The organism is Oceanobacillus sp. CF4.6, assembly GCF_051262635.1.
Lineage (GTDB): Bacteria > Bacillota > Bacilli > Bacillales > Amphibacillaceae > Oceanobacillus.
In genome coordinates, this window is sequence record NZ_JBIMEX010000006.1 from 57,672 (window position 1) to 115,342 (window position 57,671).

The 57,671-nt window shown below is 37.1% G+C and carries 61 protein-coding genes (2 of these 61 cut by a window edge); all 61 read left to right on the forward strand.

Going from position 1 to position 57,671, the window contains the following annotated elements:
• Positions 1-1,182 carry the 3' portion of a flagellar basal-body MS-ring/collar protein FliF gene (fliF, locus tag ACHABU_RS10935; RefSeq protein WP_435764882.1) on the forward strand. Its footprint begins 405 nt before the window's first position, so only the last 1,182 of its 1,587 coding nucleotides appear in the window; its start codon lies beyond the left edge, outside the window; the stop codon is at positions 1,180-1,182.
• A gap of 12 nt (positions 1,183-1,194) precedes the next feature.
• Positions 1,195-2,208: a flagellar motor switch protein FliG gene (gene fliG / locus ACHABU_RS10940; protein ID WP_435764883.1), complete on the forward strand. Its 1,014-nt coding sequence runs from the start codon at positions 1,195-1,197 to the stop codon at positions 2,206-2,208.
• Positions 2,201-2,959 (forward strand): flagellar assembly protein FliH, encoded by a 759-nt coding sequence (gene fliH, locus ACHABU_RS10945; protein ID WP_435764884.1) that lies wholly within the window; start codon positions 2,201-2,203, stop codon positions 2,957-2,959. The genes fliG and fliH overlap by 8 nt, the downstream gene beginning before the upstream one ends.
• Entirely contained in the window at positions 2,956-4,278 is a 1,323-nt protein-coding gene (gene fliI, locus ACHABU_RS10950; RefSeq protein WP_435764885.1) for a flagellar protein export ATPase FliI, read from the forward strand. The genes fliH and fliI overlap by 4 nt, the downstream gene beginning before the upstream one ends.
• On the forward strand, positions 4,278-4,724 hold the full coding sequence (gene fliJ / locus ACHABU_RS10955; protein WP_435764887.1) for a flagellar export protein FliJ: 447 nt from the start codon (positions 4,278-4,280) through the stop codon (positions 4,722-4,724). Before fliI ends, fliJ begins: the two co-directional genes overlap by 1 nt.
• Before the next feature lie 5 nt (positions 4,725-4,729).
• Complete coding sequence (locus ACHABU_RS10960; RefSeq protein ID WP_435764888.1) at positions 4,730-5,332, forward strand: MotE family protein; 603 nt, start codon at positions 4,730-4,732, stop codon at positions 5,330-5,332.
• A 27-nt stretch (positions 5,333-5,359) separates the two neighbouring features.
• The gene (locus ACHABU_RS10965) at positions 5,360-6,715 is read left to right on the forward strand and encodes a flagellar hook-length control protein FliK (RefSeq protein ID WP_435764889.1); all 1,356 of its coding nucleotides are present in this window, start codon (positions 5,360-5,362) and stop codon (positions 6,713-6,715) included.
• A gap of 9 nt (positions 6,716-6,724) precedes the next feature.
• Positions 6,725-7,195, forward strand: a complete 471-nt coding sequence (flgD, locus tag ACHABU_RS10970; protein WP_435764890.1) for a flagellar hook assembly protein FlgD — start codon at positions 6,725-6,727, stop codon at positions 7,193-7,195.
• A 15-nt stretch (positions 7,196-7,210) separates the two neighbouring features.
• Positions 7,211-7,585 (forward strand): TIGR02530 family flagellar biosynthesis protein, encoded by a 375-nt coding sequence (locus ACHABU_RS10975; RefSeq protein WP_435764892.1) that lies wholly within the window; start codon positions 7,211-7,213, stop codon positions 7,583-7,585.
• 80 nt (positions 7,586-7,665) lie between these two features.
• Positions 7,666-8,457 carry a flagellar basal body rod protein FlgG gene (gene flgG, locus ACHABU_RS10980; RefSeq protein WP_435764893.1) on the forward strand — a complete coding sequence of 264 codons (792 nt, stop codon included), beginning with the start codon at positions 7,666-7,668 and terminating at the stop codon, positions 8,455-8,457.
• A gap of 23 nt (positions 8,458-8,480) precedes the next feature.
• Entirely contained in the window at positions 8,481-8,729 is a 249-nt protein-coding gene (locus ACHABU_RS10985; RefSeq protein WP_435764894.1) for a flagellar FlbD family protein, read from the forward strand.
• A complete protein-coding gene (gene fliL, locus ACHABU_RS10990; RefSeq protein WP_435764895.1) occupies positions 8,722-9,141 on the forward strand; it encodes a flagellar basal body-associated protein FliL in 420 nt (139 codons plus the stop codon). The genes ACHABU_RS10985 and fliL overlap by 8 nt, the downstream gene beginning before the upstream one ends.
• 34 nt (positions 9,142-9,175) lie before the next feature.
• Positions 9,176-10,171: a flagellar motor switch protein FliM gene (fliM, locus tag ACHABU_RS10995; RefSeq protein WP_435764896.1), complete on the forward strand. Its 996-nt coding sequence runs from the start codon at positions 9,176-9,178 to the stop codon at positions 10,169-10,171.
• On the forward strand, positions 10,161-11,315 hold the full coding sequence (gene fliY / locus ACHABU_RS11000) for a flagellar motor switch phosphatase FliY (protein ID WP_435764898.1): 1,155 nt from the start codon (positions 10,161-10,163) through the stop codon (positions 11,313-11,315). Before fliM ends, fliY begins: the two co-directional genes overlap by 11 nt.
• A 21-nt stretch (positions 11,316-11,336) precedes the next feature.
• On the forward strand, positions 11,337-11,699 hold the full coding sequence (locus ACHABU_RS11005) for a response regulator (protein ID WP_379495618.1): 363 nt from the start codon (positions 11,337-11,339) through the stop codon (positions 11,697-11,699).
• A 16-nt stretch (positions 11,700-11,715) separates the two neighbouring features.
• On the forward strand, positions 11,716-12,357 hold the full coding sequence (locus ACHABU_RS11010; protein WP_435764900.1) for a flagellar biosynthetic protein FliO: 642 nt from the start codon (positions 11,716-11,718) through the stop codon (positions 12,355-12,357).
• Complete coding sequence (gene fliP / locus ACHABU_RS11015) at positions 12,350-13,015, forward strand: flagellar type III secretion system pore protein FliP (protein ID WP_435764901.1); 666 nt, start codon at positions 12,350-12,352, stop codon at positions 13,013-13,015. Before ACHABU_RS11010 ends, fliP begins: the two co-directional genes overlap by 8 nt.
• A gap of 40 nt (positions 13,016-13,055) precedes the next feature.
• Entirely contained in the window at positions 13,056-13,325 is a 270-nt protein-coding gene (gene fliQ / locus ACHABU_RS11020) for a flagellar biosynthesis protein FliQ (protein ID WP_435764902.1), read from the forward strand.
• A gap of 3 nt (positions 13,326-13,328) precedes the next feature.
• Positions 13,329-14,108 (forward strand): flagellar biosynthetic protein FliR, encoded by a 780-nt coding sequence (gene fliR / locus ACHABU_RS11025; protein ID WP_435764903.1) that lies wholly within the window; start codon positions 13,329-13,331, stop codon positions 14,106-14,108.
• A 1-nt stretch (position 14,109) separates the two neighbouring features.
• A complete protein-coding gene (flhB, locus tag ACHABU_RS11030) occupies positions 14,110-15,189 on the forward strand; it encodes a flagellar biosynthesis protein FlhB (RefSeq protein ID WP_435764904.1) in 1,080 nt (359 codons plus the stop codon).
• Between the two features lie 19 nt (positions 15,190-15,208).
• Positions 15,209-17,242 carry a flagellar biosynthesis protein FlhA gene (gene flhA, locus ACHABU_RS11035; RefSeq protein WP_435764906.1) on the forward strand — a complete coding sequence of 678 codons (2,034 nt, stop codon included), beginning with the start codon at positions 15,209-15,211 and terminating at the stop codon, positions 17,240-17,242.
• Complete coding sequence (gene flhF / locus ACHABU_RS11040; protein WP_435764907.1) at positions 17,239-18,351, forward strand: flagellar biosynthesis protein FlhF; 1,113 nt, start codon at positions 17,239-17,241, stop codon at positions 18,349-18,351. Before flhA ends, flhF begins: the two co-directional genes overlap by 4 nt.
• Positions 18,341-19,207 (forward strand): MinD/ParA family protein, encoded by an 867-nt coding sequence (locus tag ACHABU_RS11045; RefSeq protein ID WP_435764908.1) that lies wholly within the window; start codon positions 18,341-18,343, stop codon positions 19,205-19,207. Before flhF ends, ACHABU_RS11045 begins: the two co-directional genes overlap by 11 nt.
• Positions 19,208-19,212: 5 nt before the next feature.
• Positions 19,213-20,259, forward strand: a complete 1,047-nt coding sequence (locus ACHABU_RS11050) for a protein-glutamate methylesterase/protein-glutamine glutaminase (RefSeq protein WP_435764909.1) — start codon at positions 19,213-19,215, stop codon at positions 20,257-20,259.
• A 49-nt stretch (positions 20,260-20,308) separates the two neighbouring features.
• Positions 20,309-20,779, forward strand: a complete 471-nt coding sequence (locus ACHABU_RS11055) for a chemotaxis protein CheW (RefSeq protein ID WP_435764911.1) — start codon at positions 20,309-20,311, stop codon at positions 20,777-20,779.
• 3 nt (positions 20,780-20,782) lie between these two features.
• On the forward strand, positions 20,783-21,421 hold the full coding sequence (locus tag ACHABU_RS11060) for a chemotaxis protein CheC (RefSeq protein ID WP_435764913.1): 639 nt from the start codon (positions 20,783-20,785) through the stop codon (positions 21,419-21,421).
• Positions 21,414-21,911 (forward strand): chemotaxis protein CheD, encoded by a 498-nt coding sequence (locus tag ACHABU_RS11065; protein ID WP_435764914.1) that lies wholly within the window; start codon positions 21,414-21,416, stop codon positions 21,909-21,911. Before ACHABU_RS11060 ends, ACHABU_RS11065 begins: the two co-directional genes overlap by 8 nt.
• A 38-nt stretch (positions 21,912-21,949) precedes the next feature.
• Positions 21,950-22,729: a FliA/WhiG family RNA polymerase sigma factor gene (locus ACHABU_RS11070; protein WP_435764915.1), complete on the forward strand. Its 780-nt coding sequence runs from the start codon at positions 21,950-21,952 to the stop codon at positions 22,727-22,729.
• A gap of 42 nt (positions 22,730-22,771) precedes the next feature.
• Positions 22,772-24,142 carry a DUF342 domain-containing protein gene (locus ACHABU_RS11075; protein WP_435764917.1) on the forward strand — a complete coding sequence of 457 codons (1,371 nt, stop codon included), beginning with the start codon at positions 22,772-22,774 and terminating at the stop codon, positions 24,140-24,142.
• Between the two features lie 65 nt (positions 24,143-24,207).
• Positions 24,208-24,651: a DUF6115 domain-containing protein gene (locus tag ACHABU_RS11080; protein WP_435764918.1), complete on the forward strand. Its 444-nt coding sequence runs from the start codon at positions 24,208-24,210 to the stop codon at positions 24,649-24,651.
• A gap of 192 nt (positions 24,652-24,843) precedes the next feature.
• Entirely contained in the window at positions 24,844-25,611 is a 768-nt protein-coding gene (rpsB, locus tag ACHABU_RS11085; RefSeq protein WP_435764919.1) for a 30S ribosomal protein S2, read from the forward strand.
• A gap of 95 nt (positions 25,612-25,706) precedes the next feature.
• Positions 25,707-26,591, forward strand: a complete 885-nt coding sequence (gene tsf, locus ACHABU_RS11090) for a translation elongation factor Ts (protein ID WP_435764920.1) — start codon at positions 25,707-25,709, stop codon at positions 26,589-26,591.
• A 119-nt stretch (positions 26,592-26,710) separates the two neighbouring features.
• Entirely contained in the window at positions 26,711-27,433 is a 723-nt protein-coding gene (pyrH, locus tag ACHABU_RS11095) for a UMP kinase (protein WP_435764921.1), read from the forward strand.
• Between the two features lie 2 nt (positions 27,434-27,435).
• Entirely contained in the window at positions 27,436-27,993 is a 558-nt protein-coding gene (gene frr / locus ACHABU_RS11100; RefSeq protein WP_435764923.1) for a ribosome recycling factor, read from the forward strand.
• 247 nt (positions 27,994-28,240) lie between these two features.
• The gene (locus ACHABU_RS11105; RefSeq protein WP_435764925.1) at positions 28,241-29,002 is read left to right on the forward strand and encodes an isoprenyl transferase; all 762 of its coding nucleotides are present in this window, start codon (positions 28,241-28,243) and stop codon (positions 29,000-29,002) included.
• Between the two features lie 15 nt (positions 29,003-29,017).
• Entirely contained in the window at positions 29,018-29,809 is a 792-nt protein-coding gene (locus ACHABU_RS11110) for a phosphatidate cytidylyltransferase (RefSeq protein WP_435764926.1), read from the forward strand.
• Positions 29,810-29,967: 158 nt separating this feature from the next.
• Positions 29,968-31,242 (forward strand): RIP metalloprotease RseP, encoded by a 1,275-nt coding sequence (rseP, locus tag ACHABU_RS11115; RefSeq protein WP_435764927.1) that lies wholly within the window; start codon positions 29,968-29,970, stop codon positions 31,240-31,242.
• Positions 31,243-31,338: 96 nt separating this feature from the next.
• Positions 31,339-35,628 (forward strand): PolC-type DNA polymerase III, encoded by a 4,290-nt coding sequence (locus ACHABU_RS11120; protein ID WP_435764928.1) that lies wholly within the window; start codon positions 31,339-31,341, stop codon positions 35,626-35,628.
• 155 nt (positions 35,629-35,783) lie between these two features.
• On the forward strand, positions 35,784-36,614 hold the full coding sequence (locus ACHABU_RS11125) for an STAS domain-containing protein (protein WP_435764929.1): 831 nt from the start codon (positions 35,784-35,786) through the stop codon (positions 36,612-36,614).
• A 251-nt stretch (positions 36,615-36,865) separates the two neighbouring features.
• A complete protein-coding gene (rimP, locus tag ACHABU_RS11130; protein ID WP_435764930.1) occupies positions 36,866-37,336 on the forward strand; it encodes a ribosome maturation factor RimP in 471 nt (156 codons plus the stop codon).
• Between the two features lie 19 nt (positions 37,337-37,355).
• Positions 37,356-38,459 carry a transcription termination factor NusA gene (nusA, locus tag ACHABU_RS11135; protein ID WP_435764931.1) on the forward strand — a complete coding sequence of 368 codons (1,104 nt, stop codon included), beginning with the start codon at positions 37,356-37,358 and terminating at the stop codon, positions 38,457-38,459.
• Positions 38,460-38,473: 14 nt separating this feature from the next.
• Positions 38,474-38,755 carry an RNase P modulator RnpM gene (gene rnpM, locus ACHABU_RS11140; RefSeq protein WP_435764932.1) on the forward strand — a complete coding sequence of 94 codons (282 nt, stop codon included), beginning with the start codon at positions 38,474-38,476 and terminating at the stop codon, positions 38,753-38,755.
• Positions 38,745-39,044 (forward strand): L7Ae/L30e/S12e/Gadd45 family ribosomal protein, encoded by a 300-nt coding sequence (locus ACHABU_RS11145; protein ID WP_435764933.1) that lies wholly within the window; start codon positions 38,745-38,747, stop codon positions 39,042-39,044. The genes rnpM and ACHABU_RS11145 overlap by 11 nt, the downstream gene beginning before the upstream one ends.
• Positions 39,045-39,064: 20 nt before the next feature.
• Positions 39,065-41,212: a translation initiation factor IF-2 gene (infB, locus tag ACHABU_RS11150; RefSeq protein WP_435764934.1), complete on the forward strand. Its 2,148-nt coding sequence runs from the start codon at positions 39,065-39,067 to the stop codon at positions 41,210-41,212.
• Positions 41,209-41,487, forward strand: a complete 279-nt coding sequence (locus tag ACHABU_RS11155) for a DUF503 domain-containing protein (protein WP_435764935.1) — start codon at positions 41,209-41,211, stop codon at positions 41,485-41,487. Before infB ends, ACHABU_RS11155 begins: the two co-directional genes overlap by 4 nt.
• Before the next feature lie 29 nt (positions 41,488-41,516).
• Positions 41,517-41,858, forward strand: coding sequence for a 30S ribosome-binding factor RbfA (gene rbfA / locus ACHABU_RS11160; RefSeq protein ID WP_435764937.1), 342 nt, complete (start codon positions 41,517-41,519; stop codon positions 41,856-41,858).
• Between the two features lie 94 nt (positions 41,859-41,952).
• The gene (truB, locus tag ACHABU_RS11165; protein ID WP_435764938.1) at positions 41,953-42,846 is read left to right on the forward strand and encodes a tRNA pseudouridine(55) synthase TruB; all 894 of its coding nucleotides are present in this window, start codon (positions 41,953-41,955) and stop codon (positions 42,844-42,846) included.
• A 23-nt stretch (positions 42,847-42,869) separates the two neighbouring features.
• The gene (locus ACHABU_RS11170; RefSeq protein WP_435764939.1) at positions 42,870-43,817 is read left to right on the forward strand and encodes a bifunctional riboflavin kinase/FAD synthetase; all 948 of its coding nucleotides are present in this window, start codon (positions 42,870-42,872) and stop codon (positions 43,815-43,817) included.
• A 136-nt stretch (positions 43,818-43,953) separates the two neighbouring features.
• A complete protein-coding gene (rpsO, locus tag ACHABU_RS11175) occupies positions 43,954-44,223 on the forward strand; it encodes a 30S ribosomal protein S15 (protein WP_435764940.1) in 270 nt (89 codons plus the stop codon).
• Positions 44,224-44,573: 350 nt separating this feature from the next.
• The gene (locus ACHABU_RS11180; RefSeq protein WP_435764941.1) at positions 44,574-46,691 is read left to right on the forward strand and encodes a polyribonucleotide nucleotidyltransferase; all 2,118 of its coding nucleotides are present in this window, start codon (positions 44,574-44,576) and stop codon (positions 46,689-46,691) included.
• A gap of 128 nt (positions 46,692-46,819) precedes the next feature.
• On the forward strand, positions 46,820-47,764 hold the full coding sequence (locus tag ACHABU_RS11185) for a polysaccharide deacetylase family protein (protein WP_435764942.1): 945 nt from the start codon (positions 46,820-46,822) through the stop codon (positions 47,762-47,764).
• A gap of 42 nt (positions 47,765-47,806) precedes the next feature.
• Positions 47,807-49,030: a M16 family metallopeptidase gene (locus ACHABU_RS11190; RefSeq protein WP_435764943.1), complete on the forward strand. Its 1,224-nt coding sequence runs from the start codon at positions 47,807-47,809 to the stop codon at positions 49,028-49,030.
• Positions 49,031-49,176: 146 nt separating this feature from the next.
• Complete coding sequence (locus tag ACHABU_RS11195) at positions 49,177-49,422, forward strand: YlmC/YmxH family sporulation protein (protein ID WP_435764945.1); 246 nt, start codon at positions 49,177-49,179, stop codon at positions 49,420-49,422.
• 300 nt (positions 49,423-49,722) lie between these two features.
• On the forward strand, positions 49,723-50,607 hold the full coding sequence (gene dpaA, locus ACHABU_RS11200) for a dipicolinic acid synthetase subunit A (RefSeq protein ID WP_435764946.1): 885 nt from the start codon (positions 49,723-49,725) through the stop codon (positions 50,605-50,607).
• Entirely contained in the window at positions 50,604-51,209 is a 606-nt protein-coding gene (gene dpaB, locus ACHABU_RS11205) for a dipicolinate synthase subunit B (RefSeq protein ID WP_435764947.1), read from the forward strand. Before dpaA ends, dpaB begins: the two co-directional genes overlap by 4 nt.
• Before the next feature lie 46 nt (positions 51,210-51,255).
• On the forward strand, positions 51,256-52,302 hold the full coding sequence (gene asd, locus ACHABU_RS11210) for an aspartate-semialdehyde dehydrogenase (protein ID WP_435764948.1): 1,047 nt from the start codon (positions 51,256-51,258) through the stop codon (positions 52,300-52,302).
• A 73-nt stretch (positions 52,303-52,375) separates the two neighbouring features.
• A complete protein-coding gene (dapG, locus tag ACHABU_RS11215) occupies positions 52,376-53,605 on the forward strand; it encodes an aspartate kinase (protein ID WP_379495577.1) in 1,230 nt (409 codons plus the stop codon).
• Between the two features lie 73 nt (positions 53,606-53,678).
• Positions 53,679-54,545, forward strand: coding sequence for a 4-hydroxy-tetrahydrodipicolinate synthase (gene dapA / locus ACHABU_RS11220; RefSeq protein WP_435764949.1), 867 nt, complete (start codon positions 53,679-53,681; stop codon positions 54,543-54,545).
• 85 nt (positions 54,546-54,630) lie between these two features.
• Positions 54,631-55,365 carry a ClpP family protease gene (locus ACHABU_RS11225; RefSeq protein WP_435764950.1) on the forward strand — a complete coding sequence of 245 codons (735 nt, stop codon included), beginning with the start codon at positions 54,631-54,633 and terminating at the stop codon, positions 55,363-55,365.
• Positions 55,362-55,568 carry a YlzJ-like family protein gene (locus ACHABU_RS11230; protein WP_435764951.1) on the forward strand — a complete coding sequence of 69 codons (207 nt, stop codon included), beginning with the start codon at positions 55,362-55,364 and terminating at the stop codon, positions 55,566-55,568. The genes ACHABU_RS11225 and ACHABU_RS11230 overlap by 4 nt, the downstream gene beginning before the upstream one ends.
• 109 nt (positions 55,569-55,677) lie before the next feature.
• Positions 55,678-57,671, forward strand: partial view of a DNA translocase FtsK gene (locus ACHABU_RS11235; protein WP_435764952.1) — the 5' portion only. 283 nt of this gene lie beyond the right edge of the window; the window shows 1,994 of its 2,277 coding nt (coding positions 1-1,994); the start codon lies at positions 55,678-55,680; the stop codon falls past the right edge of the window.

Below are 57,671 nucleotides of genomic sequence, written 5' to 3' on the forward strand. Positions count from 1 at the left end.
ATGCAGTCCGAACTTGCTAATTTGATACAAAGCATAGATGGAATTGAAGATGCACAGGTCATGATTAATATGCCTGAGGATCCTGTCTTTGTCAGCGAAGCGGTTGGTGAAGCAAGTGCTTCCATCGTATTGAACACACAACCAGGTTATCAATTTCAAGGTAATCAAGTAGAATCACTCTATCATTTAGTTTCAAAAGCAGTACCTAATCTATCAGCAGATAATATTGTGATTATGAATCAATATTTTGAGTACTTTGACCGGAATAATCAAACAGCCTCAGGTTCTCAGGATACTTATACATACCAGCAAACAGTAAAAAAGGATATTGAACGTGACATTCAAAGAAGACTCCAGCAAATGCTGGGTACAATGGTCGGTGCGGAGAATGTACTCGTTTCCGTTACTGCGGACATTGATTTCACACAAGAAAACCGAACAGAAGAACTTGTGGAGCCAGTTGATATAGAAAATGTGGAAGGTTTACCAGTGAGTTTGGAAACAATCCAGGAATCTTATAGTGGTAATGCGGCTGGTGGCGTAGTAGGTACCGGGGAAGAAGATGTTACCAACTATCCAGCAGGTGAAAACGGCGATGGAGACTATGAACTGGATAAAGAGACAATCAATTATGAATTTAACCGTATACGGAAAGACATTGTTGAAAGTCCCTATAAAGTCAGAGATCTTGGAATCCAGGTTGCTGTTGATAATGTAACGGATGCTAACGGAAATAATATTGAATATTTATCCCAACCAGAGCAAGCAGCGGTTGAGGAAGGTTTCTATTCTATCCTTGATTCCATAGTGGGGACAACGATAGATGCAGATTATGGAGAAGTAGTTCCAGAAGAAAAAATCTCAATTGTATTTCAGGAATTCTCGGAAAATCCAACTGTTATGGAAACAGCACCTGCTGTGATTCCAGTATGGATGTACATTGTTGGTGCGGTTTTACTGATGGTTATCATACTACTTATTGTTCTATTAATGCGAAACAGAAACAAAGAAGAGGAAATAATAGAAGAGACAGTAACAGAGCCGGTGATGATGGAAGTTCCTGATATGCCACAGGAGGAAGAATCAGAATCAGTAGTAAGAAGAAAACAATTGGAAAAGATCGCGAAAGATAATCCGGAAGACTTTGCGAAATTATTGAGAAGCTGGATCGGAGAAGAGTAGGGGGAATACTTGATGGCAAGACAAAAAGCTACATTAACCGGAAAGCAAAAGGCAGCAATTCTTTTAATCTCCTTAGGTCCAGACGTTTCAGCACAAGTTTATAAGTATTTGTCAGAAGAAGAAATTGAAAAGTTAAGTTTGGAAATATCTTCTGTAAAGAAAGTGGATTCCGGATTAAAAGAAGATGTAATTGAACAATTTCATCAAATTGCTTTAGCACAGGATTATATAACCCAGGGCGGGATTGGTTATGCCAAGAATGTATTGGAAAAAGCTTTCGGAAAACAGGAAGCATCCAACATCATTAACAGGCTGACTTCTTCATTACAAGTTAGGCCGTTTGACTTTGCCAGAAAAGCCGATCCTCAACAAGTTCTAAATTTTATACAGGGTGAGCATCCACAAACAATCGCATTGGTGCTATCCTATTTGGATCCCGAGCAAGGGGGGCAAATCTTGTCTTCCTTACCGCAGGAAATGCAGGCGGATGTGGCCAAGAGAATTGCTACAATGGATTCGACATCACCTGAAATTATTAGTCAGGTGGAACAGGTTTTAGAAAGAAATATTTCTGCATCCGCAACAGCAGATTATACACAAACAGGCGGAATTCAGGCAGTAGTTGAGGTATTGAATGGTGTTGACCGAAGTACGGAACGAACGATACTAGATGCGTTGGAAATTCAGGATCCAGAATTGGCAGATGAAATTAAAAAACGCATGTTTGTATTTGAAGATATTGTGATTCTTGATAATCGGGCAATTCAGCGTGTTATCCGAGAAGTTGAAAATGAGGATCTTAGATTATCACTTAAGGTTGCAAGCGATGAGGTTAAAGGTGTCGTATTCCAAAATATGTCTCAACGTATGGCTGAAACATTTAAAGAAGAAATGGAGTATATGGGCCCCGTAAGACTGAGGGATGTGGAAGAAGCTCAAATGAGAATCGTAGCTGCCATTCGTAGCCTGGAAGATATCGGGGAAATAGTCATCGCCAGAGGCGGGGGAGACGATATCATTGTCTGAATCAAGAAACAACAAGTATTCGAATCAGAAGTTAATAAAGATTAAACCAGTAGAACTGCGAAGAAATGTTCCGGAGCATGAACCAATCGAGTTGGAAAAGAATAGGGAAGTTATTCAGCAAAGAATCGAATCGCTGAAACAGGAACTCCTTGAATTGGCACAAAAGAAACAACAATTAATTGACCAAACGAATCAAATGATATTGCAAGAGAAAGAGAATTGGCAGGAAGAGAAACAACAACTAATTCAAGATGCAAAGCAGGAAGGTTACGCTGCAGGCTTTGACCAGGGAAAAGTAGATGGGCATTCAGAATACCGAGACAAGCTGCAACAAGCAAATCTCATTATTGATGCTACAACAAATGATTACCACGCTACCATTGAAAAAAGTGATGAAGCCATCTTACAACTTGCTGTTAGTGTAGCCGCTAAAATTTTGAATCATCAAATTTCCGCGACGAGTTCTTCCTTTATGGAGATTGTTAAAGGAGCAATTAAGGAAATTAAAGATCAATCCGTTGTAACCATTAATTTGCATCCAACAAATTTTGACTTTGTTATGCAGCATAAAGAAGAGCTACGGCGAAGCCTTGAAAAAGATACGAAACTTTCTATATATATCGATGAGAGTCTTGCGGAAAACGCTTGTTTAATTGAACATCCATTTGGACAAATTGATGCAAGTGTTGATACACAATTAATAAAAATTCAGGAAGCATTGCAGGATTACTTAATGGAGAAAAAATCATGAATCGTACTGAATATTTATCAGTAATTGAAAAAGTTGATACCTATAAACGGTATGGTAAAGTACTCCGCGTAGTTGGTCTAATGATTGAATCGGAGGGGCCAGCAGCAAATATTGGTGAAGTTTGTTATATTCATGCATCTTCAAGTGAAGATTATCTAATCGTAGCAGAAGTAGTCGGCTTCAATAATGAGAAAATTATTCTCATGCCATACTCAGAGGTTACCGAAATAGGGCCTGGTTGTTTGGTTGAATCGACAGGTAAGCCGTTATCTGTAAAAGTAGGAAGATCACTTTTAGGCACGGTCGTAAACTCATTGGGCAAACCGCTCGATAACGAATCATCTTTACCAAAAGGATTAAGCAATTATTTAACAAATCAGTCACCGCCAAATCCGATGACCCGACCACCAATTAGAAAACCAATCCAAGTTGGTGTCAAAGCAATCGATTCTTTATTAACAATGGGTGAAGGACAGAGGGTCGGGATATTTGCTGGAAGTGGCGTAGGGAAAAGCACTTTACTTGGAATGATTGCGAGAAATAGTAGTGCTGATATCAATGTTATTGCACTAATTGGTGAACGTGGTCGTGAAGTGAGGGAATTTATCGAACAAGATTTAGGTGAAGATGGATTGAAGAAGTCTATTGTAGTTGTAGCAACGTCGGATCAGCCAGCTTTAATGCGTATTAAAGGGGCATATACAGCAACAGCGATTAGTGAGTATTTTCGGGATCTTGGCTATAAGGTAAACCTTATGATGGATTCTGTAACACGGGTAGCAATGGCACAAAGGGAAATTGGATTGGCAATTGGTGAACCTCCTACAACAAAAGGATATACACCATCCGTTTTTTCCATCCTGCCCAAACTGCTGGAAAGAACCGGGACAAATACGTTCGGGACCATTACTGCTTTTTATACAGTACTTGTCGATGGCGACGATATGAATGAGCCTATCGCAGATGCAGTTCGTGGTATCTTAGACGGTCATTTTATCATGGATCGGAAGCTTGCGGAAATAGGGCAGTTTCCTGCAATTAATGTTCAACGATCGATTAGTCGTGTGATGAATATGGTTGCAGATCAGGAACATAAGGAAACAGCTCAACAGATTCGTAGTTTGATAGCTATTTATGAAGAGAATAGTGAATTAATTAACATTGGTGCATATAAGCGAGGTACGAATCAGGAAATTGATCGAGCAATTTCCTATTATCCTAAAATACAAGATTTTTTAAAGCAAGACGTTTTTGATCGGAATTCCTTGCAAGAAACTGTTCAATTGATGAAAAACCTGCTTAACGGAGGAATGAGTTAATGGCAGAAACGCTAGCATTTACCAAGATATTGAATTTATGTGAAAATGAAAAAAGCATAGCCCAGAAAGCATACTATCATTCGATGGATTCCTTTGAAAAAATAGCATCAGAACTTTATACCTTATTAAAGAAAAAAGAAAATGCGGAAGAATCTTATGGCATTTATATTCAATCACCGACCCCGATTGAACAAATAAAAGAACAGGCATTATATATAGAGAAATTGAACAGGCAGATTAATGAATTGCAACAGCTTGTTCAGAGAGCAAGAAATGATATGGAATCCAAACAAGTATCACTAACAGATGCACATGTAGAAGTGAAAAAATTTGAAAAGATTATTGAGATTCGAAATGACGCGGATGAGAAATTAAAAAAACGAGTGGAAAGTAATTTTATGGATGAAATATCCATTACACAATATTTAAACCACAAAAATAGGTGAAGCAAATGGTTGGTAAAACAGCAGATAAAAAGAAAAAGATGAATCCCTTTCTATGGTTTATATTTGCAATCGTGTTTCCTCTTATAATTACCATTACACTCGTAATCGTAGTGATGGGAGTAGCCGGTATAAATGTCATTGATTGGGCAAAAGAAAAAGGGAATACGATTCCGGTCATTTCAGATGTGGTGACGACAGAAGAAGAAAAGGTAATACAACTTCAGGAAAAAGAAGCACAAGCTGTCAACGACGATAAAGACAATGAAATACTAGAATTAAATCAGAATATCACTGACCTTGAAGCTACAATCAATCTACTGGAACAGGAGATTCTAAAACTGGAAAATAACCAGTCAGTAGCTGTGGTTGAAGAAGAAGAAGAGTCAATTGAGGAAGGTACAGGGGAACAGGGAGTTGATACGGTTATAAGTTCCTATGAAGAAATGAAAAGTAAACAAGCAGCATCCATTCTTCAAAATATGGAAACGGAACCGGCATTACTGATTTTACAGGAAGTTTCAGATGAAGCACGTGGCGATATTCTTGAAACGATGGACCCAGAAACCGCTGCTGAATTTACGCAGCTTCTTATCTCAAATGAAAACTAAAGATATCATCTGAAAGGAGGTGAAAATTTGAAAAGCGTCGGAATGATTATTCATCAAGTACAGTCTGGACAGGCTTTGAATGGTAAACCAAAAACAGCTATGGGAGAACAAACAGAGCATTTTCAAAAGCAACTTCATCAAAGCTCCAATAGCTACATGACAGAAACCGAAAATACAGATTCTGTAAACAAAATGATTGAAATTCCATTATTATTTGATATGGAGGAGTTACCTAAAGAATTGCAGGATTTGCAAATGGGTCATGAATTAACAGGAAGCATGCATCTGGAATTGATCGATCAGGTTATTTCTAGTGAGGATTTAATCGCATCATTTGATTCTGCTCCAACAGAAGAAGTTCTTGAATACATGAGTCAAATCATAGTATCTCAAGGAGATATGAAGGTAGAAAATTCGATGGAAGCAACCATTAATGAGAAACCTATATTTAATAGTTTGATTGAAAATAACCCTTTCCTTTCAGAATTAAATCAAGTTACTAATAAAATGAGTACAGATAATCCTAATTTAGAGAAACAGTTTGTATCATTAATTTCTCAAGCATTGGAATTGATTTCGAAACTAAACACCAAAGAAGATATCATGAAAGCATCTCCAAAAATTTTGGAATTGCTGCAACAATGGCATAATTTGAGCAAAAGTACAGGTAATAAGGACATGATCCATCAACCATTACTTACCAATAATGATGAATCGAGTAGTCTTGGTGTATTGAAAAATGTACTAGAAACTTTTCAAAAAAGAGAGCACTTTGCGGGTAAACACCTATACAATACAGATTCGAAAGTAACTGTTGCTGATATATCCAAATGGATCAGTAAAGCATTGGAAACCGATAAAATAAGCACCCAACAAGTTTCAGGGAATGTTTCGATGCCGATTTCTAAATTGGAACAATATGCGATCTATATTAATCAGTCGCAAACCACAAAATCTGCAGATGACCAATTGATGGAACAGTTTACTAAAATTATAAATTCAAGTAAGTTGCCTTCCGCGCCGAATGGAATGAATCAATTATCGATCACATTGCGACCTGATAATTTAGGAGAGATGATGGTTCGTTTTACTCAAATTAACGGAGAAATGACAGTGAAAATACTTGTTACTTCAGCAGCTGCCAAAGAAATGCTCGAATCCAATATTCATCAGCTCAAAAGTATGTTCTCTCCACATCAGGTGGTGGTTGAGAAGCAGGAGTTAAACGCTCAATCAGCCAATACCCAAAAGGAACAGGAAGATGAACAGTTGAAAGATCAGGGAGAGCAATCGTCTGGCCAATCAGATCAAAAGGATAATCAGAGCGGAGATACAAGTTTTGAACTTCAATTTGAAGAACTGCTAATGAATGAGAAAGTGTAGGTGGAGGTAATGACAACAATTGACACTTCGTTATACCTAAGCAATCAGCCAAAGACAAGAACACCCAGTGCTGACCTTGGAAAAGATGAATTTTTAAAAATATTGATGACGCAATTGCAAAATCAAGATCCTACGAGTCCAATGGATGACACACAGTTTATCTCACAAATGGCCCAATTTTCTTCACTGGAGCAGACGATGAACATGACGAAATCAATGGATACATTGGTACAAAGTCAGCTCATTTCACCCGTGATCAAATATAGCCATATGATTGGGAAAGAAGTAACCTACCAGGCAATCGATCATGATACAGGTAAAGAATCAGGAAGCACTTCCAGTAAAGTAGTGGCTGTTAGTCAATCTGAAGGATGGGCTGTACTTGAACTGGAAAACGGCGAAAAAATCTATGCAGATGCAGTTACACAGGTCAGTGAACCGGACTTGAAAGATAAACCCGAACAAGATGTAGATGCGTAAAGGGAGGGAATGGAAATGGATCATCGGATTCATCAAGTCCCACAAAATGCATTACAATATCCAGCTGTCACCAAGACAAAGCAATCTGATGCAACAAGCAGTTTTCAAGAAATTTTAACACAACAGCAGCAACCATTAAAAATCAGTAAACATGCTTCACAGCGTTTAACAGAACGAAATATTCATATTGATGATAAACAGTGGCAGATGATAGGAGAAAAAGTGCAGGAAGCAAAGGAAAAAGGTATTACCGATTCACTGATTGTGACGAACAAAGCAGCATTGCTCGTAAACGCTAAAAATCATACAGTAGTAACTGCAATGGACCGTGAGGAAGCAACAAGTAGAATTTTTACAAATATTAATGGTACGATTTTAATCAATGATTAGGCTGGACCCTTATGGGAAGCCACTATCGGCTGTTGACTGACAGATACAGCTGTTACTAAAAAATAAAGGGGATAACAAACATGTTACGCTCAATGTATGCAGGAATTTCAGGAATGAAGAACTTTCAAACAAAATTAGATGTTATCGGGAACAATATTGCAAATGTAAATACGTCAGGTTATAAAAAGGCTACTGTATCTTTTCAGGATTTAATGAGTCAAACAACAACTGGAGCCCAAGGAGCAACAGATGCACGTGGCGGGATTAACGCCTCTCAAGTAGGTTTAGGTTCAAAGCTAGGAACAATCAGCAATATTCATACACAGGGGTTTCAGCAAACCACAAATAACCCTCTTGACCTTGCTATAGAAGGAGACGGAATGTTTGTAGTAGAGGCAGATGGAGCCACTTACTATACTAGATCAGGAAATTTCTATCTGGATGATGAAGGTTCTGTTGTAAATGCAAATGGACTATATTTACAAGGTTTACAAGGGAATATTACTATTCCTGCAAATGCTCAAAGCTTCAGTATTCAAACAGACGGGATAGTAAACTATATTAATCCAGACGGTACAACAGAAGAAGCCGGACAAATTGGTCTTGCCAGTTTTTCGAATCCAGCCGGTTTACAAAAAGATGGAAGCAATTTATATTTAGACTCACCTAATGCTGGATTAGTTCCCGGACTCGTCACCCCTGAAGCAGACGGTGCTGCGTCTATTGTTAGTGGCTCATTGGAAATGTCCAATGTCGACCTAGCTGAAGAATTCACGGAGATGATTACTGCACAGCGTGCATTCCAGGCTAATACAAGAATCATCACAACATCCGATGAGATTCTTCAAGAGCTAGTTAACTTAAAACGATAATAGGGAGGTAGGGAGTATGGTATATGAACACAGCATACTCCCGCCAAATATATATGATTAATTTAAAAAGGCTGAATGGTGACTCTTTTACGCTTAATGCAGTTTTAATTGAACAGGTGCAGTCCTTACCGGATACGACGATTTCCTTAATCAACGGTAAAAAGATAGTAGTGAAGAACGAGGCACCCGAGGTTACCGGAATGATAGCGGAATATTATCAGCTGATAGGGTTGCAGCGAGTACTAAAAGAGGCGGGTGAAGAGAATGAGTAGGTTAGTAAAAACAATGATTACATCTTTAGTGATATTATTAATAGGTGCTATTGCAGCTTTGGTAGTTGTTCTCAACGTAACCGGCCAAAGTGAAGAAGGCGACACACAAACCATTGATGACATTGTGGAATATTCCTATGAATCACCTGAAATAACTACCGACTTGGAAGATGGAACCTTTGTTAGAATACAGTTTCAAATTGTCACAGATGGGAAAAAGGCAAAAGAGGAAATTGCTAAGCGTGACTTCCAACTGAAAAATATTCTGATCAAAGAACTGGCGACAAAAACAGAAGAAGACTTCAAATCAGGACTAGCTGAATTGGAGCAAGTAGTTTTGACAAAGCTTAATGAATTAATGACTGAAGGACAAATTACTGAAGTATATACAATAAATAAGATACTTCAATAGGATTTAGACTCCTACCGGGAGGTGAGTATGGTTAATGGATGAAGTTCTTTCACAAAATGAAATAGATGCCTTGTTATCTGCAATTACTTCAGGAGAAATGAATGCTGAGCAGTTAAAGAAAGAAGAGCAGGAGAAAAAAGTACGCGTCTACGATTTTAAACGTGCTTTACGTTTTTCCAAAGATCAAATTAGAAGTATATCGCGGATTCATGAGAATTATGCCAGAATGCTGACAACCTTTTTCTCATCACAGCTAAGAAGTTTTGTAAATATTACAGTGACATCGGTTGACCAAGTACCATATGAGGAATTCATTCGTTCTATTCCAAAGATGACGGTTTTAAACGTTTATAGTGTTGCACCATTGGATGGAAATCTGATTATGGAGGTTAATCCGAACATTGCATATGCGTTACTCGATCGAATTTTGGGTGGTAAGGGTAATACGATTAACAAGAGTAATAGTTTAACGGAAATAGAAAAGTTGCTTTTAAGTCAGATCTTTGAAAAAGCCGTTGGGACTTTACAGGAAGCATGGAGCTCTATTATCGAAATAGATCCAGTTTTGGAAGAGTTTGAAGAGAACCCGCAATTTCTGCGAATGGTTGCCCCCAATGAAACAGTTGTTGTTGTATCGCTTACGACAGCTATAGGTGAGACAACTGGTATGATTAATATTTGCATACCGCATATCCTTTTGGAACCTATTATTCCAAAGCTATCTGCACATTATTGGATGCAAACAACAAAGACTACTAGAGATAATAAAGCATATACGAAAATGTCAAAAAATCTCATCCAAGCAGAAGTGGAATTGAAAACGATACTCGGCGAAACGACCATTTCAATCAATGATTTTTTGAGGTTTAATACAGATAATGTCATCGCTTTGGATCAGAAGATTGATTTGCCGCTTAAATTGGCAGTTAATAACGAACCGAAATTTTATGTTCAGCCAGGCAAGTTCAAAAACAGAATGTCGGTACAAATTTTAGAAGAAATAAATGGGGTGAACGAAGATGATGAATGATGGTATGCTTTCACAGGATGAAATAGATGCTCTACTTAATCTATCGGATGACAATGAAATGTCAAAACCGGCAGAGCAGAATTATCTCTCCGATATAGAAATAGATACTTTAGGTGAGATAGGAAACATTTCCTTCGGCAGTTCAGCAACAACTTTGTCGACACTTTTAAATCAGAAAGTGGAGATTACCACTCCAGTAGTAGATATAATTGAAAAAGATATGCTGAATAAAGAATTTACATTCGAACCGGTAAGTGTCCAGGTGAATTACATAGAAGGATTTATTGGGAAAAATGTATTTGTAATTAAAGCGACCGATGCAGCGATTATTGCCGATATCATGCTTGGTGGTGATGGGAAAAATCCAGATAATGAATTGAACGACATTCATATAAGTGCTGTACAGGAATCAATGAACCAAATGATGGGAGCGGCTGCGACAAGTATGTCTACTGTTTTCAATAAGCGCGTGGATATTTCCCCGCCTTCTATATTGGACAGTGATGGTAGTAATGGTACTGCAGCTATTTTTGATGAAGATGTATATGTGAAAGTATTCTTTAAATTGACAGTGGGAGATTTAATAGATTCCAATATGATGCAACTGATTCCTTTACAATTCGCAAAACAATTAGTAGATCAATTACTGAATACTGATGATAAAGAGGCAGCTGCAGCAATAGAATTAGAGGATCCTGTTGTAAGTCAGAAACAGTCCAATAAGATGCAGGAACCCATTTCACATCGTGAACCGTCATACACAGAAGCAAACAAGGAAATACCAAAGCAACAACATATTGGAAATGAGAACATCACTAAGTCGGCACCGGTTCAACAGGCGACTTTCTCCCAATTTGAAAAAGTAGAGTTGAATAGAAATGAACATCGAAATCTGGATATGCTTCTTGATATTCCTTTAAAAGTAACCGTTGAACTTGGCCGCACGAAGAAATCGATCAAAGATATATTGGATTTGTCATCTGGTTCCATTATAGAGTTGGACAAGCTTGCAGGAGAACCGGTTGATATACTAGTAAACGAAAAATTGGTTGCTGAAGGTGAAGTAGTTGTAATCGAAGAAAACTTCGGTGTGCGTGTTACAGATATTATTAGCTTATCAGACCGTATTATGAAACTAAAATAGTAGATTGTAGGGGGATTAACAATGGCACATAGAATTTTAATTGTAGATGATGCAGCATTTATGCGAATGATGATTAAGGATATTCTGACTAAAAATGGGTTTGAGGTTGTAGGAGAAGCACAGGACGGGGCACAGGCAATTGAAAAATACAATGAATTGACACCTGATTTGGTAACGATGGATATTACAATGCCTGAAATGGATGGAATTACTTCTTTGAAAGAAATCAAGAAAATTAATCCAGAAGCTAAAATCATTATGTGTTCTGCAATGGGACAACAAGCAATGGTTATTGATGCAATTCAAGCGGGAGCTAAAGACTTCATCGTTAAACCATTCCAGGGAGACAGAGTAATTGAGGCAATCCAAAAAGCTTTAAGTTAAGAAACGAGTGAGTAGTTTGAGAAAAATACGTTACAGTTTTTGTATAAGCCTCTTTTCGCTTGTAGTTTGTTTCACGGTCCCAACAGAAGCAGCACCAAATGTTACTGACTGTTTGGATGGAGAAGTTGACTGCGGAGAATCGGCTGACATTTCTAATGAGGAAAATAATAATGATTTACTTACGGATACGGAAAGTATCGGTTCCTTGGCTTTTGAATTAGTTAAAATGTTCTTTGCTTTAGTGCTCGTACTTGCCCTAATATATATTTTGATCAAGTTTTTAAATAAGAGAAATAAACTTTTTAATCAGGTAAAAGCCTTGGATAATCTAGGCGGTATTTCAGTAGGACAACACAAGTCGATTCAAATTATCCGAATCGGCAACCAACTTTACCTGGTTGGTGTTGGAGATAATGTTGAATTGTTGCAAGAGATAACGAATGAAGAGGTCAAAAAGGATATCATGCAAAGCAGTGAACGTAAAAATGCTGAATTTCCCGGTGGAGCATTATTAACGTCCTTGATGCCAAATAAGAAAGATGCGAGTAATGATTCATCTGAAAGTAATTTTAAAATGTTGTTTTCAAAAGAGCTGGAGAATCTGAAACAAAATAGAACTAAAATGATTAACAAACATAAGGAAGATACCCATGAATGAGTTTATAGATATATTTTCCGGTTCAGATCCAGCGAGTGTATCAACCTCTGTTAAATTAATTTTACTGCTGACCATTTTATCACTGGCTCCAGGAATATTGATTCTAATGACAAGTTTTGCCAGGATTATTATTGTACTTTCATTTGTCAGAAGTGCATTGGCTACCCAGCAAATGCCACCAAACCAGGTATTGATTGGTTTGGCGTTGTTCTTAACCTTTTTTATCATGGCTCCTACATTCAGTGAGGTTTATGAACAAGGTTTACAACCGCTTTTTGATGAAGAAATCACGTTGGAAGAAGCTTATGAAAGCGCCAGTGCACCTATGAAGGATTTTATGGCGCAGCATACAAGACAAAAAGATCTGGCTCTGTTCTTGAATTATACGCAGGCCGAAACACCGGAAACGGTTCAGGATATCCCGCTAACAACATTAGTGCCGGCATTTGCTATCAGTGAGCTGAAAACAGCATTTCAAATGGGTTTCATGATATTTATACCATTTTTAATTATAGATATGGCTGTTGCAAGTGTACTTATGTCAATGGGTATGATGATGCTGCCGCCTGTGATGATTTCATTGCCATTTAAAATACTACTATTTGTTTTAGTAGATGGATGGTATTTAATTACACAATCATTACTAAGTGGTTTTTAGAGGAAGTACACGGATCATGTAGTGAAAGGGGCTTGTTCAATTGAGCAGTGAATTCGTATTAACATTGGCTGAGCAGGGTATTTATACTATTTTACTTGTTACTGGCCCATTACTGCTACTTGCTCTTTCAGTTGGTTTGCTGGTGAGTATATTTCAGGCAACAACTCAAATTCAGGAGCAGACCTTAGCATTTATACCGAAAATAGTAGCAGTCTTGGTTGGGCTTATTTTCTTCGGACCGTGGATGCTTACGACGATGGTAGAGTTCACAGAAAATATATTACAAAATATAAATCAGTTTGTAGGGTAAAACATGCTTGAATTAGTTAATATAAACAGTCTTCCAGTGTTTTTGCTCATTATGGTTCGCGTACTGGCGTTTTTTGTTACCATGCCATTATTTTCTTATCGTACAGTTCCGCTTCAGTTTAAAATAGGTTTCAGTTTCTTTTTGGCAATGATTATGTTTTATACAGTCGATTCTTCTGGAATAATTATTGATGAGATGTTTATATTCTTAATTGTAAAAGAAGCTCTCGTTGGGATGTTGATTGGCCTTATTGCATTTATTATTGTTTCTGCACTTCAGATTGCTGGTGGTTTTATAGATTTCCAAATGGGTTTTGCCATAGCAAACGTAATGGATCCTCAAACAGGCGCACAAAGTCCGTTAACAGGACAATATTTTAATATTATTGCCTTACTATTTCTATTAGCTGTGGATGGGCACCATTTAATCATCGATGGGATTTTCAATAGTTACCATTTTATTCCACTCGACTCCTTTATTCCGTTTGGGAATACTTCTATTGCTGATTTTGTTATAACAACATTTAATAATATGTTTTTAATAGCTTTTCAGATTTCTATTCCGATTGTTGGTTGTTTGTTTCTCGTGGATGTAGCGTTGGGAATTATTGCTAGAACAGTACCGCAAATGAATGTTTTTGTTGTGGGTTTGCCTTTGAAAATATTAGTCAGCTTTGTTGCAATTTTGGTATTTTTGCCATTATACATAACCCTGGTGCAAAGTCTTTTCAGTTCGATGTTTGAAGCTATGCGTGGTCTCATGCAGCTGTTTGGAGGTGCTTAACTTGCAATTGAAACTGGACTTACAATTCTTTGCAGGCGAGAAAACGGAAAAAGCCACTCCAAAGAAGCGATTGGATGAACGTAAAAAAGGAAAAGTTGCTAAAAGTCAGGATATTAATACTGCTATTCTATTATTGTTTTGTTTTATCGGGTTATTTGTTTTCGGAGGATACATGCTGGAACATATGACTGGATTCTACCAAAAGTCTTTCACTGAGTTTATTCATTGGAACGTAACTGAAGTATCTGTTCAACAGGTCTTTACAAGTGCAACAATTGAAGCAATAAAAATGCTCGCTCCAATTATGTTAATAGCAGTCGTAGCAGGAGTTGCTTCTAATTTAATGCAAATCGGATTTCTATTTACAACCGAACCTTTAAAGTTCGACTTGAAGAAAATTGATCCGATACAAGGAGCAAAAAGAATATTCTCTATACGTGCACTTGTAGAGCTTTTGAAATCATTGTTTAAAATAGTGTTTATTGGAGCAATAACTTTTACAGTAATATGGATATTCAAAGACGACATGTTGATGACAGCTTTTACCAATGCAGAAAATGCGTTAGGTTTTTTCGGTAGGGTTACCGGTATCATGGGAATCTCAGCAATCATTGCCCTGTTGTTTCTTTCTGTTTTTGATTATTCATATCAACGGTACGATTTTGAGAAAAACATGAAAATGTCAAAGCAGGATATAAAAGATGAATATAAAAATGTTGAAGGTGATCCTTTAATAAAATCCAAAATTAAAGAAAAGCAGAGACAAATGGCAACGAGAAGAATGATGAGTGAAGTCCCAAATGCTGATGTTGTAATAACAAACCCTACACATTATGCTGTCGCTATTAAATATGATGAAGCAAAAGCAAGCGCACCATACATTTTAGCAAAAGGAACAGATAAGACAGCATTGAAGATTAAAGAGATAGCAAAAGCAAATAATGTGATAACGATGGAAAACAGACCACTAGCTAGAGGGCTACATAGCGCCGCCGAAATCGGTGATGTGATTCCAGAGGAGTTCTTTAAAGCTGTTGCCGAGGTGCTTGCATATGTGTACCGATTAGAGAAAAAAGTTTGAGCAATAAGGAGAGACATTAATGAAAGCGCGGGATCTATCAGTTCTTTTAGCAGTAATTCTAGTAATCATCATGTTGGTCATTCCACTGCCCGGATGGCTATTAAGTTTTTTGATTTTAATTAATATTATTTTAGGGTTGATTGTTATATTGGTTTCTATGAACACGACAGAACCATTACAATTTTCAGTTTTTCCAACATTAATATTACTATTAACTTTATTTCGACTCGCGCTGAATGTTTCGACTACAAGATCCATCTTATCGGAAGCGGATGCAGGTGGCGTTGTAGATACGTTTGGAACTTTTGTAATAGGCGGAAACCCGCTTGTCGGATTTGTAGTATTTATTATTCTGGTTATTATTAACTTTCTAGTTATTACAAAGGGCTCCGAACGTGTATCCGAGGTTGCTGCACGCTTTTCTCTTGATGCAATGCCAGGGAAACAAATGAGTGTGGATGCAGATTTAAATGCAGGGCTGATTTCTGAAAAGCAAGCAAAAGAGAGAAGAGAAAAAGTCGAAAGAGAAGCTGATTTTCATGGTTCTATGGATGGTGCAAGTAAGTTTGTAAAAGGAGATGCAATTGCTGGCATTATTATTGTACTGATAAATATTATTTTTGGACTTATTATTGGTATGGTACAAATGGGCTTGTCATTTGAAGAAGCAATCAATACGTTTATGCGACTTACTGTGGGTGATGGACTTGTAAGTCAGATTCCGGCACTCCTGATTTCAACAGCTACAGGAATTGTAGTCACAAGGTCAGCTGGTTCAGGCAATTTAAGTTCAGAAGTGACAGATCAACTTTTGCAGTTTCCAAAACTTCTGTATATAGCTGCTGGGACAATATTTTTACTTGGATTTACACCAATTAATTTCTTTTTAACGACATTACTTGCGTCCATATTGGGTTTTAGTGCATATTTTATACAGAGAAAATCTAAAGAACCGGAAATTCCGGATATAGAGGAAGAAGATCAAACGGAAAGTTCAGCAATGAAATCGTCAGAAAATGTTGTCGGTTTATTAAATATGGACCCTATTGAATTTGAATTCGGATATGCACTTATTCCGTTAGCAGACACAAGTCAGGGCGGGGATTTATTGGATAGAATTATTATGATTCGGAGACAGCTGGCTATTGAATTAGGTATTGTCATTCCAGTTGTCCGAATAAGAGATAATATCCAACTTAACCCAAATGCATACCGTTTGAAAATTAAAGGGAATGAAGTCGCATCAGGAGAGCTAATGCTGGATCATTATTTAGCAATGGCACCTGATTTCAGTGACGATGAGATTGAAGGCATCGATACAAAGGAGCCTGCTTTCGGATTACCAGCAAAATGGATCAATGAGGAAAATAAAGACGAGGCTGAACTATCCGGATATACAGTAGTAGACCCACCTTCAGTTGTTTCCACGCATATTACGGAGATAATTAAGAAGAGTGCACATATATTGTTGGGCAGACAGGAAACAAAACAACTGATTGACCATGTGAAGGAAAGTTATCCTATTTTGATAGAAGAAGTAACACCGGAACCGTTGGCAATAGGAGATATTCAGAAAGTACTAGCAAAGCTATTAAGAGAGAGTATATCAATTAGAAATCTTCCTGTTATTTTTGAAACATTAGCAGACTTTTCAAAAATGACGAATGATACAGAGCTACTTGGGGAATACGTGAGACAAGCCCTGTCATCTCAAATAACCAAACAGTATGCTAATGAAGATATGTCACTTAAAGTAATCACAGTTTCAGGAAAAGTGGAGAAATTAATTGCTGAAAATATTCAGCAAACAGAACATGGGAATTATCTTTCTCTTGACCCTGAATCACAGCAGGAAATTATTAAAACGATTCATACAGAAGCTGAAAAACTTGCACTTCAAGAGGAATCTACGGTTTTACTTTGCTCGCCGGCTGTTAGAATGTATTTGAAACAATTGCTGGATCGTTTTCTACCACAAGTAATTGTTTTATCCTATAATGAGCTTGAGCCAAATGTACAAGTACAAAGTGTTGGGGTGGTGAATGTAGCGTGAAAATTAAAAAATATATTGCTCCATCAATGCCGGAAGCTATGAATCAGATTCGTAAAGAGCTTGGCTCAGATGCGGTTATTCTTAATTCGAAGGAAATTTTGCAAGGTGGCTTTCTTGGTTTTTTTAAGAAAAAAAACATAGAAGTTGTAGCTGCACTTGACCCACAGCCATTGGAAACAAAAATGAGCCCAAAACCTCCAGTAGGTTCAAAGATTAGTCGGCAAATGCAACCAAGTGGGAATCGGGAAGTACTTGAGGAAATTAAAAATTTAAAGAAATTAATGGCAGTTCAAACGAAACAGAGAGATCAAAAGTTTCTGCCAGAATTTCAGGTAGCGTATGAGCATCTACTCGATCAAGAAGTAGAAGTTGAGCTTGCCGAGGATATTATCCAATCCGTTATTAATCAGTTTGAGAATTCAAAGGAAGAACAAGACATGGGTCGTATCATGAACGGTATGACGACAATTATAGAAAATAAATTAAATGCGATTGGATTTCATGGTCTAGAATATGACAAGAAAGTAATCCAATTCGTAGGGCCAACAGGTGTTGGTAAAACAACTACGATTGCTAAAATAGCAGCAAAAATGATGCTTGAAGATCAAAAAAGGATTGCTTTTATTACTGCGGATACATACCGGATTGGTGCGGTAGAACAATTAAAAACCTATGCCCGTATACTAGATGTTCCATTGGAAGTAGCTTATACAATCGAAGACTACTATAGTGCAATTGAGAAATTCGCTTCTTTTGATTTCATTCTGGTTGATACTGCGGGCAGGAATTATCGGGATCAGAAGTATATAAATGAACTAAAAACGACAATTGATACGGAAATGATGAATACGTATCTTGTATTGTCTTTGACGACGAAGCAAAAAGATATCACGGAAATCTTTAATCAGTTTCAGCATCTTTCCATTCAAAATGTAATCTTAACAAAGTTGGATGAAACCACGCAATATGGGAGTATCCTAAATATTTCTTTAGGAAACCAAATTGGAATTGCTTGTATGACAAATGGTCAAGATGTACCGGAAGATTTGATGGAAGCTAAACCTGAAAAGATTAGTAGACTTGTAGTGGGTGAACAAAGTGAAATTTGATCAGGCAGAGGGTCTCAGACAGAAGCTAGACTATAAAAAGACACCAAAGCAGGCGAAAACGATATCCGTTATAAGCGGAAAAGGCGGTGTCGGTAAATCCAATTTCGCTTTAAATTTTTCCCTTCAATTGATAAGTAACGAGAAGAAGGTATTGCTTTTTGATCTAGATGTAGGCATGGGCAATATTGATATACTCATGGGAGTACGACCCCAAAAAACGATTATTGATTTGTTTGAAAGCCAATTGCAGGTTCATGATATTATTGAGACAGGGCCAAATGGTTTGTCCTATATCGCAGCTGGTTCCGGTTTAAGCCATTTTTTTAAGATGGAAGAAGCAGATAAATCTTATTTTTATGAACAATATAAGGAATTAGTTCAGAAATATGATTATATTCTTTTTGATATGGGTGCAGGGGTAACGAAAGAGGCTTTGTTTTTTATTTTAGCTTCGGATGAATGTATCGTTATAACGACACCTGAACCAACTTCAATTACCGATGCCTATGGAATGATAAAACATGTTATTAACAATCAGAGCAGCATGCCAATTTATATCGTAATGAATCGTTCACTCGGTCATCAGGAGGGTCTCCGTGCACTCCATCACTTTAAAGAGGTAGTCGCAAAGTTTCTACATGTTCAAATCAGTTCAATGGGAATCATACCAGATGATAAAACAGTGACACAGGCCGTAATCAAACAAGTGCCATATACGCTATTCAATAATAAATCAAAAGCAGCACAGGCAATCCAGGAAATCACATCCAATTACCTGAAGAATTCAAATGAAATTAACAGACCATCATCCTCTTCTACATTTATAGAGAAATTAAAACGATTGATCGAGAGGTGAATGAAATGCAACCGGTTCGGGCTATAGTTATCGATGATTCAGCTTTTATGAGAAAGATGATTACCGACATCCTGAATAGTGATCCAAGGATTCAAGTAATATCCACCGCTCGAAATGGAGAAGAAGGAATCAAGCAGATAAAGCAACTGTGCCCGGACGTAGTAACGTTAGATGTTCATATGCCGGTAATGGATGGTATGAACGCTCTGCAGGAAATTATGAAAAGTCATCCTGTACCAGTTGTGCTGCTTTCAAGTGTCACGAAAGATGGAACAATCAAAACAATGGAGGCAATATCGAATGGTGCGGTTGACTTTATTCCGAAACCCTCGGGGGCAATTTCATTAGATATTCGAACGATTGAGGAAGAAATTCGCTCAAAGGTGTTTGCGGCTTCTCATGTAAATTTAGATAGGAATACACGAAGCAACAAGTCATCTCAAAAGCGAGTGTCACTAGATAGAAAATGTTTTGATAAAACGGTCATAACGATTGGAACGTCTACCGGAGGCCCAAGAGCGCTTCAACAGGTTCTGAAAAATTTACCGGAAATTTTTACCGCACCGATTTTAATTGTCCAGCATATGCCAGCCGGTTTTACAAAATCATTGGCGGAACGATTGAACAGACTAAGTCCCATCTATGTTAAAGAAGCTGTTCATGGTGAAATAATCGAAAATGGAACTGCATATATAGCACCTGGTGATCATCATATGACAGTTAGGAAGATAGGAACAACGATTGCAATCTATTTAACGAAAGATGCGCCGGTTAAGGGACATCGACCTGCTGTTAATGTCTTGTTTCATTCCATTGCACAACTAAAGCAAATTAATAAAATTGCTGTTGTTCTTACAGGTATGGGAAATGACGGCACGGAAGGAATTGTAGAATTAAAAGGGTTAAATTCTAAAACCATCACTATTGCTGAGAATGAAGCAACTTCTATCGTATACGGGATGCCAAAATCGGCAGTTCAGACAGGATTTGTGGATTATCATCTGCCCCTAAATGAAATTCCAAATTTACTTATTACGTTGACAAAAAAATGAAACGTACTTTAAGGATACATAAGCAACGAAGAATAAGGAGGAGATTAACATGGAAAACGGAACATCAGTGACTAGAAAAATGATTATATTTCAACTCGAAGACGAGGAATATGCAATACCGGTAAATCATATTGGATCCATTGAAAGACTACTGCCAATTACCCGGGTTCCTCAGACTGCCCCATTTGTAAAGGGAGTTATTAATCTGCGTGGTGTCGTCATTCCTGTTATTGACCTTCGATTAAGATTTCAGATGAAAGAGGCTGTACTTAATGACAATAAACGAATCATTATTGCATTGATAAACGAAATGGAAGTAGGATTAATTGTGGATTCGGCAAATGATGTGATCGATATTCGAGAAGACCAGATTGAATCTCCACCAGCGGTTATTGGCACTATTGATGCAGACTATATAGATGGTATCGCTAAAATAGACAACCGTTTGTTCATACTTCTCAATCTACTTACCGTTCTCTCTTTCGAAGAGCTGGATAAAATAAAGTTATTGGAAGTTTAATAGATGGAATTTATTAATTTAAGCAGTGCGCAAAAGGATGTACTCAGGGAGATTGGCAATATAGGGGCAGGGAATGCAGCAACCTCTCTTTCAATGTTACTTAATAAAAAAATTGAAATGAAAGTCCCTTCTGTAAGTATCGTGAGTTATGATGAATTAATGGAGTTAATCGGAGGACCTGAGGAAACAATTGTCGGATTAATGTTCCGAATTAAGGGGGAAGCACCAGGAACCGTTTATTTATTATTAAAAGTGGAAGAAGCAGAATACCTGGTAAGAGAACTTACCAGAGATCCGGAGTTTTCATTGTTAAATAATGAACAGAATAATGAAATGGCTATCTCTGCTTTGCATGAGATAGGTAATATTGTAACCGGATCCTATTTAACTGCTTTATCTGACTTCACTAATATAAATATGCAACCGTCTATTCCGTATTTGGGTATAGATATGGTTGGTGCTATTCTAACTGTTGGACTATTGGAATTATCACAAGTAACCGATTATGCAATTATTATTGACACAGAAATCAATCCAAATAATGAATCAAACGAAGGCATTAAAGGGAATTTCTTTTTATTACCAGACCCGGATTCAGTAACTAAAATTTTTACAGCGCTAGGAATCAATTACGATGAATGAGACGAGTATGGTTGTTAAAGTAGGTATTGCAGATTTAAATATAGTCAAAGCTCCAGATACCATTCGAACCTCTGGCCTTGGTTCATGTGTAGGTGTTGTCATCTATGATTCTTCAAAAAAAATTGCAGGATTATCACATGTATTACTACCTGATTCAAAAGCTGCCAAGCAGGTAAAGATAAACGAGCATAAATATGCAGACACTGCAATCCCTTGTCTCATAAGATTACTACTTGAGAATGGTGCGAGGAAATATACATTAAAAGCCAAAATTGCTGGGGGTGCCCAGATGTTCCAATTCACCTCTGCTTCTGATATTATGCGAATTGGTCAAAGAAATGCAGAAGCAGTTAAACAAAAATTGCATGAACTTCAAGTGCCTATAATTGCAACGGATATAGGTGGGAATGTTGGAAGGACGATTGAATTTGATCCAGTTACGTGTAAGTTAAGTATACGGAAAATAAATAAAGAAACGTTTTTAATCTAATCTACTATATTATTAAAATGGAGGGGGAGTACAACTAAATGAATTCAAAGAATTCTCCTCTTGAACAAGAGTTATGGAATGATTGGATAACAAACAAAAGTGGAGAAGCTGCAAATGAACTAATCTCAAATTATATGTATCTTGTCAATTTTCATACCGAGCGGATTTCAAGTCATCTTCCAAGTAATGTCAGTAGGGATGATATTAAAAGTTTCGGCCTTTTAGGACTTTATGATGCTTTAAAGAAATTTGATCCTAGCCGCGATCTGAAATTTGATACGTATGCATCCTTTCGAATAAAAGGATCCATCATTGATGGACTTCGTAAAGAAGATTGGCTTCCTAGATCAATCAGAGAAAAGACGAAGAAAGTAGAACAGGCAGCAGAAAGCTTTGAACAAATGAATCAAAGGGCAGCAACTGCTGGTGACATTGCTGCAATAACAGGCATGACAGCAGAGGAAGTGGAAACAACCATTAAGGATTCCCTTTTTGGAAATATTCTCTCCATCGAGGAAAAACCCAATGGGAGTAGGAATGAACTGAAAGAAGGAATTGGTTATTCCATTCCAGATGATTCAGCTGTCATGCCGGACAGGAATATCTTGCAGAATGAAATAAAAGGAGAGCTTATGGAGGGAATAAAGTCATTAAACGAAAAAGAGCAGCTCGTAATCAGTCTTTTCTATAATGAAGAGTTAACATTTACAGAAATTGGACAAATTATTGGTTTAACCACTTCAAGAATTTCTCAAATACACAAGAGATCGCTTTTTAAATTAAGAAAATCATTAAGTAAAATGCAGGTTTTATACTAAATATTGGGGATAGAAATAGATTAATCCCAAAGGGGAAATAGTATGATTCAGCTAGCGGATTATTTTCATATTCAAGTATCATCCGATAAAATGTCTGCTCAACTACTTTGTAACGATAACTATATAAATCAAGAACTGGAAATAGACGAATCATCAATCCGTCGTTTTTTGGATGCCAATCATATTTTGTATGGTATTGACCAGGCGTCTGTTAATCAAATTATTTCCGGTGTCTCTGAGGCAAGCTTTCCAATACAAATTGCGAAAGGTCTGCCTGTAATAAACGGAGAAGATGGTCAAATTAAGTATGAGCTAAATTTGGATACGAAATACGAGAGAACTGAGGATTGGGATTTTCGGGATGTAATGCGAATACCAAATGTAATCAAAGGAGAGAAACTGGCTACATTGTACAATCCAACTATTGGCGTAGAAGGAATCAATGTAAGCGGTGCCGTCGTATTGCCAAAACCTGGGAATCCAATTAGCGTTAAAGCTGGTAACAATGTTGTTTATAATGAAGAAAACATGTCATTTTATGCTGCTGTAAATGGTCAAATTAGTATAATAGGAAGGTATATTCATGTTTACCCAGTTTATGAGGTTAAAGAAACTTTATCAATGAAAACTGGTAATTTGAACTTTGTAGGTACAATTATTATTCATGGAGACGTACCAACTGGGTTTCAAGTTCAAGCGGAAGGTGATATAAAAATATATGGTATGGTTGAAGCGGGAGTAATAACTGCCGGTGGATCGGTCTATGTTTCGGAGGGAATGTCCGGACAAGGCAGTGGATTCATAAAAGCCAGGGAGAATATTACGATAGGATATATTAACCAAGGGATCGTGCATGCAGAGAATGATTTATATGTAGAGAATTCGATTTTACATAGTGAATGTGTGGCGGAGGGACATGTTTATTGCCAAAAAGGAAATATCATTGGTGGAACTTTATCTGTCGGTAAATCGATTGAGGCAAAAGATATTGGTAATCGCTTAAGCACAAAAACAGAAATTATATTTGGTATGAATAAAACTTTCTCGGATAAAGAAGATGAATTAATTGCAAGACAAAACGAACTGACAGATAAACTGCAAAAAATCAAGCTTATTGGCAGTAAACTTCATGAACACGATACTTCTAACCCAAAACTGCGAATATCCATCCTTCGCCAAAAAAATTCGGTAAAAAAGACAGAGGAGCAATTAAGAACCATTGAGGATATGTTACTAAGAATTAATTCAAAAATAGATAGTGAACAAGATGCATATTTGATTGTTCGAAATTTCATTCACCCAAATACCATTATCGCTTTTGCCAAGTATAAAAAGAACATAAATACCAATTATCACTATGTGAAAATAAATTTAGTGCATAACGAGATAATGATTCACCCTTTATTTGACTAAAATATAAAGAGGGTGAAGGACGGATCCTTACATGCCTGTTAGATAAACGGAAAAGGAGAATTACGATGGTGTCTTTCCTATTAATAATCAGCTTCTTATTGCATTTGGCTGCACTAGGAGCAATATATAAATTGTTTCAGCAGATTCAAACTTTAAAGTCGCAGGATACGAAAGAAATAGAAGGTTTATTTGAGGCTTACTTACAGGAAATCAAGGAAGAAAATAGTCGTTTACAGGCACAGTTGAAAGCGAATCAGAAGAATAAATCCAGTATAACCGCTAAGAAGCAGCAAGGGCCTGAGCAAGAATCACAACCAGCTCATTGGTTGGAAGGTGATATGGAACAGCTACTTTCTCCAGTTGAAGCGGATACACTTGAAGCTTCGTTAGAATCTAAAGTTCTTCAGATGCATAGCGAAGGTTTGGCTATTGGAGATATCGCACGCAATTTGGACTGTGGAAAAACAGAAGTAGAAATAATACTTAAATTACATAAAAAAAATAATTGAAATGCTTGATTACAAGGTAACGTTATGGTATAGTAACTTTTGGTGTAATTACTCTGTTTATCTTATGGATTGAACAAGTTAATAAAAATACACACGTTTAGTGATTTGTATATTCGGTGCTGTCTAAATAGACCAGTCTTTATACGAAAATGACCTGAACGGAGGAATAAAAACCACTAGGAGGAATTTATTATGGGAGCTATATCAATGAAGCAATTGCTAGAAGCTGGTGTACATTTTGGACATCAGACACGCCGTTGGAACCCGAAGATGAAAAAGTACATCTTTACGGAACGTAATGGTATTTATATCATCGACCTACAAAAAACGGTTAAGAAGGTTGATGAAGCATACAACTATGTAAAAGAAATCGCAGCAAACGGCGGTACAGTTCTTTTCGTAGGTACTAAAAAACAAGCACAGGATTCAGTACGTGACGAAGCGATTCGTTCAGGTATGTACTATGTAAACCAACGTTGGTTGGGTGGTACACTTACTAATTTCCAAACAATCCGCAAACGTATCAATCGATTAAAATCCATTGAAAAAATGGAAGAAGATGGTACATTTGAAGTATTACCTAAAAAAGAAGTTGTTAATTTAAACAAAGAAAAAGATCGTTTAGTTAAATTCCTTGGTGGAATTAAAGAAATGACTAAAATTCCAGATGCTTTATTTGTTGTAGACCCTCGTAAAGAGCGTATCGCAATTGCTGAAGCACACAAATTAAATATTCCTATCATCGGTATTGTAGATACAAACTGTGATCCTGATGAGATCGACTATGTTATCCCTGCAAACGACGATGCTATTCGTGCTGTTAAACTTTTGACTTCAAAAATGGCAGATGCTATTTTAGAAGTGAAACAGGAAGAAGAAACGGAAGAAGTAGAAGTACAAGCAGAAGAATCTTCTGAAGAAACTACTACGGAAGCTACTACGGAATCAACTCAAGAATAATTTTAAAAAAGGAGGGTGATAAGAGGATATGAACCTTTTATCACCTTTTTTAAAGAAAAAAATATATTGCTTAACTATTAAAAGGAGGATCTCTCATGGCTATTACTGCTCAAATGGTTAAAGAATTACGTGAAAAAACTGGTGCTGGGATGATGGATTGTAAAAAAGCACTTCAGGAAACGGATGGTAACATCGATGCTGCTATTGACTTTCTTCGTGAAAAAGGGATTGCTAATGCTGCTAAAAAAGCAGACCGAATTGCAGCTGAGGGTTTAACGCACGTAGAAATTGTTGGTAATAAAGCAGCAATTATTGAAGTGAACTGTGAAACTGACTTCGTTACAAAAAATGACCAATTCAAAAAATTATTAACGGACTTAGGTCAACATGTTGTTACGCAACAGTCAGAAAGTGTTGAAGAAGCTTTACAACAAAAAATGAATGGTGAAGGAGAGACTGTTGAAACAGTTATCAATTCAGTTGTATCAACAATTGGAGAGAAAATCTCACTTCGTCGTTTCGCTACAATGGAAAAAGGCGATAATGATTCATTCGGTGCTTATCTGCACATGGGTGGTCGTATTGGTGTATTATCATTACTTGAAGGAACTACGGACGAGCAAATAGGGAAAGACATTTCCATGCACGTTGCAGCTGTAAACCCTCGTTATGTATCTCGTGATGCAGTATCTGAAGAAGAAGTAAATCATGAACGTGAAGTATTGAAGTCACAAGCTCTAAATGAAGGGAAACCTGAGAAAATTGTTGAAAAAATGGTTGAAGGCCGTTTAGGGAAATTCTTCGAAGAAATCGTTCTTTTAGAACAGAGCTTTGTTAAAGACCCAGATCAAAAAGTTAAAAAATATGTGGCTGATAAAGGTGCTTCTGTTAAAGCATTTGTACGTTATGAAGTAGGCGAAGGAATGGAAAAACGTGAAGAAAACTTTGCTGAAGAAGTTATGAGTCAAATTAAAAAATAAGGTATTCAACCTGGAATAGGGAACATTTACTTGTTCCCTATTTTATAACGATTTTAATAAAATCTAAATCTCTGTATACAGCAAATGACAAAAAATATTAAATTTCTATGGAGGTTAATATGACAACAGCACGGTACCGTAGAATTGTGTTAAAATTAAGTGGAGAAGCTTTAAGTGGTGATCAAGGTTATGGTATAGACCCTAAAGTAATTCACTCCATCGCCCAACAAGTAAAAGAAGTAGCCGAATTAGGTGTTGAAGTAGCTATCGTTGTTGGTGGAGGAAATATATGGCGAGGAAAAGTCGGAAGTGAAATGGGAATGGATCGTGCATCAGCAGACTACATGGGTATGCTTGCTACGATTATGAATTCACTTGCACTACAAGATGGTCTGGAGACAGTTGGAATACAAACTAGAGTGCAGACATCAATCGAAATGCGTCAGGTTGCTGAACCATACATAAGGAGAAAAGCAATTCGTCATTTAGAGAAAAAGCGTGTTGTCATTTTCGCAGCCGGTACAGGGAATCCTTATTTTTCAACGGATACTACAGCAGCATTAAGAGCTGCAGAAATTGAAGCGGAAGTCATTTTGATGGCTAAAAATAATGTTGATGGTGTGTATACGGATGATCCAAAGTTAAACAAAGACGCGAAGAAGTATGAGACCCTGACTTACATGGAAATGCTTAACGAAGATCTTGGGGTGATGGATTCAACTGCATCTTCTTTATGCATGGATAATGATATCCCATTAATTGTATTTTCGATTACAGAAGAAGGCAATATTAAAAGAGTTGTCGAAGGGGAAACAATCGGCACAACAATAAGGGGGAAATAAAGATGTCAGAAGCGATTATGAAGCAGTTGGAAGAAAAAATGGAACAAGCAATACAGGCATTTTCAAAAAGTTTAGCATCTGTAAGAGCAGGCAGAGCAAATCCAAGTCTTTTGAATAGCATCTACGTCGATTATTATGGTGCATCTACTCCATTAAACCAATTGGCAACTATTGGTGCTCCGGAAGCTAGGCTACTAACGATTACACCTTACGATAAAACGGTACTTTCAGATATTGAAAGAGCTATCCAAATTGCTAATCTTGGAGTGTCACCATCGAATGATGGCAATATCATCCGACTCAATATTCCTGCTTTAACGGAGGAAAGACGTAAGGATCTAGTTAAAGTAGTAGGGAAATATTCTGAAGAAGCTCGCATCCAAGTTCGTAATATTCGTCGGGATACGAATGACAATTTAAAAAAATTGGAAAAAAGTGGCGATATCACAGAAGATGATTTACGTGGTTTCCAGGATGACGTACAAAAATCAACCAATGATCATATTTCACAGATTGACGAAATTGCGAAAAATAAAGAAAAAGAAATATTAGAAGTATAAGTATAAAATTTGACCATTTAAAGACTTTTTACATTGCTTTATACATTATTTGTATCCGTGGTTCATATATTGCAGAGTAAGATGCAAAAGTCCTCTTATTAAAGGGGGCTTTTGTATTCTGATGTAATAATCGTTATAATGGAAAAGTGTAGTATAAATTAACCTGTGGGAATAAGCTATCAATTCCTTGCAATCAAAGAATTGCGTTTAAAAGATTTTAGGTCAACAACATTTCGGGGGACAGACTATGTCGAGGAAAATTCCTTTTTTTAATACAAAAAAAACTAAAGAAATTGAAACGGAAACAGAGGGTATTGCTCCAAAACACGTAGCAATTATTATGGATGGAAATGGACGTTGGGCACAAAAGCGTGGTCTGCCACGAATTGCAGGGCATAAGGAAGGTGTTACTGCTGTAAATAAAATTGTCAAAGCGGCGGTGAAATCCAACGTAAAAATTCTTACTCTGTATACCTTTTCCACTGAAAATTGGAAAAGACCGAAGCCTGAAATCGATTTTATAATGAGATTACCTAAAGAATTTCTACATATTTATTTGCCGGAACTGATTTCCAATAATGTAAGAATAGATACAATTGGTGATTTTGATGCGCTTCCGGATTACACGAAAGAAGCAGTTCAGTATGCCGTTGATAAAACAAAAAATAATGACGGTCTTTTATTGAACTTTGCTTTAAACTATGGCAGCAGACTGGAAATCGTTCATGCTGTTAAGCAAATTATAAATGATATCGATGAATCAAAACTATCAATTGATTCGTTGGACGGTAACCAGTTTTCTAAATATTTATTTACAAATGGTTTATCTGATCCCGATCTGCTTATTCGAACCGGTGGTGAACAAAGGTTAAGTAATTTTATGTTGTGGCAGCTGGCGTATACAGAGTTTTGTTTCTCGGATGTGTTGTGGCCTGACTTCAATGAAACTAACTTTAAAAATGCACTTGAAGATTATAAACAGCGGAAAAGAAGGTATGGAGGTATTTAAGGTGATGAATGGCATATGAAACAACGAACGATAACAGCACTCCTTGCATTAATTGTACTCTTGCCCTTCGTTATTATGGGTGGCCTTCCATTTACCCTCTTGGTTTATGTAATTGCTACCATAGGGCTATTGGAATTAATTAAAATGAGAAATTTAGGGAAGTATGTGACACCAAATATTTTGGTTCTAATTTTATTATGGTTGATTTTGATCCCAAGTTCTTCTCCAATTTTGTCTACTAGCTGGTTTACCAAATTCGAAATGATAGCCCTCATTACTCTTCTGTTGTTGGCATATACAGTACTGGTCAAAAATAAATTTACTTTTGACCATGTAGGGTTTATCCTTTTGTCAGCCTTCTATGTTGGCCTTGGATTTTTTTACCTGATTGAGACCCGGGATGGAACCAATGCATTAAGTAACATCCTTTATGCATTTTTCATCATATGGGCAACAGATACAGGAGCATATCTTTTTGGGCGTGCATATGGGAAAAGAAAATTATGGCCTACAATCAGTCCTAATAAAACAGTTGAGGGTGCAATCGGTGGAATTGTGCTTGCATGCGTAGTTGCGGTGATTTTTCACTGGGTAACTCCATTTCCACACTCCTATATTATTGTTATTGGTGTTACTATTGTTGCGTCCATTTTTGGACAAGTTGGTGACCTTGTAGAATCTGCTTTGAAACGTAATTATGGTGTGAAGGATTCAGGGAAACTTTTACCGGGTCATGGTGGAATATTGGATAGGTTTGATAGTTTATTATTCGTTCTTCCTTTACTCCATTTTATCCATTTCATATAAGTGTAGTAATTGTTCATTTACCAATATATAAATAAAACTTGAACATATCAACATAAACAGGTTAAAATTATCTAAAGCTAGAATATTTTTTAGGAGTACCTGTTTACGTTTTTAGATAAAAAATAATACCCTGCTCCAATAAAAGGAAGGTGCTTCTATTGACCACTGTAATAGCATTTATTTTCATGTTTGGATTGCTGGTTTTTATTCATGAATGGGGCCATATGATATTTGCCAAACGTGCGGGCATGCTTGTACGCGAGTTTGCAATTGGATTTGGACCGAAAATTTTCTCATTTACAAGAAACGAAACATTATACACGATACGTCTTATTCCAGCAGGTGGATATGTTCGTGTTGCGGGTGAAGACCCTGAGATTATTGAATTAAAACCGGGACATCATATCGGTCTTGAATTCAACGATGAGGGTAAAGTTTCCAAAATTATTGTTAATAATAAATCCAAACATCCAAATGCCAGAGTCATTGAAGTAGAACATGCTGATCTTGATCACAAGCTTATTATCGATGGGTATGAAATCGATGATGAGGATACAAGACTGCGGTTTGAAATAGATCGTAAAGCATTTTTCATAATGGATGAGCGGGAAACCCAAATTGCACCTTATGATCGTCAATTCGCCTCTAAAACTGTCGGACAACGAGCAATGCAGTTATTTGCAGGGCCGATGATGAACTTCATATTGGCAATATTCATCTTTATCATCATTGGATTGGTTCAAGGAGTACCTGTGGAAGAAGCGAAATTGGGAGAAATATTACCGGATACGCCTGCAGAAGAAGCTGGGTTCCAACCAGATGACGTCATTGTGCAAATTGAAGATAATTCCGTTTCGACATGGGAAGAATTTACTTCCATTGTTAGAGAAAATCCCGGACAAGAATTAGATATGGTAATTTTACGAAATGATGCAGAAGAATCTATAACGGTGGTTCCTAATGAAGCAGAAGCTGTAGATCAAACAGGTGAACCTGTCTCGATTGGACAAATCGGTGTATATCAAGGGTTTGAGAAATCAATTCTGGGGACTTTCTCATATGGATTCGAACAAACATATGAAACAACTAAAATGATCTTAACGAATTTAATGATGCTTGTTACTGGTCAAGTCTCGATTGAAATGTTGTCGGGTCCAGTTGGTATTTATGACGCTACAGATCAAGTAGTGCAAACAGGATTTATGAATTTAATGCTCTGGACAGCCATGTTAAGCATTAACTTAGGGATAATTAATTTAGTACCACTCCCGGCACTTGATGGTGGAAGACTATTATTTGTTGGAATAGAAACAGTTCGTGGAAAACCAATTGCTCCTGAAAAAGAAGGTATCTTCCATTTCGTTGGATTTGCATTTTTAATGCTTCTAATGCTTGTAGTTACATGGAATGATATTCAACGATTATTCTTATAAGTATTATACGTTTCAATGTAAGCTATGCCCTTGTCTTCTCTGACAAGGGCATAAGCTATTATCGCTTGAAATTTTTAAGTTGTAGGAGGTGTAATAATGGACATATCCAAAAAAGAAAAAATGGAACTACTATTGAAACAGCTAGAAATGTCCAATGATTACATTACAAAATATTTTAAAGACAGTTACCTGGAAAAACTGGAAGTGTATAAAAGTACTAAAATATGGCATTTTCATATTCATATTGATTATGTCCTACCTATAGAAGTGTATCAGTTGTTTATGTCAAAGTTGCAGAATGCTTTTCAGCAAATTGCAAAAGTGGAGCTAACCATTGAAGCTGAAAATAAAAACTGTAATGATGTAACCATCCGCGGTTACTGGAAGCACTTTATTACATCACTAACACAACTATCTCCTGCTTATAGAGACTTAGTACAAAATCAAATTCCTGAGGTCAACAACAATAAGCTTATGTTAACAGCAAGAAATGGTGCAGAAGCGAGCGCTCTAAAGAAAAGGTTGGAAGCTGATTTTAGAAATTACTGCAGTAAAATCGGAGTTCTGGCCTATGCGCTTGACATTAATGTTAAAACCGATGCAGCTGATATTCAAAAGTTCAGAGATCAAAAAGCTATTGAAGACCAACAGTTAGTATTAAAAACGGTCCAGGAAAAAGAAAAACGGGATAAAGAAAAAGAAAATCATGAGAATAGACCGCTCGCCATCGGTTATAAAATAAAAGATGAGGCAATTACAATGGACCAAATTCTTGAGGAAGAACGTCGCGTGACGGTCCAAGGCTACATCTTTGCCTCAGAAGTGAGAGAATTACGTTCTGGAAGAAGCCTGCTTATTATTAAAGCAACAGATTATACAGATTCCTTACAGATAAAAATGTTCTCTAAAGGTGACGAAGATGCTGCAATGTTTGCAAATGTGAAAAAGGGAATGTGGATTAAAGCGAGAGGTAGCATTCAAACCGATATGTACACCAATGAACTCGCAATGATGGCTAATGATATTCATGAAATAAAAGTAGCTACACGTATTGATAAAGCACCTGAAGATGATAAACGGGTGGAACTCCATGCGCATACGACGATGAGTCAGATGGATGCCGTCGTGTCACCCGACGTACTTGTTACTCAAGCCGCAAAATGGGGACATAAAGCAGTTGCTATTACAGACCATGCCGGGGTACAGGGTTTTCCAGATGCCCATGCTGCCGGGCAAAAGCATAATATTAAAATACTCTACGGGGTGGAGGCAAACTTGGTTGATGATGGTGTACCAATTGCTTATAACGAGTCTGATCGGGACCTTGAGTACGAAACGTTTGTCGTATTTGATGTGGAAACAACAGGTTTGTCGGCCGTTTATGATACGATAATTGAACTTGCAGCGGTTAAAATTCAAAAAGGTGAGATTACGGATCGCTTTGAATCATTCGCTAACCCTCATCACCCATTATCGGAAACCACTATTAATTTAACAGGTATTACGGATGATATGGTTAAAAGTGCACCCGAAGTGGAGGATGTTTTAAAGGACTTCAATGAATGGATGGGGGACGGCATTCTCGTAGCGCATAATGCAAGTTTTGATATGGGATTTCTAAATCAAGGCTTAAAACGCTTTGATCAAGAAAAGGCAAAAAACCCGGTGATCGATACATTAGAACTTGCCAGATTTCTAATTCCTGAATTAAGAAATCACCGCTTAAATACGCTTTGTAAACATTTGGATATTGAACTGACACAGCACCACCGAGCAATCTATGATGCTGAAGCTACCGGTTATTTGTTATGGAAGCTTGTTCAAAAATTATTAGATAGAGATATTACCAATCATCATGAATTAAACAATCATATGGGGGAAGGGGATGCATATCAACGCTCTCGTCCACATCACTGTACAATACTCGCGCAAACACAGGAAGGTTTAAAGAATCTGTACAAGCTTGTCTCCAGTGCTCATATCGATTATTTCTACCGTGTACCACGGATTCCTAGGTCACTTTTGAAAAAACTACGCGCTGGACTAGTCGTCGGTACTGCTTGCGATAAGGGTGAAGTTTTCGAGACCATGATGCAAAAATCGGCTGAAGAAGCTGAACAGGCAGCAGAATTTTACGATTATATCGAAGTTCAGCCACCTGCTAATTATGCGCATTTAATTGAAAAAGACTTAGTCCAAAACGAATCGCAAATCTTGGATATTATAAAAAAATTAGTTGAACTGGGTAAACGAATGAATAAACCTGTGGTTGCGACTGGAAACGTCCATTATATAGATGATCATGATAAACAGTATCGTCAAATATTAATAGGAGCACAGGCTGGAAACCCATTAAACAGGCAAACGCTTCCTGACACACCATTCCGTACGACAAATGAAATGCTGGAATGTTTCAAATTTCTTGGTGATGATGTTGCATATGAGATTGTAGTCAAGAATTCCAATGCTATTGCAGATCAAATGGAAGAACTCTCTCCAGTAAGAGACGGGCTATATACCCCAACAATCGAGGGCGCAGAGCAAGATATACGTGATCTCTGCTATACAAGGGCTGAGAAAATTTATGGAAAGCCTGTACCACAGATTGTAGTCGATCGACTTGAGAAAGAACTAGACAGTATTATAGGAAATGGATTCGCTGTAATTTATCTTATCTCACATAAACTGGTTAAAAAGTCACTTGATGATGGTTATTTAGTTGGTTCAAGGGGTTCTGTGGGGTCATCCTTTGTTGCGACGATGACTGAAATAACAGAAGTAAATCCATTAGTGCCGCATTATGTTTGTGAGAAATGCCATTACAATGAATTTTTAACAGATGGTTCAGTTGCAAGCGGATTTGACTTGCCTGATAAAAAATGTCCTGAATGTGATGCGGAATTAACAAAAGATGGACAGGATATTCCGTTTGAAACATTCCTTGGATTTAAAGGGGATAAAGTTCCTGATATTGATTTGAACTTTTCTGGAGCTTATCAACCAAGAGCACATAATTATACAAAGGAATTATTTGGAGTTGATAATGTATATCGTGCGGGAACAATTGGTACCATCGCAGAAAAGACAGCCTATGGTTACGTTAAAGGATACGCATCAGATAAGCAGTTAGTATATAAAAATGCTGAAGTAGATCGCCTTGTTCAGGGATGTACAGGAGTAAAACGAACAACTGGGCAGCATCCAGGCGGAATTATTGTTGTACCGGAAAATATGGATATTTATGATTTTACACCAATACAATTTCCTGCAGATGATCGAAATAGTGATTGGCGAACAACCCACTTTGATTTCCATTCGATACATGATAATTTGTTGAAACTGGATATACTCGGACACGATGATCCCACCGTTATTCGAATGTTACAGGATCTTAGTGGAATTGATCCGAAAACAATCCCGACAGATGATGGAGAAGTAATGAAAATTTTCTCGGGACCAGAGGCGCTTGGTGTTACTCCTGAACAAATTAATTGTAAAACTGGCACATTGGGAGTGCCAGAGTTTGGAACGAAATTTGTTAGGCAGATGCTTGAAGATACAAAACCAAATAGTTTTGCAGAACTATTAATTATTTCTGGTCTCTCCCACGGAACGGATGTTTGGTTGGGGAATGCCCAAGACTTAATTAACGATGGGATATGTGAACTGCCTGATGTTATTGGTTGCCGTGATGACATTATGGTTTATTTAATGCATAAAGGACTCGAACCGTCACTAGCATTTAAAATTATGGAATTTGTACGTAAGGGGAAAGGCCTACAGGATGAATGGATTGTAGAAATGAGAAAAAACAATGTTCCTGACTGGTACATTGAATCCTGTAAAAAGATTAAATATATGTTTCCAAAGGCCCATGCAGCAGCGTATGTATTAATGGCTGTACGTATTGCCTATTTTAAAGTTCATCATCCTATTCTCTTTTATGCAGCTTATTTTACAGTAAGAGCTGATGACTTTGAATTAGATTCTATGGTAAAAGGTCCACCTGCACTTCGCAGTCGAATGGAAAGCATCACAGTAAAAGGAAACGATGCTACACCAAAAGAAAAAAGCTTGCTGACTGTTTTGGAACTTTCTCTTGAAATGTGTGAACGAGGTTTCTCCTTTAAAAAAGTGGATTTGTATAAATCCAGTGCGACAGACTTTATCGTGGATGGCGATAGTTTGCTCCCACCATTCAATGCAGTTGATGGATTGGGAACGAATGCAGCCCTCAACATTGTAAAGGCTCGTGAAGATGGGGAATTCCTTTCTAAAGAAGACCTGCGTGAAAGAAGTAAGATTTCAAAAACTGTTTTGGAAACTTTAGACAATCAAGGTTGTATGGAAGGTATGGCGGATAAGAATCAATTATCATTATTTTAGTGACTCAACCTTCGCAGCGTAAAATGGATAAATAAGACTAAGTTGTTGTGTAGGTGCATGTTATGCTCCTATTACCTATTATGCTATAATAATGAAAGAATTTATTAATAAATTACAACAATGCTTATTTTTATACTTTTCTAGGGGATGATTATATGAATTTAAATTACGATGGAGATCAGGAGATAATGGATTTTTTTATAGAGAACAGGGCAGAGTTTGAGGAAATGTTATTGGAGGAAGCTGAACAGGTTCGAGACAAAGTAGAAGAGATTAACTTGATCGGTAATATAAATTTATTGGAGAATGCATATAATCTGGTTCTAAGTGTGGTGGATAATAAGCCTGAAGCAGTAACGGCGCTAGCAAAAAGAGAAGGAGTTGCATGGGCGGGACACAGCCTAACCCTTGCTTTTAAACTGGAGTGGATTCAGGCTATACGAAAAACACTTTGGGGATTTCTTTATGAGTATGATCGTGTTGGGGAAAAGTTAAATCAAAAAGAAGATTATTATAATTTACAAATTAATATTAATAGTTTGGTTGATGAATTTTTCCGTTCTTTCTTTTTAAGTTACTCTGCATACAAGGATCAATTAATTGAATCAAAAAATGAGTTGGTTGAGAGTCTTTCCGCACCAATTATTCCTGTTACAGGAAAAGTAAGTATTTTACCACTAATTGGTATGCTAGATGAATTCCGCGGTAATATTATTGAAGAAAAGGTCTTAAACGATATTAGCCAAAAAGGTGTACAAACTTTAATAATTGATCTTTCAGGTCTCGCTAAAATGGATAGTAACGCTATCCATTTATTCATAAAGTTGATTGATGGTATTACCATGATGGGTTGTAAAGGGATCATTACTGGAATGAGGCCAGAAGTAGTTTCGCATTTTATTAATAGGGACTTGAACTATGGTAATAATATTGAAACGAAAGCAACACTTCAACAAGCATTAGGAGAATTCCTCGAAGTAAAGTAGTGGAGCAGGTACAAATCTTGCACTGAAAAATCTCTTATGCTATACTATAATCTGGAAAGTAACGATACGGACGGTTTGAAAGAGTGGGTTTTTAGCCCGCTCTTTCTTCATACTGTTTTCGATTTTAGAAAAGCTTCCCCTAGCCATAACAACCGGCAGGGGTTTTATATTGATTTTGGAAGTTTCCAGATGAAATTGTCCAGAATGGTTTATAATAAGCATAAATACAGCTATATTAAGGAGGACGTAAGTTGAGCTCCCAAGTAATTAAAATTACTGAAGAATTATTGAATCCCATTTTAAAAGAAAAAAATTTGCAACTTGCAGATATTGAGTATGTTAAAGAAGGAAAGAATTGGTTCTTAAGGGTTTATATTGATAAAGAAGGCGGAGTCGATATTGTAGAATGTGGAGAAGTATCTGAGCAACTAAGTGAAAAATTGGATGAAACCGATCCAATAACAGAAGCTTATTTTCTGGAAGTTTCCTCACCCGGAGTGGAACGACCTTTAAAATCAAAAGAGGACTTTGTGAAAAATATAAATAACAATGTTTTCATAAAGCTTTACGAACAGATCGATGGCGAAAAAGAATTTGAAGGAATTTTAAAAGCGTTTAAAGATGACACTGTGACAATTGAATACAAAATTAAAACAAGGAAAAAGCAGGTAGAAATACCATACGACAAGATAGCGAAAGCAAGACTTGCTGTTATGTTTTAATTGAAGGGGGAAAACAATAGTGAGCAGTCAGTTGTTTGATGCGATTGATAATTTGGCAAAGGAAAAAGGGATTGATAAATCTATTCTAATGGAAGCATTGGAAGCCGCCCTGATTTCAGCTTATAAGAAAAATTTCAAATCTGCAACCAACGTTAGGATCGAACTTAATGAAACAACCGGTAAGATGAGCGTGTATTCTAGAAAAGCAGTAGTAGAAGAAATTGAGGATGCTCAACTTGAAATTTCACTGGAAGAGGCAAAAAAAGTAGACCCGAATTATTCACTGGAAGACATTATAGAAGTGGAAGTGACACCTAAAGATTTCGGACGTATTGCTGCACAGGCAGCAAAACAGGTTGTTACACAGCGAGTCCGGGAAGCTGAACGTGGCGTTATATTCTCTGAATATATTGATCGTGAGGAAGATGTCATGACAGGTATCATACAGCGAATGGATCCACGTTTTGTATATGTTAATCTTGGGAAAATTGAAGCTAAGCTAGCTGAAGCCGAACAGATGCCGACAGAGGAATATCATGTTCATGATCGCTTAAAAGTGTTTGTTACTAAAGTGGAAAACACAAGTAAAGGACCGCAAATCTATATTTCTAGATCACATCCTGGTCTATTGAAGCGTTTATTTGAAATGGAAGTCCCTGAGATCTTTGATGGAACTGTGGAAATTAAATCAGTTGCAAGAGAGGCTGGCGACCGCTCAAAAATCTCTGTTTTTGCACAAGATCCGGAAGTGGACCCGGTTGGTTCATGTGTTGGTCAAAGAGGGCAGCGTGTACAAGCAATCGTCAATGAACTAAAGGGCGAAAAAATCGATATCGTTGAATGGTCAGATGACCCTGTCGTTTACGTTTCAAATGCCTTAAGCCCTTCTAAAGTAGTTGATGTCTTAGTAAACGAAGAGCAAAAAGCTACCACAGTTATTGTACCTGATTATCAATTGTCACTTGCTATAGGGAAACGTGGTCAGAATGCTAGGCTTGCTGCTAAGCTTACAGGGTGGAAAATAGACATCAAGAGTGAAACAGAAGCAAGAGAAGAAGGTCTGTTAACAGTATCCGATAACGAAGATTCCTATTCTGACAATGACAAGGACTTGTTTGAATAAGGGAGGGCTTAAAAGTGGTTCAAAAAAGAAAGATACCTGAAAGAAAATGCGTTGTAACAAATGAAATGAAACCAAAAAAGGATCTAATACGCGTTGTGCGTAATAAAGAAGGAGAAGTCTTTGTCGATCCAACTGGTAAAAAAAATGGAAGAGGCGCATATTTATCGCGTGATCTTGATGTTATTCTAAAAGCGGAAAAATCAAATGTGCTGAATCGAACACTGAATGCAGAAGTGGACGCTTCCATTTATGAAGAACTAAAGCAACTTATTAGTGGTAATCACCATGAAAAATAATTACTTAAACCTGATTGGTCTCGCTCAACGTGCGGGTAAACTCTCCCTCGGTGAAGAGACAATTTTAAAAGATATCCGCTCAAACAGGGCGAAACTGGTTCTATTGGCAAGTGATATCGGGCCACAGACGAAGAAAAAACTAACAAACAAATGTAAGTATTATGAAGTACCTTTTATCATTGCAGATGATAGGGAAACATTATCAAATGCAATTGGAAAATCCCATAGAGTAGCTATTGCTATCTTGGACGCAGGTTTTGCTACTAAGATAAAGTCGTTACTCGGGTAATCAAATTCGGGGGTGAACGTATGAGTAAAATGCGTGTATATGAATATGCAAAACAAAACAATACAACTAGTAAAGATGTAATCAATTATTTAACTACTTTAAAAGTAGAAGTTTCCAACCATATGTCAACAATTTCAGATGATATGGTGAAAAAATTGGATGAAAAATTTAATCCTAAAGCAAAGCAATCAAAACCAGAAGCTGTCAAACCGGCAGTGAAAAGCAATTCAAGTCAAAATACGTCCAATAGTCAAAAAAAGCAGAATCCAAATCAGACTGTAAAAAGCGGTAACCAAAACGCCGGATTTAGAAACAATGGTCAGCAAAACAGACCAAATCACAACAACAAAAATAAGAAACAAAATGGTCCTAAAAAAGGAAATCAGCAAGCAGTTCAAAAGATTGTAAAAGAAACACCGAAAAAAATTACGTACAGCGATACATTAACTGTAAATGACTTGGCATCTAAATTAAATAAAGAGGCTGCTGAGTTAATTAAAAAATTAATGTTTATGGGTGTCATGGCTACTAAAAACCAGGATTTAGACGATGAGGCTATTGAATTGATCTGTGGTGAATACGAAGTTGAAGTAGAAAAAGTAATCATATTGGAAGATACTGATTTTGATAAATATATCAAAGAAGATAAAGAAGAAAATCTAATTGAAAGACCAGCTGTTGTTACAATTATGGGTCACGTTGATCATGGTAAAACAACGCTGCTTGATTCCATTCGCCATACGAAAGTAACTGCTGGGGAAGCAGGCGGTATTACTCAGCATATTGGTGCCTATCAGGTTGAAAATGAAGGCAAAAAAGTAACTTTCCTAGATACTCCTGGTCACGCAGCATTCACAAGCATGCGTTCCCGTGGTGCACAAGTAACAGATATTGCTATTTTGGTAGTTGCGGCTGATGATGGTGTTATGCCGCAAACTGTTGAAGCGATTAACCACTCTAAAGCAGCTGGTGTACCAATCATTGTTGCAGTAAATAAAATCGATAAAGAAGGTGCAAATCCGGACCGCGTTAAGCAGGAATTAACAGAGTACGAGTTAATACCTGAAGATTGGGGCGGAAGCACAATTTTTGTAAACCTTTCTGCATTAAATAATGAAGGAATCGATAATTTACTTGAGATGATTTTGCTTGTTGCAGAAATTGAGGAATTAAAAGCAAATCCGAATGCATCATCATCTGGAACGGTAATTGATGCAAGATTGGACAAAGGAAGAGGATCTGTTTCAACATTACTCGTCCAAAATGGAACATTGCACGTAGGAGACACGGTCGTAGTCGGTAATACGTATGGTCGTGTCCGTGCAATGGTAAATGATATTGGTAAACGCGTAACTGAAGTTGGACCTTCCACACCGGTGGAAATCACAGGACTACATGATGTTCCCCAGGCGGGAGATCAATTCCTAGTATTTGAAGATGAAAAGAAAGCTCGTCAAATCGGTGAAGCTCGTCAGCAGAAACATATTGTAGCAAATCGTGGCGAGCAGACGAAAGTTAGCTTGGATGATTTATTTGAGAAAATAAAGCAAGGTGAAATGAAAGAATTGAATATCATCGTTAAGGGAGATGTTCAAGGTTCCGTTGAAGCTTTGGCAGCGTCTTTACGTAAGATAGAAGTGGAAGGCGTCAACATTAAAATCATTCACACTGGAGTAGGTGCAATTACAGAATCCGATATTATTCTTGCTTCAGCATCCAGTGCAATTGTTATCGGTTTTAATGTACGACCGGATGTAAATGCAAAAAATGCAGCTGAATCAGAAAAAGTGGATCTCCGTCTACACAGAGTAATATACAGTGCTATTGAAGAAATAGAGTCAGCTATGAAAGGATTACTGGATCCTGAATTTGAAGAGAAAGTAATTGGGCAAGCTGAAGTTCGTGAAATATTTAAGGTGTCTAAAATTGGTACAATTGCAGGAAGCTATGTAACTGAAGGTAAAATTACGCGCAATGCAGGTGTTAGACTTATCCGTGATGGTGTTGTTCTTTATGAAGGGGAATTATTGGCACTTAAACGATTTAAGGATGATGTTAAGGAAGTTGCGAAAAACTATGAATGTGGTATAACAATTGCCAATTTCAACGATATTAAAGAGGGCGACATTATTGAAGCCTTTGTCATGGAAGAAATTAAACGCAAATGATCGTATATGCTGAAGTAGAGTGTATCATGTATGAAGGACATTCACTGAAGGCAAAACGCTCTGTAATGAAAAAGATATTTGCGAAATTGCATAATAATTTTAATGTTGCTGTCACTGAGCTTGAATATCATGACTTGTGGCAGCGGACTAAAATTGGAATAGTGGCAATTTCAACGGACTACATCCATGCGGAAAAAATAATAAACCATGCACTAGGAACGATTGATGGCTATACAGAGCTTGAACGCACCATAACAAATGTGGAGAGATTATAATTAGTCTCATTTTAACTGAGGTGAATGAATTGGCTGAATTAAGAGCAAACCGAGTAGCTGAACAAATGAAAAAAGAATTAAGTGATATTTTGGTTCGTAAAATAAAGGACCCGCGAGTTGGATTTGTTACAGTGACAGATGTAGAAGTCACTGGAGATCTCCAACAGGCAAAAATCTTCATTTCTGTTCTGGGTGATGAAAAGAAAAAACAAGATACACTTTTAGGGCTTGCTAAAGCTAAAGGATTTATCCGGTCAGAAATTGGCAGCCGTATCCGACTGCGGAAAACGCCGGAATTGACTTTTGAGTTTGATGAAGCTTTCGAATATGGAAACAGAATTGAAACGATTCTGAGAGATTTAAATAAATAAAATGATGTAATCTGACCTGTTCATAGCAAATGTAGCGGGTCAGATTTTTTCCATACCCGAATTATATAATTACTACCTAATGGAGGTTGGTAAGATGGATGGTATTTTGCCATTATGGAAGCCAAAAGGTTTTACATCGCATGATTGTGTTATGAAATGTCGCAAATATTTTAAAACAAAAAAGGTTGGGCATACCGGTACACTTGATCCAGAAGTGGAAGGTGTTTTACCAATTTGTATCGGACAGGCAACAAAAATTGTTCCTTTTCTCACAGATACGCGAAAAACGTATATTGCTGAATTGAAACTGGGTTCCGCAACAGATACAGAAGATGCACATGGAAATGTTGTCGAGCAAAGGGAAATCAATGATATGCCTTCTGAAGTTGAGATTAATTCCGTGATACAATTGTTTAGAGGTAAAATTGTGCAAATTCCACCAATGTATTCTGCAGTTAAAGTCAATGGAAAAAAACTTTATGAATATGCAAGAGCAAATGAATCCGTGGAGCGACCAAAAAGAGAAGTAATGATTTATGAACTTGATAAATTATCGTATGATCCATCGAATTATACAATCCGTATGAAGATTGTTTGTTCAAAAGGTACATATATTCGAACATTATGTGTGGATATTGGAAAAGAATTAGGTTATCCAGCTCATATGTCTGAACTAGTACGGACAGAAACTGGTTCATTTTCCGAGAAAAATACAGTAACATTTGATACTATAGAAGAAGCGGTTGAAAATAGTGAGCAAAATCAATTACTTCGTCCCATTATAGAAGGAGTTAACCATCTGGATATACTTCAAGTCGACGAAGAGACTAAAAATAAAGTAATGAATGGACAGAAGCTGCCAAAACCGGTGGAGAACCTTGACACAGATCCATTTGTTGTTATGTATAATGAAAAATTATTAGCAATCTATCAACAACACCCTGAAAAACCAGAACAAATAAAACCAGTTCGCGTTTTCAGTGAATGATTATAAAGTGCAGGTGAAAGAATATGAGAACCATCGAGTTGACTTATCCACACACATTCGTATTGGATGAACTGCCAGAGACAGTCTGTGCTATTGGTTTCTTTGATGGCATACATAAAGGGCATCAAGAGGTTATAAAGACAGCTGTTAAAGAAGCTGAAACAAGAAAGATGGATAGTGCCGTCATTACATTTCATCCACATCCATCCGTTGTTTTAAAAAAAGGTGTACAGCATGTGAACTATATTACCCCACTGAAACAGAAACAGGAATTATTGAAGAAACTTCATGTTGATCGTCTATATATTATTAAATTTAACGAGGAACTTTCAAATTTATCGCCACAGGAATTTATTGATCATTTTATTATTGGTTTAAATATAAAGCATCTTACAGCAGGATTTGATTATTCTTTTGGCCATAAGGGAAAAGGTAATATGGAAAATTTAAAAGAATATACGCGTGATAAATTCAGTTATACAGCAATTGATAAAGTTACAGTGGAAAATGATAAAGTTAGTTCTACAAAGGTTCGTGAGCTAATGAAAAATGGTAAGGTGGATGCCGCAAATAATCTACTTGGTAGACCATTGACCTTTAGTGGTATCGTGGTTAAAGGAGACCAACGTGGTAAGGAATTGGGTTATCCGACTGCCAATCTTGACTTACATGAAGATGTGTTGCTGCCAAAGCCAGGAATTTATGCCGTTAGAGTTATTTATAAAAATGAGATTTATGAAGGTATGGCAAATATCGGTACAAATCCCACTTTTACTGCAGATAGAGAAGACCTATCTACCGAAGTAAATATCTTTGATTACAATAATGACTTATATGGGGAAGAGTTACTGGTGGAATGGCATAAATACATCAGGGAAGAAGAAAAATATGACAGTGTGGATTCTTTAATTACGCAAATGGCACTGGATGAAAGAAATATTAGAGCTTACTTTTATAGTGAATTACAATAAAAGGATTGCAACACGGGGACTTGATTTTTTTCTTGAGAAGCGTTATGCTTGTTTATGTAAAACCGTCCCTTGGCATATCGTAACTCCGACGTTTGCTGGGAGACTGGGGATATAATAATACTAGGAGGTGCACCAGATGGCTATTACACAAGAACGTAAAAATGAAATCATTAATGAATACAAAGTTCATGATACTGACACTGGTTCTCCAGAAGTACAAATCGCTGTACTTACTGAGGATATCAATTCTTTGAACGAACATTTACGTTTTCATAAGAAAGATCATCATTCACGCCGTGGTCTTTTGAAAATGGTTGGTAAACGTCGTAACTTACTTACTTACCTACGTAATAATGACGTTACTCGTTACCGTGAATTAATTAAAAAACTCGGTTTACGCCGATAATTTACTTGAAAAGCAGGAGAAATCCTGCTTTTTCTATTATTACTTAGGAAATGATCAAAGTGAAAGTGGTATGCTGTAGACGCCATATATAACCACATATAGCTCAAGCTCCAAGCACATTGGGCTTCCCTCTTATTACTATTAATTCTTTACTACATAAATGCTTGATTTAAATTTTATCTTTCAATTAAATATCAGTTATATAGTTGCGGTTTGATTCCTGTACTTCTATAGTTTATTCTATAAAGAGAAACGCAAGCGTATGCAAGAAATTAGGATAAAATTTACATTTAGTTTTATAAACTACAAAATGACAATAGAAAGTTGTATTGAAAGGAGCACTATTACTAATGGCAGAAGAAAAACAAATATTCTCCACAGAAATCGCAGGAATGAAATTTACCGTTGAGACTGGAGAACTTGCGAAACAAGCAAATGGTGCATGTATGATTCATTACGGGGATACATCCGTATTATCTGTTGCTACTGCATCGAAAAATCCTAAAGATTTACCATTTTTCCCTTTAACAGTTAACTATGAAGAACGATTATATGCGGTAGGGAAAATTCCTGGAGGATTTATTAAACGTGAAGGGCGCCCAAGTGAGAAAGCGATATTGTCTTCCCGTTTAATTGACCGTCCTATTCGACCTTTATTTCCAGATGGTTTCCGGAATGAAGTTCAAGTTATTAGCACTGTTATGAGTGTAGACCAAGATTGTCCTTCTGTAATTGCAGCAATGATTGGTTCATCAATTGCCCTCTCAACTTCCAATATTCCGTTTGCAGAACCAATTGCTGGTGTTAATGTTGGACGAGTTGATGGTGAGTTTATTATCAATCCGACTATTGAACAAGAAGCAAAAAGTGATATTGAATTAACTGTTGCTGGAACAAAAGATGCAATTAACATGGTAGAAGCTGGAGCAGATGAAGTACCGGAAGAGGTCATGCTTGAAGCAATCATGTTTGGACATAATGAAATTAAACGTCTTGTTTCATTCCAGGAGGAGATTGTAAAAGCTGTTGGAGTGGAGAAATCGGATATTAAATTATTTGAATTGGATGAAGAATTAACTGCTAAAGTGGAAGCTGAAGCAAAAGATAAATTAATTGAAGCAATTCAAGTACAAGAAAAGCATGCTAGAGAAGAAGCCATTTCACATACAAAAGAAGAAGTACTACAAGCATATGAAGAAGAAGAAGCTGATATAGTTAAGCAAGTTAAATCCATTTTGGATAAAATGGTTAAGGAAGAAGTTCGCAGATTGGTCACAAAAGAGAAAATTCGCCCTGATGGTCGTAAACCAGCAGAGATTCGTCCATTATCTTCCCGTATTCACGTTCTACCAAGGACACATGGTTCAGGATTGTTCACACGTGGACAAACACAAGCTTTAAGTGTATGTACATTAGGTGCATTAGGTGATGTTCAAATTCTGGATGGCTTGGATCTGGAAGAGTCTAAACGTTTCATGCATCATTATAATTTCCCGCAGTATAGTGTTGGTGAAACAGGACCAATTAGAGGGCCAGGACGTCGTGAAATTGGTCACGGTGCATTAGGTGAACGAGCACTTGAAAAGGTCATTCCAAATGATAAAGATTTCCCTTATACAATTCGTTTGGTTTCAGAAGTATTAGAGTCCAATGGTTCGACCTCTCAGGCAAGTATTTGTGCTAGTACATTAGCTATGATGGATGCTGGCGTACCGATTAAAGCACCTGTAGCTGGAATAGCAATGGGGCTTGTGAAATCCGGTGAAGATTATACAATCCTAACAGATATTCAAGGTATGGAAGATGCTTTAGGTGACATGGACTTTAAAGTTGCAGGAACAGCTGAGGGTGTAACAGCACTGCAAATGGATATTAAAATAGATGGCTTGTCAAGAGAAATTCTTGAAGAAGCGTTAACACAAGCTAAAAAAGGACGGATGCAGATTCTTGAATCTATGCTCGCTACAATTAATGAGCCTAAGACAGAGCTCTCTGAGTTTGCACCAAAAATCCTTACAATGTCCATTAATCCAAACAAAATCCGTGATGTTATTGGGCCGAGCGGTAAACAAATTAACAAAATCATTGAGGAAACAGGTGTTAAGATTGACATCGAACAAGATGGAGGTGTATTTATTTCATCAACTGATTCTTCCATGAATGATCAAGCGAAGAAAATCATTGAAGATCTTGTACGCGAAGTTGAAGTCGGTCAGATGTATTTAGGAACGGTTAAACGTATTGAAAAGTTTGGCGCGTTTGTTGAATTATTTAAAGGAAAAGATGGTTTGGTACACATTTCCGAATTGGCTGAAGAGCGAACAAGTAAAGTAGAAGATGCTGTTTCTATTGGTGATCAGATTATGGTTAAGGTTAAAGAGGTAGACCGTCAAGGACGAGTTAATCTCTCTCGTAAAGCTGTTATTCTGGAAGAAAAAGAAAGAACTGAAAATGCTAAGCAACAATAAAATTATCGGAATGAAAAAAGAAGCTGAATAATCCAGTTTCTTTTTTTGCTTCTACCCAGTCGCCTCGCTTTTAATATTCATTCATACTTGTCCTTCTTGTGCATAGGAATGTAAGGGGAGGGGTATGTATGGGTAATTACAGAAAGTATGTAAACTTATTTGTATTTTTAATTCTCGTGGTGACAGTGTTTGATATTGAATATAATCCATTTGCGTTTAATCCGCCAATATTGGATACACAGACTACAGTTCAAAGTGATACGTTATATATGGAAATCGAAGAAAATAGTAAAAGCCTTTTTCAGAAACCTCAAAATGCTTATATTGATGAGGTATGGAAAAAAACAGCTGGTAGAAACGGTTTGAAAGTAAATGTGGAAAAATCATATGAAAAAATGAAATCAAATGGTATCTATGATGAATCTTTACTCGTGTATGAACAAATAACTCCTGAAATTACATTGAACGATTTACCTGCTTCACCAATTTACCGTGGCCATCCAGAAAAAAAGATGGTAGCATTATTGATCAATGTTTCTTGGGGAGAGGAATATATTCCAGAGATTTTAAGTATCCTAAAGGAAAATAAAGTGAAAGCAACTTTTTTTGTTGAAGGTAAATGGGGAAAAGCAAATGCAGAGCTTGTAAAGATGATCGACGAACAGGGACATGTAATTGGTAACCATGCTTACAACCATCCAGATATGGCAAAGTTGTCTGCTCAACAAAACATTAATCAAATCGATCAGACAAATCAAATATTGAAAGCAATTACAGGTAAAAAACCAAAATGGTTTGCCCCTCCGAGTGGCAGTTACAATGATCAAGTAATCCAGTCTGCTTATAATTTAAATATGGAAACCATTCTTTGGACCGTTGATACGATTGATTGGAAGAATCCCTCTGTTTCTGTTATGATTAATCGCGTACAAGAAAAACTACATCCTGGTGCCACGTTGCTGATGCATCCGACATCTTCAACTGCAAATGGAATGCATCAACTTATAAAATTAATTAAAGATAACGGATACAAAATAGGAACGATTGATTTACTTCTCAGTGAAGACAGGTAGTGTATCCAAAGACCTGTTTCAGAAATATTAGGAGGGAAAGTATTGATAGATAAGCATATAAGCAAAAATGGCTTACGTATTGTATTGGAAAGGATACCGGCAGTCCGTTCTGTGACAATCGGTATATGGGTACTTACTGGTTCTAGAAATGAAACCATTGAAAATAATGGAATTTCTCATTTTTTGGAGCATATGTTTTTTAAGGGAACAAAGACCCGATCTGCACAAGATATAGCCGAAGCATTTGATTCTATCGGTGGGCAAATTAACGCATTCACATCAAAAGAATATACGTGTTATTATGCGAAAGTATTAGATACCCATAAAGAATATGCTTTGGAAATACTTGCTGATATGTTCTTTAATTCTACTTTTGACGAAGAAGAAATGGAACGAGAAAAGAAAGTAGTATATGAGGAAATAAAAATGTATGATGATACGCCCGATGATATTGTACATGATTTACTGGCAAAAGCATCCTACGGGGACCATCCATTGGGTTATCCGATTTTAGGCACTGAAAAACAATTAAAAACCTTTGATCCTAGTCTGCTTAGGAAATATGTTGAGCAACGATACACACCTGATAATGTAGTTGTTTCCATTGCTGGGAATGTGGAGGATTCTTTTATCCATACCGTTGAAAGTTACTTTGGCAATTATGAATATCCTAAAGATACCAATGTGATTTTAAAACCATCTTTTCTTGCTGATTCGATTGAGCGTAATAAAGATACAGAGCAGGCACATCTATGTCTAGGTTTTGAAGGACTTCCTCAAGGTGAAGAAAATATTTACAGTCTTGTGATTATGAATAATGTACTTGGTGGAAGTATGAGTTCCAGACTTTTCCAAGATATTCGGGAAAAGCAAGGACTTGCATATTCAGTCTTCTCCTATCATTCGACATTTTTGGATAATGGATTACTTACGATCTATGCTGGTACCGGGAAAGATCAGTTATCGCTGCTAAGAGATACCATTAAAAAGACAGTGGATATCATGATCAAAGACGGTCTTTCAGATAAGGAACTGCGAAATAGCAAGGAGCAGCTAAAAGGAAGTTTAATGCTTAGTTTGGAAAGCACAAATAGTAGGATGTCAAGAAACGGCAGAAATGAGCTACTGCTTCAGCGTCATCGTACGTTGGACGAAATGATTCGAGAAATAGACGCAGTCAGTCATGATTCCGTTGAGCAAGTCATAAAGCAAGTATTTAATAATCAGGCATCAAGTGCGCTAATTGCGCCAGCTAATAATAATTAAAAAAAACGGTTTCAAACCAGTTATGGTCTGAAGCCGTTTTTGCTCATTTTCGGAGGCTTCAAAAAATAATCGTCCCACATTTTATACATAGGTTTTTTTACCCCTACATATATATGAAATATAAACAAATGCAGGAGGCCGGACAAATGCGATTTAGAGAAATGAGTGACAAGGAAATTATAAATGTAAATGAGGGTACGCGGATGGGGATTCTAGGACAGACAGACCTAGAAATCGATGAAGTAACTGGACAGATAGAATCATTTATCATACCAAATTATAAGTGGTTTGGATTAGTGAAAGAGGGAGAAGAAACGAAAATACGCTGGAACTCCATCAAGAAAATAGGCGAAGATATGATAATGATTGAAACGAATCATTTCGATAAGTAAAGGGAGCCCGGTTAGATACAAGGACTGCAATCCACAGCGAAGCCTAGAAGTAAACGAATTGCTACTTGAATTTTATATGTTCTAACGAGAAAAAGGCTAATATCATATGAATGATATTAGTCTTTTTCGTGTTTTTTTTAATCAGACAATCACTCCTAGTGCGCTATCACATAAGCTATAAAGAAAATGATTGAATCGTGTTCAAAAAGAACCGAGAAATTCGATATGCGATGTGTCGTTTTTAAGGGACATATTGAACACCCTATTATAGGAATTGGATGTCTGGAGGTATAAATAAATATGAATCAATTAATAGCTGTGATTGGTGGAGATGCACGTTATTTGGAGCTAATCAGGCAATTGAAAAATCTATCTAATACGACGATTATTCTTGTTGGGTTTGACAAACTGGAACAGGGTTTTACAGAGCTGAATCAAGTGGATTTGGAAGAGTTGGATCAATCGAAATTAGATGTAATCATTCTGCCAATTACAGGTACCGATATGGATGGGAATATCGAGACCGTATTTTCAGATAAGATGGCCAATCTGAATAAAGAATGGTTCAAAAAATTAAAAAAATCAGCCATGATATTTACGGGTATAACCAATGATTATCTATCCTCAGCTGCCAGCGAAGCGGGTACTCGTTTAATTTCGCTACTGGATAGAGATGATGTGGCCATTTATAATTCAATCCCTACTGCAGAAGGTACTATTATGATGGCTTTTGAACAAACAGATCATACGATTCACTCTTCACAGGTAATTGTTACAGGATTCGGTCGCGTTGGTAACACTGTAGCAAATAAGTTTTCGGCCTTAGGTGCAAATGTATCCGTATGTGCAAGAAGTATAAGAGACTTGGCCAGGATTACAGAAATGGGGCTGCATGCTATCCCATTGGAAAAGCTATCTGAGTATACGTATAACTGTGATGTGTTAATTAATACGATACCTGCTCCAATTATTACAAAGGAAGCAATTCAAAATCTCCCAACAAATGGAATCATTATCGATTTAGCATCCAAACCTGGTGGAACTGATTTTGCTTATGCTAAAAAGCGAGGGATAAAAGCAATCTTGGCAAGGAGCCTTCCTGGTATTGTAGCTCCTAGAACGGCTGGTAAGATACTGGCTGATGTCATCACTCAAATTTTAGAGGAAAAGAGGGAATCATCATGAGTCTGAAGGATAAGCGAATTGGGTTTGGTTTAACAGGATCCCATCACACACATAGTCAAGTATTCCCGCAAATTGAAAAACTTGTGATGGAACAGGCCGAAGTGATTCCCATCGTATCCTATACGGTCCAAAACACAGATTCAAAGTTCGGTAAAGCTTCAGAACATATCGAAAAACTAGAAAGTATTACAGGGAGAAAGGTGATTCGTACAATTCAGGATGCTGAACCACTTGGACCAAAATATCCATTGGATATCATGGTTATTGCTCCTCTTACTGGGAATTCATTAAGTAAGTTAGCTAATGCACTTACTGACAATCCGGTACTTATGGCATCCAAATCGACGATGAGAAATCAGAATCCCGTATTACTTGGTGTAACTACCAATGATGCTTTAGGTTTAAATGGCTCGAACTTAATAAAATTAATGAACAGTAAAAATATTTATTTTATCCCTTTTGGTCAAGATGATCCATATCATAAGCCAAATTCAATGACCGCAAACTTGGATTATTTACAGAAAAGCGTAGAATACGCTTTGAATGGAAAACAACTTCAGCCTATTATTATTCCTTATCTCCCTAAAAATATGTTAAAATAAAGAACTATAAGTTAATTATTTACCATTTTGAAGGGAGTCATTACAAATGACAGAGAAAAAAGCATACAATGTTGCAGTTGTTGGAGCAACAGGAGCAGTTGGTCAAAAAATAATGCAACTATTAGAAAATAAGAATTTCCCAATAAATGAATTGAAATTGCTCTCATCAAAGAGGTCTGCAGGAAAGAAGCTACGATTTGGCAATAAAGAAATAACGGTAGAGGAAGCAACACCAGACAGTTTTAAGGGTGTGGATATTGCACTGTTTTCCGCAGGAGGTTCTATTTCCAAAGAACTTGCGCCTGAAGCCGTAAAACATGGTGCTGTTGTAGTTGATAATACAAGTGCATACCGTATGGATGAGAATGTTCCCCTCGTTGTACCAGAGGTAAATAATGAGGATATTGCAAACCATAAAGGAATTATTGCAAACCCGAATTGCTCCACCATTCAGATGGTTGCAGCATTACATCCTATTAAAAAATCATTTGGAATGAATCGGATTATTGTTTCAACCTATCAGGCTGTATCAGGTGCAGGTGCAAAGGCAACAGAAGAATTAAAAGTCCAGGCACAACAATTTTTAAATGAAGAAGAGATGGAAGCAAATCTCCTTCCTGTTAGTGGCGATGAGAAGCATTATCCGATTGCATTTAATGCACTTCCACAAATTGATGTTTTTGGAGATAATGGATATACATTTGAAGAAATGAAAATGATCAATGAAACAAAAAAAATTATGCATGATGAAGCTATCTCTGTTGCGGCGACTTGTGTTCGTTTGCCTTTCTTTACTTCCCATGCTGAAAGTGTTTATATTGAAGTGGATAAAGATGGCGTAGAAGTTGCCGATTTATGGAAGGTATTGGAAGCTGCTGATGGTATTGTACTTCAAGATAATCCAGATGCTCAAGAATATCCAACACCATTAAGCGCAGCAGATAAAGAAGATGTTTTTGTTGGCCGTGTCCGCAAAGATCTTGATAATCCCAAGGGTTTTCATTTATGGGTAGTTTCAGATAACCTTCTTAAAGGTGCAGCATGGAATACAGTGCAAATTGCACAATCATTAATTAAAAATAATTGGCTATAATAGGATGTTTAAAAAGTGACAATAACAGTGACGGCTTGAACATACGGTATCCGGTAATAATAGAGGTGTTAGTATGCAAGTATTAGTTCAAAAATTTGGGGGAACTTCTGTACAATCAGAAGATAACAGGGAACACGTCATAAAACATATTAAAGATGCTTTAGTAAAAGACTATAAGCTCGTAGTCGTCGTATCTGCATTGGGAAGAAAACCAGACCCATATGCAACGGATACTCTATTAGGCTTAGTTGATTATCCTGCTACTGGGACCTCTGTACGTGAACTGGATTTATTAATGTCGTGTGGAGAAATTATCTCTTCGGTGGTTCTTTCCAATGAACTTCAAAAAAATCATATATCTGCAGTTGCTTTAACCGGAGCACAGGCTGGTTTTTTGACTACAGAGGACTTCAACAAGGCGAAAATAAAAGAAGTAAATCCAGCCCGTATTCTTAAAGAATTTGAAAAAAATGATGTCGTCGTTGTTGCCGGATTTCAAGGTCAGAGCGAAACAGGTGAGGTTACGACGATTGGACGGGGTGGAAGTGACACGAGTGCTGCTGCGCTTGGAGTAGCATTATCGGCAGAACGGATTGAGATATTTACAGATGTTAATGGAATTATGACTGCTGATCCAAGAGTGGTAAAAACCGCTCGTCCACTGGATATCGTCACATACAATGAAATCTGTAATTTAGCATACCAAGGTGCGAAAGTCATTCATCCACGTGCAGTAGAAATTGCGATGCAAGGTAAGATACCGATGCGTATAAGGTCAACCTATTCTGAGGAGTTGGGAACGTTGGTTACTTCATCAAGAGTTGCTGAACTGGGGACTGATATTCCAGATAGAATGATTACTGGTATTGCACATATATCGTCAATCACACAAATTAAAGTACAGACGAAAGAATCAGTCTATCGATTACAATCTGAAGTATTTAAGGCGATGGCAGAAGCAGGAATATCGGTTGATTTTATCAATATTTCTCCTAAAGGTGTCGTCTATACTGTACCTGAATCCCATACGGAAAGAGCGGTTAATATTCTTGAAGTTCTAGGCTTTCACCCGGAGATTACAGAAGGATGTGCTAAAGTTTCGGCAGTAGGTGCGGGAATGAGTGGTGTACCTGGAGTCGCCTCAAAAATTGTTCAAGCATTGACAAATGCAGGGGTGCAAATATTGCAATCAGCGGATAGTCACACAACAATCTGGGTTTTGGTGCATAATAATGATTTAATTACAGCAGTAAATGCATTACATGAAGTTTTTGGCCTTAGTAACTTAAATGAAACAGTTTAATTAAAGCCTTAACGAGAATGTTCAAAATGGGAAAACCTTCCTGAACACACGTATAGAAGAAAGGTGATTATGAATGAAGTTTGGGCGAGTACTGACTGCCATGGTCACTCCATTCGATAACAATGGAAAATTAGATCTTAAGCAAACAAGTGTTTTAATTGAATATTTACTTGGTAATGGAACAGAGGGTTTAGTGGTTGCTGGAACTACTGGCGAATCTCCGACTATGACAACGGACGAAAAAAACCAACTGTTTAAGCATGTCGTAAAGGTTGTGAACAAAAGGGTACCCGTAATTGCTGGTACAGGTAATAATCATACATCTGCTTCAATAAAATTGACAAAAGAAGCGGAAGCATGTGGTGTAGATGCTATTATGCTTGTTACACCATATTATAATAAACCGAGTCAACACGGGATGTTCGAGCATTTTGCAGCCATTGCTAAGGAAACGGATTTACCAGTGATGCTCTATAATATTCCAGGGCGCTCTGTAGTTAATATGACTGCGGAAACGATTATTAATTTGAGTGCGATTGACAATATTGTTTCCGTAAAAGAAGCAAGTGGTGATCTTGATCAAGTTTCAGAAATCATTGAACACACGGGAGATGATTTCAGTGTATATAGTGGAGACGATAGCTCAACATTACCTATGCTGGCAGTAGGTGCTGACGGCGTGATTTCTGTCGCATCTCACGTAATAGGGAATGAAATGAATACGATGGTTAATCACTTCTTGGACGGCAGGATAAACGAAGCTGCATCCATGCACCGTATGCTACTACCAATTATGAACGGGCTTTTCATGGCGCCTAACCCATCACCCGTTAAAGCAGCACTTCAAATGAAGGGGATTGAAACAGGAAGTGTACGATTACCATTAATCCGTCTTACAGATGAAGAAATGGCTAAATTAAAGATTCTTATTGAAGGATGAAAATACCGGCTGAAAGCAGCCGGTATTTTTTGTATATTTACGTTCATACTAACCGTATAACTAGATATAAAGGGAGTGTCCGTAAATGAATAATAATAAAGATCAAAAAGAAAATCCACAACAAGATAATCAGCCAAATTCATCGTCGTTAGTTGAAAAGATTCAGCAATTGGGTCAATCCAATATTCCCCAGGCACCTGAATCAAATATTCACGTTCTTTCTATTATTGGTCAAGTCGAAGGACATTTGCAATTACCACCTCAAAATAAGACAACTAAATATGAGCATTTGCTTCCGCAGCTTATAGCAATTGAACAGAATCCAAAAATTGAAGGATTGATTATCCTGTTGAACACAGTTGGAGGAGATGTCGAAGCTGGGCTGGCGCTTGCTGAAATGATAGCATCGATTTCTAAACCAACAGTTTCCATTGTTCTTGGAGGTGGCCATTCTATTGGAGTGCCAATTGCAGTTGCAACGGACTATTCATTTATTGTACCGTCGGCAACAATGACAATTCATCCTGTAAGGTTGACAGGATTAGTAATTGGAGTGCCTCAGACATTCGAATATCTCGATAAAATGCAGGATCGAGTAATTCATTTTGTCGTGGAACATTCAAATATTAAAGAAGAAAAATTCAAGCATCTTATGTTTGAAAAGGGGAATCTGACAAGAGATATTGGAACAAATGTTATTGGAAAAGATGCAGTTGACTATGGATTGATTGATGCAGTAGGTGGCGTTAAAGATGCAATGAGTAAATTAAATGAATTTATTGGTACAAGTACATCAGAGGAAAGTAGTGTTGTACAATGATATTATATACACCTCTAGCACACAACGATATATTCCCAACAGAGATGGATGCATATACCAGTATCGAGAGTGTCTCTTATAAAGGGAGGACAGTATATGCAGAAAGAATGCAGAATGGATCCTATCAGATACAGCAATTAATTTCAACTGACCCCCAGGATTTTTTAAACTCGGAATTTTCACCAGGTAGAATCTTAAACTGAAACCAATTATTACCAAGATTTATGATATAATTGCATGTAAGAATACCCTTGCCAATTTGAAGGCAAGGGTTTACTATTCGTATATGTTCGTATAGACAGAGGTGAGAGAATGGCTAAAAAAAGAAAAAGAAAAAGTGTAAAACAAACGAAACTATTGAAATTGGAACTACTTGGACTATTATTTATTTTTCTATCCATATTTGGAAGTGGAGCAAGTGCGATTAGTGATGGTGCGATACCGGGCTGGCTCGAATATTTCTTCCAATTCTTCTTGGGAATCTGGTATTTTGTTGCTTCCGTATTCTTGTTTATTACTGGATTATTTTTACTTATTAAAAGAAAGTATCCGAATTACTGGAATAGAAAGATGGTAGGCTTCTATATTTTGTTTGCGGGTATATTGCTGTTTACACATATTCAGACAATTGAAAGTTTACTAGTATCAGCAGAAAACATCTCCATCATCGGAACTACTTGGAGTAATTTTCTGGCATATATTAATGGGACAGGTACTGCTGTACAAATTGGTGGCGGAATGTTAGGGGCAGTCATTTTTACATTCTGTTATTATTTATTCTCTTTGGCCGGTTCAAAAATTGTTGCTGTCTTCTCCATGTTGATAGGCGTTATATTTATTACAGAATTATCTGTAGGCGATCTGTTTTCCAAACTATTTGCTAAGATAAAATTAATGATGACGAAGCAGGCTACAAAGTGGAAAGATGCTAGAGCTGAAAAAAAACAGCATAAGGATGAGAAACAAATACTTCAGGAGGAGACGGTTGTACAAGAAGACGTGCAGCAGGAAGAACCTTTTATAAATGATTTTACGGACATTGCTTATTCCGCACAAGAAACGAATTCTAATATGGTAAAAGCAGAAGTAAATGAATCTACGAAAGAGGAATCGGTAGTGGAAAATGAGGTAGAGCAACCGATGCCAATGACCGCTACGGAAAACTATGACTATGTGCTGCCATCACCTGAATTACTGGCTGAACCTGCGCATAATTCACAGCAGCAGGAAAAGTCACAAATCAAAGCTACAGTACGCAAACTTGAAAGAACCTTCCAAAGTTTTGGAGTTAAAGCGAGAATTACAAAGGTTCATGTTGGGCCAGCAGTAACAAAATATGAAATATCACCAGAAGCTGGTGTTAAAGTAAGTAAGATTGTAGGTTTGCATGATGACATTGCACTGGCACTGGCTGCAAAGGATATTCGGATTGAAGCACCAATTCCAGGTAAATCAGCTGTTGGTATTGAAGTACCTAACAAGGAAATTGCGATGGTTTCGCTTCGGGAAGTACTGGATAAAACGTGGAGTAATAAAACTTCCAAACTATTATATGCATTAGGAAGAGATATTTCCGGGGAAGCTGTGGTAGGAGAATTAAATAAAATGCCACATCTTCTGATTGCAGGCGCAACAGGTAGTGGTAAAAGTGTATGTGTGAATGGGATAATTACGAGTATTTTAATGCGTGCAAAGCCCCATGAAGTAAAAATGATGATGATCGACCCGAAAAAAGTAGAATTGAATGTTTATAATGGAATCCCACATTTACTGGCACCGGTCGTCACCGATCCGAAGAAAGCATCAAGAGCATTAAAAAAAGTAGTATCTGAAATGGAAAGAAGATATGATTTATTTTCCGATACAGGTACCCGCAACATTGAAGGCTATAACGAGTATATTCGAAAATATAATTTAAGCACAGAAGAAACACAGCCGAATCTACCATATATTGTTGTTCTGGTAGATGAGTTGGCAGATTTAATGATGGTAGCTTCCAATGACGTAGAAGACTCGATTACGAGGTTAGCCCAAATGGCAAGGGCTGCAGGGATACACTTAATTATTGCTACACAGAGACCGTCCGTGGATGTCATCACTGGTGTAATTAAGGCGAATATTCCATCCAGAATAGCTTTCAGTGTATCTTCTCAGATTGATTCCAGAACAATCCTTGACTCAGGCGGAGCAGAGAAGTTACTTGGTAGGGGAGATATGTTGTTTATGCCAGTTGGCTCTTCTAAGCCAACCCGAGTGCAAGGAGCATTCTTGTCAGATGAAGAGGTGGAACGAATTGTTGATCATTG

Excerpts from the sequence above, each read along its gene's own strand:
- fliG (WP_435764883.1), top strand. The coding sequence starts at position 1,195 with ATGGCAAGACAAAAAGCTACATTAACCGGAAAGCAAAAGGCAGCAATT.
- fliI (WP_435764885.1), top strand. The coding sequence starts at position 2,956 with ATGAATCGTACTGAATATTTATCAGTAATTGAAAAAGTTGATACCTAT.
- fliJ (WP_435764887.1), top strand. The coding sequence starts at position 4,278 with ATGGCAGAAACGCTAGCATTTACCAAGATATTGAATTTATGTGAAAAT.
- ACHABU_RS10960 (WP_435764888.1), top strand. The coding sequence starts at position 4,730 with ATGGTTGGTAAAACAGCAGATAAAAAGAAAAAGATGAATCCCTTTCTA.
- flgD (WP_435764890.1), top strand. The coding sequence starts at position 6,725 with ATGACAACAATTGACACTTCGTTATACCTAAGCAATCAGCCAAAGACA.
- ACHABU_RS10975 (WP_435764892.1), top strand. The coding sequence starts at position 7,211 with ATGGATCATCGGATTCATCAAGTCCCACAAAATGCATTACAATATCCA.
- flgG (WP_435764893.1), top strand. The coding sequence starts at position 7,666 with ATGTTACGCTCAATGTATGCAGGAATTTCAGGAATGAAGAACTTTCAA.
- ACHABU_RS10985 (WP_435764894.1), top strand. The coding sequence starts at position 8,481 with ATGAACACAGCATACTCCCGCCAAATATATATGATTAATTTAAAAAGG.
- fliL (WP_435764895.1), top strand. The coding sequence starts at position 8,722 with ATGAGTAGGTTAGTAAAAACAATGATTACATCTTTAGTGATATTATTA.
- fliM (WP_435764896.1), top strand. The coding sequence starts at position 9,176 with ATGGATGAAGTTCTTTCACAAAATGAAATAGATGCCTTGTTATCTGCA.
- fliY (WP_435764898.1), top strand. The coding sequence starts at position 10,161 with ATGATGAATGATGGTATGCTTTCACAGGATGAAATAGATGCTCTACTT.
- ACHABU_RS11005 (WP_379495618.1), top strand. The coding sequence starts at position 11,337 with ATGGCACATAGAATTTTAATTGTAGATGATGCAGCATTTATGCGAATG.
- fliP (WP_435764901.1), top strand. The coding sequence starts at position 12,350 with ATGAATGAGTTTATAGATATATTTTCCGGTTCAGATCCAGCGAGTGTA.
- fliR (WP_435764903.1), top strand. The coding sequence starts at position 13,329 with ATGCTTGAATTAGTTAATATAAACAGTCTTCCAGTGTTTTTGCTCATT.
- flhA (WP_435764906.1), top strand. The coding sequence starts at position 15,209 with ATGAAAGCGCGGGATCTATCAGTTCTTTTAGCAGTAATTCTAGTAATC.
- ACHABU_RS11050 (WP_435764909.1), top strand. The coding sequence starts at position 19,213 with ATGCAACCGGTTCGGGCTATAGTTATCGATGATTCAGCTTTTATGAGA.
- ACHABU_RS11055 (WP_435764911.1), top strand. The coding sequence starts at position 20,309 with ATGGAAAACGGAACATCAGTGACTAGAAAAATGATTATATTTCAACTC.
- ACHABU_RS11060 (WP_435764913.1), top strand. The coding sequence starts at position 20,783 with ATGGAATTTATTAATTTAAGCAGTGCGCAAAAGGATGTACTCAGGGAG.
- ACHABU_RS11065 (WP_435764914.1), top strand. The coding sequence starts at position 21,414 with ATGAATGAGACGAGTATGGTTGTTAAAGTAGGTATTGCAGATTTAAAT.
- ACHABU_RS11070 (WP_435764915.1), top strand. The coding sequence starts at position 21,950 with ATGAATTCAAAGAATTCTCCTCTTGAACAAGAGTTATGGAATGATTGG.
- ACHABU_RS11075 (WP_435764917.1), top strand. The coding sequence starts at position 22,772 with ATGATTCAGCTAGCGGATTATTTTCATATTCAAGTATCATCCGATAAA.
- ACHABU_RS11080 (WP_435764918.1), top strand. The coding sequence starts at position 24,208 with ATGGTGTCTTTCCTATTAATAATCAGCTTCTTATTGCATTTGGCTGCA.
- rpsB (WP_435764919.1), top strand. The coding sequence starts at position 24,844 with ATGGGAGCTATATCAATGAAGCAATTGCTAGAAGCTGGTGTACATTTT.
- tsf (WP_435764920.1), top strand. The coding sequence starts at position 25,707 with ATGGCTATTACTGCTCAAATGGTTAAAGAATTACGTGAAAAAACTGGT.
- pyrH (WP_435764921.1), top strand. The coding sequence starts at position 26,711 with ATGACAACAGCACGGTACCGTAGAATTGTGTTAAAATTAAGTGGAGAA.
- frr (WP_435764923.1), top strand. The coding sequence starts at position 27,436 with ATGTCAGAAGCGATTATGAAGCAGTTGGAAGAAAAAATGGAACAAGCA.
- ACHABU_RS11105 (WP_435764925.1), top strand. The coding sequence starts at position 28,241 with ATGTCGAGGAAAATTCCTTTTTTTAATACAAAAAAAACTAAAGAAATT.
- ACHABU_RS11110 (WP_435764926.1), top strand. The coding sequence starts at position 29,018 with ATGAAACAACGAACGATAACAGCACTCCTTGCATTAATTGTACTCTTG.
- ACHABU_RS11120 (WP_435764928.1), top strand. The coding sequence starts at position 31,339 with ATGGACATATCCAAAAAAGAAAAAATGGAACTACTATTGAAACAGCTA.
- ACHABU_RS11125 (WP_435764929.1), top strand. The coding sequence starts at position 35,784 with ATGAATTTAAATTACGATGGAGATCAGGAGATAATGGATTTTTTTATA.
- ACHABU_RS11145 (WP_435764933.1), top strand. The coding sequence starts at position 38,745 with ATGAAAAATAATTACTTAAACCTGATTGGTCTCGCTCAACGTGCGGGT.
- infB (WP_435764934.1), top strand. The coding sequence starts at position 39,065 with ATGAGTAAAATGCGTGTATATGAATATGCAAAACAAAACAATACAACT.
- ACHABU_RS11155 (WP_435764935.1), top strand. The coding sequence starts at position 41,209 with ATGATCGTATATGCTGAAGTAGAGTGTATCATGTATGAAGGACATTCA.
- truB (WP_435764938.1), top strand. The coding sequence starts at position 41,953 with ATGGATGGTATTTTGCCATTATGGAAGCCAAAAGGTTTTACATCGCAT.
- ACHABU_RS11170 (WP_435764939.1), top strand. The coding sequence starts at position 42,870 with ATGAGAACCATCGAGTTGACTTATCCACACACATTCGTATTGGATGAA.
- rpsO (WP_435764940.1), top strand. The coding sequence starts at position 43,954 with ATGGCTATTACACAAGAACGTAAAAATGAAATCATTAATGAATACAAA.
- ACHABU_RS11180 (WP_435764941.1), top strand. The coding sequence starts at position 44,574 with ATGGCAGAAGAAAAACAAATATTCTCCACAGAAATCGCAGGAATGAAA.
- ACHABU_RS11185 (WP_435764942.1), top strand. The coding sequence starts at position 46,820 with ATGGGTAATTACAGAAAGTATGTAAACTTATTTGTATTTTTAATTCTC.
- ACHABU_RS11195 (WP_435764945.1), top strand. The coding sequence starts at position 49,177 with ATGCGATTTAGAGAAATGAGTGACAAGGAAATTATAAATGTAAATGAG.
- dpaA (WP_435764946.1), top strand. The coding sequence starts at position 49,723 with ATGAATCAATTAATAGCTGTGATTGGTGGAGATGCACGTTATTTGGAG.
- dpaB (WP_435764947.1), top strand. The coding sequence starts at position 50,604 with ATGAGTCTGAAGGATAAGCGAATTGGGTTTGGTTTAACAGGATCCCAT.
- asd (WP_435764948.1), top strand. The coding sequence starts at position 51,256 with ATGACAGAGAAAAAAGCATACAATGTTGCAGTTGTTGGAGCAACAGGA.
- dapG (WP_379495577.1), top strand. The coding sequence starts at position 52,376 with ATGCAAGTATTAGTTCAAAAATTTGGGGGAACTTCTGTACAATCAGAA.
- dapA (WP_435764949.1), top strand. The coding sequence starts at position 53,679 with ATGAAGTTTGGGCGAGTACTGACTGCCATGGTCACTCCATTCGATAAC.
- ACHABU_RS11225 (WP_435764950.1), top strand. The coding sequence starts at position 54,631 with ATGAATAATAATAAAGATCAAAAAGAAAATCCACAACAAGATAATCAG.
- ACHABU_RS11230 (WP_435764951.1), top strand. The coding sequence starts at position 55,362 with ATGATATTATATACACCTCTAGCACACAACGATATATTCCCAACAGAG.